General features: G+C 55.2%; 36 protein-coding genes and 3 pseudogenes. 26 read left to right on the top strand and 13 right to left on the bottom strand.

Going from position 1 to position 54,935, the window contains the following annotated elements:
* The first annotated feature begins 57 nt into the window (after positions 1–57).
* The gene (locus tag ACOTW6_RS20685) at positions 58–3,012 is read left to right on the top strand and encodes an ATP-binding protein (RefSeq protein WP_421766292.1); all 2,955 of its coding nucleotides are present in this window, start codon (positions 58–60) and stop codon (positions 3,010–3,012) included.
* Positions 3,005–4,894 (top strand): response regulator receiver domain, encoded by a 1,890-nt coding sequence (locus ACOTW6_RS20680; RefSeq protein ID WP_213789188.1) that lies wholly within the window; start codon positions 3,005–3,007, stop codon positions 4,892–4,894. Before ACOTW6_RS20685 ends, ACOTW6_RS20680 begins: the two co-directional genes overlap by 8 nt.
* Before the next feature lie 80 nt (positions 4,895–4,974).
* On the opposite strand, the gene ACOTW6_RS20675 is transcribed toward ACOTW6_RS20680, so the two are convergent.
* Positions 4,975–5,685, bottom strand: coding sequence for a hypothetical protein (locus ACOTW6_RS20675; RefSeq protein ID WP_317457823.1), 711 nt, complete (start codon positions 5,683–5,685; stop codon positions 4,975–4,977).
* A gap of 126 nt (positions 5,686–5,811) precedes the next feature.
* On the opposite strand from ACOTW6_RS20675, the gene ACOTW6_RS20670 reads away from it, so the two are divergent.
* Together ACOTW6_RS20670 and ACOTW6_RS20665 are read left to right on the top strand one after the other, a co-directional pair.
* Complete coding sequence (locus ACOTW6_RS20670) at positions 5,812–6,024, top strand: helix-turn-helix transcriptional regulator (protein ID WP_155167151.1); 213 nt, start codon at positions 5,812–5,814, stop codon at positions 6,022–6,024.
* A 147-nt stretch (positions 6,025–6,171) separates the two neighbouring features.
* Positions 6,172–7,701 (top strand): YfjI family protein, encoded by a 1,530-nt coding sequence (locus ACOTW6_RS20665; protein ID WP_213789190.1) that lies wholly within the window; start codon positions 6,172–6,174, stop codon positions 7,699–7,701.
* A gap of 352 nt (positions 7,702–8,053) precedes the next feature.
* Here ACOTW6_RS20665 and ACOTW6_RS20660 read toward each other — a convergent pair whose 3' ends face one another.
* Positions 8,054–8,677 (bottom strand): inovirus Gp2 family protein, encoded by a 624-nt coding sequence (locus ACOTW6_RS20660; RefSeq protein ID WP_213789191.1) that lies wholly within the window; start codon positions 8,675–8,677, stop codon positions 8,054–8,056.
* A 600-nt stretch (positions 8,678–9,277) separates the two neighbouring features.
* Between ACOTW6_RS20660 and ACOTW6_RS20655 the strand changes: the two genes are divergently transcribed.
* The 11 genes and pseudogenes from ACOTW6_RS20655 to ACOTW6_RS20605 all read left to right on the top strand — a co-directional run bounded on the left by ACOTW6_RS20655 (position 9,278) and on the right by ACOTW6_RS20605 (position 20,303).
* On the top strand, positions 9,278–9,691 hold the full coding sequence (locus tag ACOTW6_RS20655) for a hypothetical protein (RefSeq protein WP_213789192.1): 414 nt from the start codon (positions 9,278–9,280) through the stop codon (positions 9,689–9,691).
* An 85-nt stretch (positions 9,692–9,776) separates the two neighbouring features.
* Positions 9,777–10,616, top strand: a complete 840-nt coding sequence (locus ACOTW6_RS20650; protein WP_213789193.1) for a hypothetical protein — start codon at positions 9,777–9,779, stop codon at positions 10,614–10,616.
* Between the two features lie 672 nt (positions 10,617–11,288).
* Entirely contained in the window at positions 11,289–12,113 is an 825-nt protein-coding gene (locus ACOTW6_RS20645) for a DUF932 domain-containing protein (protein ID WP_213789194.1), read from the top strand.
* Positions 12,114–12,193: 80 nt separating this feature from the next.
* A pseudogene (locus ACOTW6_RS20640) lies at positions 12,194–12,558 on the top strand (type IV toxin-antitoxin system YeeU family antitoxin).
* 38 nt (positions 12,559–12,596) lie between these two features.
* Positions 12,597–12,926, top strand: coding sequence for a TA system toxin CbtA family protein (locus tag ACOTW6_RS20635; protein WP_108453946.1), 330 nt, complete (start codon positions 12,597–12,599; stop codon positions 12,924–12,926).
* Positions 12,927–13,440: 514 nt separating this feature from the next.
* A pseudogene (rbsK, locus tag ACOTW6_RS20630) lies at positions 13,441–14,679 on the top strand (ribokinase).
* A gap of 121 nt (positions 14,680–14,800) precedes the next feature.
* The gene (locus tag ACOTW6_RS20625) at positions 14,801–15,724 is read left to right on the top strand and encodes an ABC transporter permease (RefSeq protein ID WP_239507220.1); all 924 of its coding nucleotides are present in this window, start codon (positions 14,801–14,803) and stop codon (positions 15,722–15,724) included.
* The gene (locus ACOTW6_RS20620; protein ID WP_017692842.1) at positions 15,724–16,623 is read left to right on the top strand and encodes a carbohydrate ABC transporter permease; all 900 of its coding nucleotides are present in this window, start codon (positions 15,724–15,726) and stop codon (positions 16,621–16,623) included. Before ACOTW6_RS20625 ends, ACOTW6_RS20620 begins: the two co-directional genes overlap by 1 nt.
* A 14-nt stretch (positions 16,624–16,637) precedes the next feature.
* Entirely contained in the window at positions 16,638–18,038 is a 1,401-nt protein-coding gene (locus ACOTW6_RS20615) for an extracellular solute-binding protein (protein ID WP_213789195.1), read from the top strand.
* Positions 18,035–19,246, top strand: a complete 1,212-nt coding sequence (locus tag ACOTW6_RS20610) for an ADP-ribosylglycohydrolase family protein (protein WP_421766291.1) — start codon at positions 18,035–18,037, stop codon at positions 19,244–19,246. The genes ACOTW6_RS20615 and ACOTW6_RS20610 overlap by 4 nt, the downstream gene beginning before the upstream one ends.
* 1 nt (position 19,247) lies before the next feature.
* Complete coding sequence (locus ACOTW6_RS20605) at positions 19,248–20,303, top strand: ABC transporter ATP-binding protein (RefSeq protein ID WP_213789197.1); 1,056 nt, start codon at positions 19,248–19,250, stop codon at positions 20,301–20,303.
* Between the two features lie 72 nt (positions 20,304–20,375).
* Here ACOTW6_RS20605 and ACOTW6_RS20600 read toward each other — a convergent pair whose 3' ends face one another.
* From ACOTW6_RS20600 to ACOTW6_RS20580, 5 genes are all read right to left on the bottom strand, one after another.
* Entirely contained in the window at positions 20,376–21,683 is a 1,308-nt protein-coding gene (locus ACOTW6_RS20600; RefSeq protein ID WP_213789198.1) for an amidase, read from the bottom strand.
* Positions 21,684–21,736: 53 nt separating this feature from the next.
* Positions 21,737–23,032: a histidinol dehydrogenase gene (gene hisD, locus ACOTW6_RS20595; RefSeq protein ID WP_213789199.1), complete on the bottom strand. Its 1,296-nt coding sequence runs from the start codon at positions 23,030–23,032 to the stop codon at positions 21,737–21,739.
* Positions 23,033–24,175, bottom strand: coding sequence for an ester cyclase (locus ACOTW6_RS20590; protein ID WP_213789200.1), 1,143 nt, complete (start codon positions 24,173–24,175; stop codon positions 23,033–23,035).
* A gap of 105 nt (positions 24,176–24,280) precedes the next feature.
* Positions 24,281–25,252: a nuclear transport factor 2 family protein gene (locus ACOTW6_RS20585; RefSeq protein ID WP_121478671.1), complete on the bottom strand. Its 972-nt coding sequence runs from the start codon at positions 25,250–25,252 to the stop codon at positions 24,281–24,283.
* Positions 25,249–26,319 (bottom strand): LacI family DNA-binding transcriptional regulator, encoded by a 1,071-nt coding sequence (locus tag ACOTW6_RS20580; RefSeq protein WP_003862277.1) that lies wholly within the window; start codon positions 26,317–26,319, stop codon positions 25,249–25,251. Before ACOTW6_RS20580 ends, ACOTW6_RS20585 begins: the two co-directional genes overlap by 4 nt.
* Positions 26,320–26,627: 308 nt before the next feature.
* On the opposite strand from ACOTW6_RS20580, the gene ACOTW6_RS20575 reads away from it, so the two are divergent.
* The 10 genes from ACOTW6_RS20575 to ACOTW6_RS20530 all read left to right on the top strand — a co-directional run bounded on the left by ACOTW6_RS20575 (position 26,628) and on the right by ACOTW6_RS20530 (position 48,700).
* Positions 26,628–27,866 carry an MFS transporter gene (locus ACOTW6_RS20575; RefSeq protein ID WP_213789201.1) on the top strand — a complete coding sequence of 413 codons (1,239 nt, stop codon included), beginning with the start codon at positions 26,628–26,630 and terminating at the stop codon, positions 27,864–27,866.
* A gap of 75 nt (positions 27,867–27,941) precedes the next feature.
* The gene (gene hisD / locus ACOTW6_RS20570) at positions 27,942–29,264 is read left to right on the top strand and encodes a histidinol dehydrogenase (protein WP_121478669.1); all 1,323 of its coding nucleotides are present in this window, start codon (positions 27,942–27,944) and stop codon (positions 29,262–29,264) included.
* Between the two features lie 3 nt (positions 29,265–29,267).
* Positions 29,268–30,032 (top strand): SDR family NAD(P)-dependent oxidoreductase, encoded by a 765-nt coding sequence (locus ACOTW6_RS20565; protein ID WP_121478668.1) that lies wholly within the window; start codon positions 29,268–29,270, stop codon positions 30,030–30,032.
* 8 nt (positions 30,033–30,040) lie between these two features.
* Entirely contained in the window at positions 30,041–30,784 is a 744-nt protein-coding gene (locus tag ACOTW6_RS20560; protein ID WP_213789202.1) for an alpha/beta fold hydrolase, read from the top strand.
* Complete coding sequence (locus ACOTW6_RS20555) at positions 30,766–31,557, top strand: HpcH/HpaI aldolase family protein (RefSeq protein ID WP_213789203.1); 792 nt, start codon at positions 30,766–30,768, stop codon at positions 31,555–31,557. Before ACOTW6_RS20560 ends, ACOTW6_RS20555 begins: the two co-directional genes overlap by 19 nt.
* Before the next feature lie 11 nt (positions 31,558–31,568).
* On the top strand, positions 31,569–32,744 hold the full coding sequence (locus tag ACOTW6_RS20550) for a cupin (RefSeq protein WP_121478665.1): 1,176 nt from the start codon (positions 31,569–31,571) through the stop codon (positions 32,742–32,744).
* An 865-nt stretch (positions 32,745–33,609) separates the two neighbouring features.
* Positions 33,610–43,845: a BapA/Bap/LapF family large adhesin gene (locus tag ACOTW6_RS20545; protein WP_213789204.1), complete on the top strand. Its 10,236-nt coding sequence runs from the start codon at positions 33,610–33,612 to the stop codon at positions 43,843–43,845.
* 82 nt (positions 43,846–43,927) lie between these two features.
* On the top strand, positions 43,928–45,331 hold the full coding sequence (locus ACOTW6_RS20540; RefSeq protein WP_023295304.1) for a TolC family outer membrane protein: 1,404 nt from the start codon (positions 43,928–43,930) through the stop codon (positions 45,329–45,331).
* A complete protein-coding gene (locus ACOTW6_RS20535) occupies positions 45,328–47,520 on the top strand; it encodes a type I secretion system permease/ATPase (RefSeq protein ID WP_213789205.1) in 2,193 nt (730 codons plus the stop codon). The genes ACOTW6_RS20540 and ACOTW6_RS20535 overlap by 4 nt, the downstream gene beginning before the upstream one ends.
* Positions 47,501–48,700, top strand: a complete 1,200-nt coding sequence (locus tag ACOTW6_RS20530) for an HlyD family efflux transporter periplasmic adaptor subunit (protein ID WP_317457829.1) — start codon at positions 47,501–47,503, stop codon at positions 48,698–48,700. Before ACOTW6_RS20535 ends, ACOTW6_RS20530 begins: the two co-directional genes overlap by 20 nt.
* A gap of 66 nt (positions 48,701–48,766) precedes the next feature.
* On the opposite strand, the gene ACOTW6_RS20525 is transcribed toward ACOTW6_RS20530, so the two are convergent.
* Positions 48,767–49,948 carry a PLP-dependent aminotransferase family protein gene (locus ACOTW6_RS20525; protein WP_017382758.1) on the bottom strand — a complete coding sequence of 394 codons (1,182 nt, stop codon included), beginning with the start codon at positions 49,946–49,948 and terminating at the stop codon, positions 48,767–48,769.
* Between the two features lie 20 nt (positions 49,949–49,968).
* Positions 49,969–50,856: a LysR substrate-binding domain-containing protein gene (locus ACOTW6_RS20520; protein WP_213789206.1), complete on the bottom strand. Its 888-nt coding sequence runs from the start codon at positions 50,854–50,856 to the stop codon at positions 49,969–49,971.
* Positions 50,857–50,953: 97 nt separating this feature from the next.
* Here ACOTW6_RS20520 and ACOTW6_RS20515 point away from each other — a divergent pair, with 97 nt between their 5' ends.
* Positions 50,954–51,556, top strand: a complete 603-nt coding sequence (locus tag ACOTW6_RS20515) for a short chain dehydrogenase (protein ID WP_213789207.1) — start codon at positions 50,954–50,956, stop codon at positions 51,554–51,556.
* Between the two features lie 38 nt (positions 51,557–51,594).
* Here the strand turns inward: ACOTW6_RS20515 and ACOTW6_RS20510 are convergent, their stop codons facing one another.
* The 4 genes and pseudogenes from ACOTW6_RS20510 to ACOTW6_RS20495 form a co-directional block, all read right to left on the bottom strand.
* Positions 51,595–52,593, bottom strand: a complete 999-nt coding sequence (locus ACOTW6_RS20510; protein WP_213789208.1) for a transketolase family protein — start codon at positions 52,591–52,593, stop codon at positions 51,595–51,597.
* Positions 52,593–53,438 carry a transketolase gene (locus ACOTW6_RS20505; RefSeq protein WP_062933565.1) on the bottom strand — a complete coding sequence of 282 codons (846 nt, stop codon included), beginning with the start codon at positions 53,436–53,438 and terminating at the stop codon, positions 52,593–52,595. Before ACOTW6_RS20505 ends, ACOTW6_RS20510 begins: the two co-directional genes overlap by 1 nt.
* Positions 53,439–53,450: 12 nt before the next feature.
* A complete protein-coding gene (locus tag ACOTW6_RS20500) occupies positions 53,451–54,200 on the bottom strand; it encodes an SDR family NAD(P)-dependent oxidoreductase (RefSeq protein ID WP_062933564.1) in 750 nt (249 codons plus the stop codon).
* 35 nt (positions 54,201–54,235) lie between these two features.
* Positions 54,236–54,832 (bottom strand): annotated as a pseudogene (locus ACOTW6_RS20495) (MFS transporter); the annotation flags it as partial.
* Positions 54,833–54,935: the final 103 nt, after the last annotated feature.

The raw sequence follows: 54,935 nt of genomic DNA, 5'->3' as shown, positions 1-54,935 counted from the left end.
ACTGATGATCTGTTCGTCGGAAAAACGCTTCTTCATGGGGATGTCCTCATGTGGCTTATGAAGACATTACTAACATCGGGGTGTACTAATCAACGGGGAGCAGGTCATGCCGACTGTCCTACCGCTATTTCTGAACTCTGGAAAAATGCTTATGATGCTTATGCACGAAACGTAAGCCTTCATCTTTTTGATGAACAAGAGCCTGTTGCGGCCGTATTCGATGATGGCCATGGAATGAACTTTGAGGAGTTTGTAAACCGTTGGCTTGTCGTTGGTACCACATCTAAGTATGAGAACAATACGAAGGATGATGAAGATCGTGACGGTTTGCCAAAGCGAACTCGCCAAGGCCAGAAAGGCATCGGGCGTCTGTCATCAGCAAACCTAGGTCCGTTACTTCTCATTGTAACTAAAAGAAAAAATGCTGATTTCGTTGCGGCTCTAATTGACTGGCGAATTTTTGAAAACCCTTACTTGGTACTTTCGGATATAGAGGTGCCAGTCACCGAATTTAAAAATAAAGATCAGTTATTTGTAATCCTTCCGCAATTGTTCAATCGTCTATTGGATAACATCCAAGGTGACAAAGAAGATACTCCCCGTTCTCAAAGACTTAAGCTTGCATGGGAGACTTACGACCGCGTGGTTCAGGAAAATAGTCCCTCCTCACCTAAACCATCAGCGGTTATAGCCAGCACTATAGTCAATGCCCGCTTCGAAGAGCATCATCTGACTCCATGGTCTGTCTGGGAAGGCAGCTCTTCCCATGGTTCAGCGTTGATTGTATCTGATATTAATTATGATCTTCGAGCTCAATTACCTTCAGTTGAACCAGATGGAAATGTTAATAAAATTCGAGAAGCCCTCGTTTCAACTCTCTCTGCGTTCACGGATCCATACGTTGATAATGACGCCATTGAATATAATGCTTTCGCACCTGAATTTTCCTATGAAGTCAGGTTATGGTCAGGTGCTGTCTCTAAACTGATTGTAGAAGACGAGCGTAGATCAATTAATCGTGATGTTCTGGAAGAAGCGGAACACTTGCTTTCAGGAAATATTGATGCTGAAGGCATTTTCAAAGGGCAAATTAAGGCATTTGGTCAATGGCTTTTTCAGGGTTCTGACTACATCATTTATCCCCCAAAAGATTTTAAACTACCATCTGGACCCACCACGCTAGTCGGTCCATTCAGCTTGACTGTTGCGACCTACGAAAGGACTCAGCGAAACACTACATTATCCGAAACTGATTGGGCCAGATTCGAAAAACTAGCTGATGAACACGGTGGTTTTTTACTATTCCGTAATGGTCTCAGGGTCCTCCCGTATGGGCGAACTGATAATGATTTCTTTGAAATTGAAACCCGCCGTAGTATCTCTGCAGGGCGTGAATTCTGGAATGCTCGTAGGATGTTTGGCCGTGTCGCTATATCTCGCGAACAAAATCCTAACCTGAAAGATAAAGCAGGTAGAGAAGGATTTATTGATAACCGAAGCGCAAAAGCGCTGCGTGCATTGGTCATTCATATTCTGAGAACAGCCGCCTACCAGTATTTTGGTCAGGCATCGGAATTACGAAGTCAGGTATTGCCGGATGTACAAGCAAAATATGACAAGGAAAAAGCAGATAAAGAACGACAAGCATTATCCGCAAAAAATACGAGCCGCTTCCGTTCTAACCTCCGGAAGAATTTGCCCTTGTTAAATGAGATATATGCCGAAACGGAAAATATCCTCTCTGAAACACAAATTGAAAATGAACAAGATCTTCTTAATGCTCAGTCATTAATCAATCGGCTCACTGAAAACATGGCCGATTTGCGCCTATCTGGAGCGCCAGCCAAACTTGGTGCTATTGAAGATGACTATCGCGCATATAGAGGCATGTATGTTGAGATAATTGAAAAAATCAAGGGCTTAGAAGAGAAACGAGCAAGCGCAATTGAGCTTATCAAACCAGCTAAGCCCGAAGAAATAGCGCAAAAGCAACTAAACAGCCACGCAAGTCGCCTTCAGGCACGACTTAGAGCTTGGCGTAAAGCCATTGAAACGATCCAGAATACAGAAAGCGAACGTGTTGCGTCTCTGTTTGATGAACGAAATAAAGCATTTCATCAGGATGCCATGCCCTTTGTTGAGAATGTCCGACTTGGCCGTTGTGGTCTAGACTATGCGCTAGCCGAAATGAAAGCAATTTATCAAAGGCTTGATAATGAGAATGAAGATACCTTTCAGTCATACCTTTATGCTCTAGAAATCATGAGCGAAAATATTAATATTGAACTTATCGCGCGACAAGGCACCGCTGAAAATGTGACGTTACGAGAGGATCTAAACAGGCTCAACCAAGTGGCTCAACTTGGCATCACAGTAGAAATTCTGGGGCATGAACTAGCAAGTAATGAGCGGATGATTTACGAAGGCATTCGTCAGATCCAGCAAGCCGGACAAATAGCGGGAACAGAACTCATTGTCGAAGGGTTTGAAGCTTTGAGCCAGCAACTTGAATTCCTTTCTCCGTTAAAAATATCAGGTACTAAGGCTAGACGGTTGATAACAGGTAGGGAGATTGAAGATTATCTGAATAAATTTTTTGGTGCAGTAATACGCAATAGAAAGATCTCTATCCATGCTTCAGAAGAATTTCGACGGTTTGCTCTTTATGAACAACCCTCCCGTATATATCCGGTTTTCGTAAATTTAGTAAATAATAGCGTTTACTGGATGGTTAATTCCCACACGGATGAACCTGAGGTTTTCATGTCGGTGGAGGAAGAGAGAATCATTGTATCTGACAATGGACCAGGCATAAATCCCGTTGACCAAGAACATCTTTTTAAGATGTTCTTTACCCGAAAATCGAGCGGTGGCAGAGGTATTGGACTTTACCTATGTCGCACAAATTTACAGGCTGGCGGGCATTCAATAGAGTATACCACGGAGCGTAAGTTCAGACGTCTCATCGGTGCTAATTTCATCATTGATTTCAAGGGGGCCACTTTTGACTAAAGCAACAACATTTAATGATCTGGTCAATGAGGCTTTTATTCTACCGCTTCGATCTGTTTTGATTGTTGATGACCAGTACCCTACGTGGGAAGAGATTTTCTCTGAAAAAGTCCAAGGCGCATCTAGCGACGGCTCAGAGACAGATGTAGTGACGAAGAAAAACTGGCGTTCCTCCGCAACTGCACAGGAAGTCACGCGCCTCATCAGACAATTTCGAGAACATAAGCCTGGACTAATCATTGATATTCATGATGGTGTGTCAACTAATCATGTGGAAGAAGAAACCAGAAACGAGTCCCCTGAAGAACTTGCCGATCACCTTCATCAATCAGATTTACTCATTCTTGATTATAACCTTGAAGGTCCGGAGGCCGGAACAGGCGGAGATACTGCCAGAAAAATCCTTGCATCTGTTTTAAATAATCAACATTTTAACCTTGTTGTCGTGCACACAAGTGAAGATCTTGATAATGTTATTCATGAATGTTTGCGATCCCTATTGACAACTTGCACATCTCAGCACTGTGAGGAGATAAAGAAACAAATTGATCTTCTAGATAATGAAATTATGGTTCAAGAAGATCGTGGGCTATTTGATCGCAGCGTCATACTTGAAAAGCTGGATATGGCAACTTATATAGCAGCCAGGCATCCTGCTAAAGAGTTGCGAAAAGTACTTGGCGAATTTATGTCCGGTAAAGGTGCCTTTATGCAACTAAATGAATGGGCGAATGAACTGCGATTACAACCAGCACAACGAAAAATATTCTTTTACTGGGCTGTTGAGCAATTTGAAAAAAAATACATCAACGATTTCAGTTCCCATCCTCCACCATTACTTGACTGGAATATTACAGATACCTGCAAATGGTTGCGAACGTCACGAGGTTTTGTGTGCTTTGTGAATAAAGGTGCTGAAAACTTAATGGATGAGTTGGAAGCTGCATTACTGGACTGGAGGCCCACCCCATCCCGGCTTCTTTCTGCAAAATTCCGTAATGAAATAAGCCGTTTCGGCGCAGAAGTCGAAGAAACGTCTCTCAAGCAAAAGCATGCCTATGCAAAATTCTACGAAACGATCCGTAATCCGGGAAGTAATGAACTTCCCGCAGAACATATAGAACTTCTGCGCACATACCGTTTAAAAAATCATGTTGCACGTCAGTCGGAAATGCTCTCCTTCTTAGTAGAAGATACAGTGGCTGATTTCGGCAGAAAAATTTATCAGGCAGATGTAGCTAGCGGATCCACTTTTCATGAACATTACAGAGTTGACCTCAGCAAAGAAGCTGATAAAAAACAGGCAATAAGTGAATATAATCGCTACGTCTGCTGCCTTCCTTCTAGAATCAGTGAAGATGGTAAAAGTGCGCCGGAGCAGTTAGATAGTGGACACATCTTCAAATTAGGTGATACTTGGTGGGTCTGTGCTACTCCTGCATGTGATTTACAACCTGGCCAAAGTATTATAGCCTTCAATAAAGGTGATGATGCTAGTTTGCGACCATTTACCGCTATCAGACTTCACCCTTCCAGCCCAGATAACCTGACCCAAAATCATATTAACAGCGGTTCTTATTGTTACGTCGAATATGGCGAAAATATAATAGGCTTGGGGATACGTTCACCAAAAGATGATGTCAGCAGCCCAGCCATCCAAAAAGTTGATTGGCGTGCATTTGTTGCAGAACAAGGCGGAATGATTGAAAACAGGACATTATCACTCCTTGAAATACAATTAGAGTTTAAAGACAACACTATTAAAAGCGTTCCCCAAAAGGCAGAAGTAGTAGCGAAACTCCGATATGAATATGCTTTGAATTATATCCAGAGAGTAGGCGCGAGTGTTAGCAGAATTGGACTTGGATATGTTGCGCTATAATTACTAACTATTTACCTTAGACCTAACCTGACAGTTACAGTTTGTTAACACATGTAACTGTCAGGCTTGTAAAAAAATAATCAAGACACGTCTAACCGCCTTGCCAGGACTTCAGAAAATGCATATTTCAAATAGCCATCTTTCTTGATCCATTCTTTTATTGTTCGTTCCAAATTACTAGGATTCAAATTGCAAGACTTATCCTTACTTTCATTATCAAGAAACTGCTCTAACTCTCGTTGAATACCTGAAATTGCTTTCGTTGTTGAGCTCCATTTATTCAAAGGCATTTTTGAATGTAAAAGTCGGATTATTTCAACTTTAATAGGAACGTATTTTTCATTGATACTCTCCTTGGCGTTATCAAGACGATCCTTTTCTTTTTTTCCTTTAAGTTCTGCCCACTCCTTATGTTCTCGACTCCCATGCCATTTTCCATAAAAATACATGGCATCTTGAATATACTTACATCCATCGTTTATACGCTCTCTGGCTGACACGAGAAGGGCCAGATGGTAATAACATAACGATATATATAGATACTTATCAAACCTTCCCTGCAAAACTGCATCAACCCAAACAGATGCAGCCTCACTTTTCAACAACTGTGTACTTTCAGCCAGAAAATATTCAAGCCCATCATATTCCTTTTCTCTCTCTTCACAAAACCTTTGAACATCCTCTTGATATTTGTTAGTCGATATTTCCCCTTCTTGTTTTAATTCATCAAGCTTGAGTTCATAAGAGTCTTTCAACTCGTTAAAAAGGGCACTAACATCATTTCCTTTCAAAATCCCCTCCAGAATGTCAATACGTGAGCTAATGTTCTTTTATACTTGACCTCACGTCTCCCAAACAATTTTTTCTACCATTAGTCTCTGTCCTGTTCAAACCAACCCAAACAGAGGCAAAGCAAAATGACCATATCAACAGTGAAAGTACTACGTTTACCTGACGTTGTCAGCAAACTGGGTATCGCCAGATCGACCATCTACGACTGGCTGAATGACAAATCGCCACGTCATGATCCAGCATTCCCCAAACCCTATCCTCTCGGTAAACAGTCCGTTGGCTGGCTCGAATCCGAATTAGACGATTGGGTATTGCAGCGCAAACAGCCATTGCTCTGATCTCCTCTCTCCTCTACAGGCGACTGTCGAAAGAGCATTCTGAAACACCACATTAAAAAACATTCACCGCATGCCCTTACCCGGCAGGGTAAGCCGCATCGGTGATGTCATCCCTACGTTATTTGGATTGAAAAAAAGGAAATTGAAATGTCATATTTACCCCCTGCACTTCCAATGGTTAATTCTGCCAGTCCCTTCCCCGTTGATGCATTGCCATTGATAATGCAAAACACCATCAACTACCTTCAGGATGGTGGAAAAGTACCGACTGTACTGGCCGTGAACGCTGTTTTAGCGGCAGTATCATTGGCCTGCCATTCGCATATCAATGTACTCAATCCTTACACGGACATAGAGGAGCATTGTTCACTCAACATCCTGACGCTCGCTGATTCAGGGACGGGCAAATCGTCCGTCAGCAAACAGGTAATGAAGCCCTTTGATGCTTTCAGGGCTGAGTTGGCCGAATCACATCGGGTTAACCAGGCTGTCTGGCGCGAAGATTATGTCGTATGGAAAACCAGTTTAAAGGCGCTGGAAAGTAAGCTGCGCGATGCAGTTAAAAAAGACCAGTGTACAGACGAGGTCCAGGCAGCCCTGAAATCTCACGCATCGGTTGAACCCGTCAGACCAGTGCTACCCACGCTGGTCTACACTGACACCTCGCTTGCCGCGCTCATCGCTGGCCTGAATGAGTATCCGTGCGCAGGTCTGATTTCTGATGAAGCCAGCAACTTCTTTGACGTACGTCTTAAAGATAATCTGGCGTTCTTCAATAAAGCCTGGGATGGCGATATGTATGAGCATAATCGTCATCAGCGTGCCACCCAGAGCTTTAAACCGACGCTGACGGTGTCCTTAATGTTACAGCCTTCGCTTTTTTTCGATTACATGAAAAAGGATGGTGATAAAGCATTAGAGAGCGGTTTTTTATCCCGCTTCCTCTTTTCAAATATCACCCCGAACACCATGCTGAGTTCCTGTGTGATGAGCCACCATTATCGTCAGGATACCGCATACCGTGATGAAAATGCTTTAACCTGCTTTCACGACCTGATTGGAAAATTACTCGGGCAGCAGCTAAAACAAATTAATTCTGGTGAAGGTAAGAAAAAGGTTCTCAAGCTTTCACCTGAAGCAGAAGTCCACTGGGAGACGATGCGTGAGAACTGGCTGAGATACACACTCCCGGGTAGTGCCTGGTCATATATCAAACCCATGGTACTGAAAGCCAGTACGAATGTGTTGCGTATCGCTGCGCTGCTGAATTACTTAACCAACCAGGAGGATGATATTATTACTACTGATGTTATTTCGCGGGCATCAGCAATAGTGAACTGGTATCTCAACCATACTGCAGCCTGGTTTTATCAATTCACGGATGAGTATAAATTCCAGCAGGACGTGCAAATACTAACCCAGTGGATCCATCATAAATTCAGGTCCACTAACGGCTTTCCGTTCAAAAAGAACGATGTCATTAAATATGGTCCGAACAAATTTCGCCGCAGCGAAAAACTGGAACCGTTGCTGAACGCCATCATGACTACAGGTATTTTCGCATACATGGTTAAATCACCTGAAAACCCGGCGGTTTATATTACTTGGCGAATGAACAATGGTCACTACAGGCCATTTGATGATAAACAGCCGCCTTCGCCTCAGAACCCTGCTTAGCCAGAATAGCTACCTCATAACTGAGCACTATTTTGGATAACACAACAATACACAGGCTCGTGGTCCGGAGGAGATCGCGAGCCTTATCCATCTGAAAAATACACAGTGATACATTGCTTCTCTGCTACAACCGCTACTGTAGCGAACTGTAGCGGCATTCTGGAAAGCACCCGCAAATGAAACATGCTCTTTTGCTCACAAATCGTTCAACCCTGAACAGACGGATTCACTTCACTACACTCTGGCGATGTAGCACTACAGCTCAGAAATGTTGGCTCGTGTTATCGCCTGTGCCGCTACAACGCTGCTACAATCGTTTCTGATTGTGGTTTTGATTGGGCCTCTCAATAATTCAGGACTGGCTGCAACCAAAATTCCGCTGTCCATCAGAATTATCTTTGCTAAATCGCTTAGCAAGATATGACAGTCTTCTCATAATAGTATCGTAATGCCAGGCGAAATGTTCCCCCTTGGTATTCAAATTAAAATCACCTTCAAGGACAAACTCTATCAGGGGATAATATTTCTTTTGATAATCCTGCTGAACGTGAAGGTTCAATGTTCTGAGCCATGCTTCCATAATCATCAATCCCAGACAGTGAACGTAATGTCCCTGCACCGGATAATAGGTACCAGCACTACACCAGGCATCGTTATTTAGCATCAATGCCACATGATAATGTTTCTTCCCTTTTTCTTCACCGAACTCCCTTGCCCATACATAGCGAAGGTTGCAGGGATGTACCCGCTTTCCCTGTTTTTCCTTTCTCTTCTGCGTGAATTTAATCTGTGATTTTAAGGATTCAATAAAGCGTATTATGACTGTATGGTCTGCCTTATAGCTTTCGTAATTGGCATCAGGAAACCTAAGAATAATATTCAGGATAAACGTCCTTGGGTATTCACGCAATGAACTTTGCAGCGTTTCATGAATACGATTAATGTAATGCTGATTATAACCCATATCGTTGCTCATACTTCAGTCCTGGTGTTATTCATCTCAATACAATTTGCATAGAGAGTTAATTAATACATTTAAATTTATATTCTGAACAATAGTCAATGCTATTGCTATAACAGTATTAACCCATCTTTATTATTTTAATACCAATCAGACATGCAATATTAACCGATAAACATTTTTGCTATAGAAGAAAGAAACATTAACTTCAGACAATTAACTTACATAATATAGTCAATAATCACTCTGAAGTTAGATATCCGAGAGAAGATAAAAGTTCTCATTATTACGGATGTTTTATTCCACATTTAGTTAAATTTATATTGCAGATATTTTCATACCTATATCACTTAAGCGAATGGGAAAAGACTCAGATTCCCTTTCTATGGCTTATTGATCTGTCATGCCGATCGATGCTGACACAATGATAGCCAGCAACTATCAATTTATGATTAATCGATCGTTTTTACAATAGATAATAACGATCAATTTATGATAACCGATCTGTATTAACGATTATCCCAACAGACCACGAATGCATACGATCAGGCTGCTTCCTGCATGCCGGGAAGTGGCTTTTCACCATATAAATCACACAGTAAAGGAAAGATTTAATTGAACATTCGCACAATTCTTTTTCTCTGCTCATCGCTGACAGCGACTGCTGCACAGGCCGTTACTCCCGAACAACAGTGGGGTGACTGGTATGGCTACATCAATGCCATGGAGTTTGAAATTAGCACCGACAATGCCACCGGAGAGCGCCTGACGCTGACCTGCTCAGACAAGCATATGACCTTCTCTTACAGCGTTCCAGCAAAGGACTATCGGGTCTCAGCCACCGGTATAAGCATTAACGCAACCTCATACGTTCCAGACGAAACGGCCTTTATTGCGCTCAAAAATTCCGATGGTCAGGAGCCGATAGAGATCACGATGAAAGATAAGCCTCTTCCGGGAACCTTTAAAACCACGGGGCTGCGCGAAGCATTGACTGACCTGAGCTGGCAGGACTGTATCAGCCATTAAGGCTCATGAGAGGCCCTGTTCATAAAGATTCACTAGGTTATCGATAATTGCGACAACCTCACTACAGACGATTCAGGATGTAAAAATGAAGGCACTAATTTCACGACTTACCGTCATTTCAGCTCTGCTATTTCCCGCTTTGAGCTCTGCTGTTGTTATCCCCGGAAATATACACCCCGGACGTTACACGTTCTTTCTGACAGAGAAAGGAGGCGAGATGCTGCGCGATATGAACGATGCTGCAGTGAGCGTCAAGCTCAACAATAAAGCAGGCTTCACTGTTGAGGCGCAAAGAATGGCCGCTGCCGCGAATATTTCGCCTTTGCTCTATGCAGCATCACCACTTGAAGGGAACTTTATCCGCTACGACAGTAAACCCGTTAAGACCCTGACCTGCCTTATCACTACCCGTAACATGCCGGGTACTAATAAAAATTATTCATGGGAGGAAACCTACTGCCTGGATGAAACCGGTGCAGCTTACATTGGCACCCAGGGCTGGCCGTCACGCGCAATATTCGACAAAAGCTGTGAGGTGGGCACATCTGTCTGCCCGGTCTATCTGAGCCTGAAAAATGATCCACCCACTCTGCGCAACGACTCCGCACAGTATGTGCCATACAACGGCGCTCACCGTTCTGAAACGGTGCCCAATAAAACTCAGAATAATGTACCCGCTGACGAAATTGTCGCTGAACAGGATGGATATGCGGTTCACTTTTCCCGAAGCAACAACTGTTCTGACAGCAGACTCACCGTTAAAAATATCAGCACAGGGAAAACTGCTGCGATCAGAGGTGTCAACGGGTGCACATTTAATCCGAAAAAGAACGCTGTGGTTATCTATCCGGTTAATGAATACGTGAGCGTTTACAGCGGTACCACCAATACCTCAGAAGAAATAGCGACTGCCGATCTCCCTTAATCACTCACCTGACCCGGTATAGAATTCTTCTATACCGGTCATTATGGAATTCCCATGAAAGCTAATCACCTTCAAGATAATAAAATTCCCCTGACCACATCACCCGGTCTTACCTGGCCTGTAGTCTTCTGCGTCGGCGGAATAACACTTCTGCGAAGCAAGTCTGTCGTGTGTCAGACGATAGGGGCCAGCCTGACCACACTGTGCCTGGTAACGCTGATAAAAAACTCGCCACTCTGGTCTGAGGGGTTCGCTACAGGGCAAAGCCAAATGTGCACCTGAGACGGGACCAGAAGACACTCCTCCCCTGATAAAAAACCCTGGCAAAACATACCAACAATTAGTCAGGCGTATTGTTATCCATGATCTGTCGTTGCTGGCAGAGGCAAGGCTCAGGGATGACGCATTTGCTTTTTCTGTGTGCAGTAAAGCATACCGGCATTTTCCCTCATTCATCCGACGAAGGTTTCCCCAGGAACAGTACCTCCGTTTTTTGAGGCAGAATCTGCCTATTATCCTTGTACCTTTACGTCAAATCTGGGATTACACGTCCCCCACTTTACTCCCGTCTCAAGACAATGAGACATAGCCACCTGCTTCACCCTAGACATTTTATCTTTCGACCACGCCACTCTCCGGAGTGGCTTTTTCTGTCTATTTAAGGAACCAGTTATGACCCGTTTAGCCAGCCGCTTTGGCCGTATAAACCAGATACGCCGTGACCGACCTCTGACCCACGAAGAGCTGATGAGTCATATCCCCAGCGTGTTCGGGAGTGACAAGCATGAATCTCGTTCAGACCGTTACACCTACATCCCAACCATCACCATCCTCGAAAGCCTGCAGCGTGAAGGCTTTGAGCCGTTCTTTGCCTGCCAGACAAAGGTTCGGGACCAGAGCAAGCGGGAGCACACCAAACACATGCTTCGCCTGCGTCGTGCCGGGCAACTGACCGGGCAACAGGTACCGGAAATCATTCTGCTTAACAGCCATGACGGCTCATCAAGCTACCAGATGCTGCCAGGGCTGTTTCGAGGCGTCTGTACCAACGGCCTGGTCTGCGGTCAGTCATTCGGCGAAGTGCGGGTACCGCATAAAGGCAATGTCGTCGAGAAGGTAATTGAGGGGGCTTACGAAGTACTCGGCGTGTTTGACCGTGTGGATGAGAAACGCGATGCAATGCAGTCGCTGGCGCTGCCAGCCCCGGCCCGTCACGCGCTGGCAAATGCCGCATTGAGGTATCGCTTCGGTGAGGATCACCAGCCGGTCACGGTATCGCAGTTGCTGACTCCGCGCCGTAGAGAGGACTACAACGATGACCTTTGGACCGTCTATCAGCGCGTGCAGGAGAACCTGTTGAAAGGAGGTCTGTCAGGGCGAACCGCTCAGGGGAAAAGCAGCCGCACCCGTGCTGTCACCGGCATTGACGGCGATGTGAAGCTCAATCGCGCCCTGTGGGTTATGGCAGAAAACATGCTCGAATTTTTCGGGCGTTAAACAACCGTTCCCGCATGGTCCCTATGTCATTCTTCGTAGTGTCACTCTCAATTAATCCTTCCTTTTGAGCAGGAAAAATAATGAACAATCACTCAGAATCCGGTACCAAGCCGGAGAATCCCGCCATCCAGCAGTGGGGACTGAAGCGCGATATAACACCTTGTTTTGGCGCACGTCTGGTTCAGGAGGGCAACCGTCTGCACTATCTGGCTGACCGAGCAGGATTTAGCGGGCCGTTCACCGACGATGTTGCAATGCGCCTTGACCAGGCATTTCCGCTCATGATGAAAAACTTGAACTGATGGTGACCAGTGGAGAGCTTAACCCTCGCCACCAGCACTGCGTTACGCTATACCACAACGGCCTCGCCTGCGAAGCCGACACACTCGGCTCCTGTGGCTATGTCTACATTGCTATCTATCCTAAGCAGACTGAGCCGCAGTAACCCCCTGCTTATTCCCTTAACATCACAGAGTAAACATCATGCAAACCATATCATCACACCCGACACGGGCGACTCAGCCCTGTCTGTCACCTGTTGAAAACTGGCAGCGGCTGCTAACTCATCTGTTGTTGCAGCACTATGGCCTGACTCTGAATAACACACCATTCAGCAATGACTCCACCATCCAGGAACATATTGATGCTGGAATATCGCTCAGTGATGCAGTGAACTTTCTGGTAGAAAAATACGGGCTTGTCCGTATCGATCGGAAAGGATTTTCGTGGCAAGAACAAACCCCGTATATTTCCGTAGTGGATATTCTGCGAGCAAGGCGATCTACCGGCTTGCTAAAAGCTAACGTGAAATAAACGGTTAAATACAGAGCAGACTAAAGGAAAGCAAAATGCTAATCTCACAGACGAAGAGACTCCTGCTGTAACCTCCCCTGCCTGCAAAATACCTGACATTTTCTTTTAGGACCAACAATGGGACCAAATTGAAAATTGAATTGAAGGTTAAAACTTATCAAACAACAAGTTACACAACCAATTCAGACTCCGCCAGCCCAAAATTCTCCATCGGTGATTACCAGAGTCATCCGATGAAGTCCTGAAAGCCCGCACGGCGCAAGCCCTGCGGGCTTTTTTGTGTCTGTCGTTGTCCGAGAAAGATCTAACGTTGCGTAATGGCCCCTGCCATCGTTGAAATCCCCGTACTGCAAATCAAAGCCCAAACACCCTTCCCACAATCAACATAACCAATTGATATTAAATAGTTATCACCTCATATATTTCCGTTTCCTTTTGTTTTGTCGAACGATCTGTGAACAACACCAAAACATTAACAACAAGGAAACAATAATATAACTACAGAGGTGACCTTATGCTCAATAAAGAACGGCATTATGCAATTTTGACCTGGCTTAACAGGTACGAACGGGCGACGGTGAATCAGCTTGCGAAAGTATTTAACGTCACCAGGGAAACGATTCGCAGCGACCTGAACTTATTAGCGCAGGAAGGCGGCATTGAGCGATGCCACGGTGGGGCAATTATCAAACGCCGTATTTTTCATACCCAATAAGTCAATAATTTAGATAGCAATATCATTCATTTTTTTGACTCCGCGCAGTCAAGAAAAACGATTAAATCCCGACATAAAGGGCGAAAGATGAAAGGTAAAGTCTGTATTCTGGGTTCATTCAACGTTGATATTATTGCTAATCTCGATCGTTTCCCGCAAAGCGGGGAATCTATTTTTTCCGAAAATACGATTATTGGCCCCGGCGGCAAAGGCGCCAATCAGGCGCTGGCCGTAAGCAAATGCAATGTTAAAACCCATTTTGTCGGTAAGGTGGGTAACGATCAGTTTAGTCAGATGGCCTTTGAACATCTTTCATCTTCTGCTATCGACAGCTTCACGCTTTATCAGGATAAAGATCAGAAAACCGGCACCGCGCTTATTTATGTTTGTCAAAGCGATGGTGAAAATATGATTGCCATCAGCCCTGGAGCCAATCGGTCCATTACTGCCGATGAAGTTGAAGCGATTACCCCTGAAGTGAAAAACGCAGATATATTTTTAACCCAGCTGGAAAATAATCTACCCGCTACCTTTCGGGCAATAGAAATTGCCCGCCGTAACGGGATCAAGGTGGTTTTGAACCCGGCCCCCTGGTCATCTGATGTGGTTAGCTGCCTGAAGAACGTGGACTTTCTGACCCCAAACGAGACTGAGGCCTCATTGCTGTCCGGCATTCATATCGTGGACCTTGCCAGCGCGAAGGAAGCCGCCAGAGCCATTAAAGCGAAAGGGGTAGGCCACGTCATCATTACCATGGGAGCGAAAGGCGCGCTTATTTATGACGGTGAGCAATTCATTCATATCCCGGCGCTGAAAGCCGTATGTGTGGATACCACCGGTGCTGGCGATGCCTTCAACGGCGCATTCGCCGCCGCGATGGCGAAAGGGGAATCTATTATTCAGGCAGCAAAATTTGCCTGTGCTTTCGCCTCTTTGGCCGTCGAAAAAGAAGGCGCATCAAATATGCCCGAATATAAAGATGTCCTGACCCGCCTCGCGCAATATAACGATAAAAACATTCTCACCGAGAAAATTTAACGCACGCATATTTCTGCAAACACAGATTATATTCACGACAACCATTTCAGTAATGGGAGTATGTCCGATGAAAGCCCTGACAGAATCTAAACCCGGCGGCGCGATACCGCAGGTAAATAATATGCCTCATCAGCAAACACTATCCCGCATGGCACGTTGCCGCCAGACGTTACGCCGGTGGTGGCCGTTTTACGTAATGGCCCTGCCTGGGGTTATCTATTTTTTTATCTGGCACTATTTACCCATTTGGGAAACCAAAATTGCGTTTGAGCAGTACCGTATTATCCCGCCGAATATCTGGGTCGGAATGGAGTATTTTGCCACGCTGATGTCATCCCCTGTTTTCTGGCAAGTGATACAGAACACCGTGATTATCGGCGCAATGAAGCTGATTTTTATTTTTCCGGTTCCCATTATCGTGGCGCTCTTGCTCAATGAAGTGCGCTCGTCCGGTTACCGTAAATTTGTCCAGTCGGTGATTTATCTGCCGCACTATCTTTCCTGGGTGGTAATCGCCAGCATCGCGATTGCCACGCTCTCGCCGGTTGATGGCGCAGTTAACGACATCATTAAATCGATGGGCTATGACCCGATCCCCTTTATGACCGACAGCGGCTCTATCCGCTGGGTACTGGTGTTCACTGAAATGTGGCGCAGCGCGGGCTGGGATTCATTACTTTACATCGCGGCGATCCTCGCCATCGATCCACAGTTGTATGAAGCGGCGGAAATGGATGGAGCCGGGCGCTGGCGCAAAATCTGGCACATCACCCTGCCCGCTATCACCCCGACCATCGCCACGCTGTTTATCATCAACGTCGGTCTTTTCCTGAGCCAGGGCTTTGATCAGGTCTTCAACATGACCAACGACGTGGTGAACGGTCAGATAGACATCATCGACACCTACGTCTACCGCATGGGCCTGCGCACCGGGGAGTTCTCGCTGGCGACCGCAGCAGGGTTATTCAAAGGCGTGATCGGCATGATCCTTATCGTGCTGGCACATAACGTTTCAAAACGCCTGACGGGTAAAGGAGTCTGGTAATGCGCATCTCATCACGAAGCACCCCTTTTGAGCGCATCGAATACGTGCTCATTCTCTCGGTACTGATGCTGCTGGTTGTCGTGACGCTACAACCGATCCTCAACCTGGTGGCGATATCTTTCTCCAGCCCGGCAAACGTGCCTGGCATGAGCGGCCTGGAGATTATTCCGCAGGGCTTTTCGCTGGACGTCTGGAAGCTGCTGCTGACCAACGAAGCCGTGCTGCGCGGCTTTGGCAATGCGATGCTGATTACCGTGGTGGGCACCATCATCAACGTGGTTTTCACCGTGCTGCTGGCCTGGGCGCTGGCGCAAAAACGCCTGCCGGGACGCCGCTGGCTGTTTATGTTTGTCCTGTTCACCATCGTCTTTGAGCCGGGCATCATCCCCGATTTTCTGGTGATGAAAAAGCTGGGGCTGCTGAACAGCTACTGGTCCGTCATCCTGTATCGCGCCGTCTTCGCCTGGTACCTGATTATTCTGGTTCGCCTGTTCGAAGAGATCCCGGAGGAGCTGCTGGAAGCCGCCGAACTCGATGGCGCGAACCCGTTCCAGACGCTGTGGTACGTCATTATGCCGGTCGCCAAATCGTCCATTGCCATGATCACGTTATTTTACATGGTGCTGCACTGGAACGAGTTTTTCCGCGCCATGGTGTACCTCAACGACCCGGACAAATGGCCGTTGCAGGTGGTGCTGCGCCAGTTTGTCGTCGAGGGCGATAAGCTGGCGATGGTAGGCGTCGAAAGCATGTCGAACTACACCGATGCCAGCCAGATCAGCATCAAGGCGCTAAAAGCCGGGATGATCACCTTAACCATCGCCCCGCTGATTGCCATCTACCCGATTATTTTGCGCTTCTTCACCAAAGGGACCATGTCCGGCGCGGTGAAGGGTTAACAGGAGCGATGACGATGAAATTATTCACAGCAATCGCCTGCGGCCTGCTGTTATGCCAGGCCGCCTGGGCCGAGCCGGTCACTATCCGGATTGTGGAAAAAGATCTGCTGACCACCAACCGCGAAGATGTCGCGCATATTCAGCGAATCGAGCAGGCGCTGGCACGCCAGGGACACGATATCCACATTGAAATCGTCAACCTGTCGTCTTCCGGCTACTCCGACGTGCTGAACGTGATGCTGCTCTCCGGCACCATCCCTGACCTGATCTACTTCAACGGCAGCGACCAGAAGATGTTCGAACAGGGCATTCTTGAAGACTGGCGTCCGTGGATTGCGCAAACCCGCTATCTGAAAGAGGCGCTGTGGCCGCACAACCGGCTTCGCCTGCAAAACCATCCGACCCTGCTGTATGTCTTTCCGCTGCGCGCGCGCCAGCCGGTGATCCGTGAGGACTGGTTACAGAAGAGCGGGTTCAGCGCATCGCCCAAAACACTGGCGGAGTACGTCACGCTGTTCAATGCGATCCACGCCGGTGACTACAACGGCGACGGTAAGACGGACAGCTGGGGGATCACCTCCGAGAAAGACCTGCGCGATCTCGACGGTTTTATGAACCCGGCGTTTGGTATTCACGCCACCTGGCTCAAGGACGAGCAGGGCAAGCTGATCAACGCCCAGATAAGCCCGCAGGAGCGGAGCAAGCTGGAGTTCTACCATTCGCTGTATCAGAAAGGACTGCTCTCCTCCCAGTACATCACCACCAACTGGGAGCTAAAAGAGGATGAGTTTTATACCGGCAAGGTTGGCGTGGTATCCGTCTCATCGCCGGGCAACGTCGGCGTGTATCAGGAAAAAATGCGTCAGATCCATCCTGACGCCACCCTCACCCTGCTCGACCCACCCGAAGGCCCGGCAGGTAAAGGGCTGGCGGCGACAGATGTTTCCATGGAAACGCGCGGCTTTGCCATGTCCTCGCTCTCGAAACATAAAAAGGAAGTGATGATCCTGCTCGATTTTCTGGCAAGCCCGGAAGGGCAAATGATGGAGCAGATGGGCTTCGAGAACACGCACTACGTTCGTAAGGGCAACACCATAAACGTGACGCCAAAAATTAATGCCTGGTATCCGCGGTTTATCCAGGCCGCCAACTGGAAGCCGCCGGTGGAGTGGCGGACGCCCGCGATGCTGCGCTATATCGACAATTCACAACGTTATTTTACGGCGGATAACGCCTTTATCTTCCCGGCGTCGTTTGCCGCCGCCATCGACTCAACCAGCAGTATTTACAACCAGTGGGCGTACCAGTTTGTCTCTGGCAAAGCGTCATTTGACAAGTGGGATCAGTATGTCAGCGCCTGGAAAGCCGCAGGTGGAAACGCCATGACCGAATATGCAGAGGAAAAATTAAAATGACCGTTACGCAAACCGCTGATTTATCGTTCAATTCCCGCATTCTGGGCATGCTGTATGGCGTGGCGTTCGGCGATGCCTTAGGCGGACCGGTTGAGAAACTCTCCGCCCGGCAAATCTCGGAGAAATATGGCCGCGTCACCTCCATCCACCAGCGCTGGCACCGGATGGACGAGCCGTCCGCACGGCGCAACAACCGCGTACGCGGCAACGGCATCATCACCGACGATACGCTGATGACGCTCTGCCTGATGGAGGTTTACAGCGAGCTGGGCCGTCACGTTGATGCGTGGGATATGGGGGAGTCTTTTGTACGGAAGATTGCCTGGGAACCGCGCTGGGTGCCGGAACTGGATCGGGAAGCGCTGGTTATTGAGCGCCTGTTTTATCCGGAAAAATGGATCTTCCATCGTCTGCAACTGGCCGCCTGCGATCCGCGTCAGGGCGGCGTGGGCAATATGGTGAACTGCGGCGCAGCCATGTATGCCGCCCCCATCGGAGCCATCAATGCCTGCAACCCTGAGGCAGCTTACCAGGAAGCCATTAATTTCACCCAGGGGCATCAGCAGAGCTATGGTCTGGAGGCTGCGGGCGTCTTCGCCGCCTGCGTTGCGGCGGCATTTATACCTGGCATCACCGTTGAGGCTATCACCAACATCGCGTTGAAACTGGCTAAAGACGGCACCCGTCAGGCTATCGCGGCAACGCTTGACGTCGCGCGTCGCTACCGTGGAACCGCATGGGATTATCAACAGGTCGTTGACGCCCTGCACGATGCGCTTTTGCCCTTCTCGCCGATGGGAGATGACCTGATGCACGGCCCGGAAAAAGCGGGCGTCCCGACCATGGCCTACCAGCCCTCGCGCCTGATGTCGATTGAGGAACTGCCGATGGCGCTGGCCTTCTGCCTGCTGCGCGAAGGCGAGTTTCGCGGTGCGGTGGAAGACGCCATCAATTCAGGCCGTGATACCGACTCTATCGGGGTGATGAGCGGCGCGATTTTAGGCGCGCTGCACGGGGAAGCCATTGTCGAACCTGAGGTGCTGGCGGGTATTGATAGCGCCAACCGCCTGGATCTGCGCTCGGCCGCGCGGCGCTTCAGCGAATCAGCACAAAGCATTATCCAGCAGGATCTCGCTGCGGCGGCGCTTTACCGCCAGCACGTCATGCCATTATTGCAGCCAGGCCACTCCGCCGGGCGAGGAGAGTAACATGAGCCAAATCGTTTTAAATAATCTCGGCAAATCCTACGGCAACGTCAGCATCATTAAAGGGATCTCGCTGAGCATTCACGAAGGCGAATTTATTGTGCTGGTCGGCCCGTCCGGGTGTGGGAAATCCACTCTGCTGCGCATGATTGCGGGTCTGGAAGATATCACGTCCGGTGAACTGCTGATGCACGGCGAGGTGGTCAACACCCTGCCCGCCAAAAAACGCGATATCGCCATGGTGTTCCAGAGCTATGCGCTCTACCCGCACATGAAGGTGCGGGACAACATGAGTTTTGCCCTGAAGCTTGCCAGCGTCTCAAAAGCGGAACGGATGGCGCGCGTGGAAGAGGCGGCGGAAATCCTCGGCCTGACGCATCTGCTCGATCGCCTCCCGCGGGATCTCTCCGGCGGCCAGCGTCAGCGCGTGGCGATGGGGCGCGCGCTGGTGCGTGACCCAAAGGCCTTTTTGTTTGATGAACCGCTCTCCAACCTGGACGCCAAACTGCGCCATAAAATGCGCGGCGAAATTCGTAAGATCCACCAGCGGATGGGTCGCACCACCATCTACGTGACGCACGATCAGACGGAAGCGATGACCATGGCGGACAGGATTGTGGTGTTGAATGCCGGACATATTGAGCAGGTCGGCATCCCGGAAGAGCTGTACCGTAACCCGGATAACCTGTTTGTCGCGGGCTTTATCGGCACGCCGGAAATTAACACCCTTAAAGGCGTGATCCAGCACGGCGAGATTGTACTCAACAACGGCTACCGCTTCCCCTGCCCCCTCCGCTCACATATTGAAGGGATGGAGATCATCTGCGCCACCCGACCGCACTATATCCGGCTCGGCGAGTCAGGGATGCCAGCGGAAATCGTGCTGATAGAGATGACCGGGGAAGGACAGGAGATCCGGGTGCGTATCAACGATCAGGAGCTGATCGTGGTGTCCCATGAAAAGCTGGATATCAACGTGGGTCAGAAGGTCTTCCTCACCGTAGACGCGGAAAAAATGTTCTTGTTTGATGCCCAGACCGGCAAGCGTTTGCGGTCATAACATGCTGGCTCAATCCCTCCTGTGAACGCATTAAAGCCCGCATGGTGCAAGCCCTGCGGGTCTTTTATATCTTCATTTACTGTGCAATGCCCCCTCACACGCCAGCGCCAGCGTCATCAGCATCGTCTCATCCTCCTGCACCGATAACATCTCCATCCCCACCGGCAGCCCGATACGGCTTACGCCACAGGGCAACGTAATGGCAGGCAGGCCGCTGATGGCGGCCAGTTCCGGCGCGCAGCCTGGCGGCATCTTCGCCATACTTTCTGGTAATCGTTGTACGGTGGGATACACAAATCCGTCGATGCGCTGCGCCTCCGCCACCTGGCAAAGGTTCTGCCGCAACAGGCGCTGAAAGCGACGCCCCGCCAGCCAGAGCGGGGTTTTCAGCGTGTTACTCGCCAGCATCTGACGTAGAAACGGCGCAAACTCTGGCAGGAAAGCGCCGGAGTCCATAATGCTTGTCAGTCCGGAGGGAGCGCCTGGCTGTTTGCTAAGCCAGTCGTCAATCGCCACGCGAAATTCATACAGACTGAGGCAGGTGGCCTGCCTCACCTCTTCAAGGAAGGGGAGTGAAACCTCTACCAGCGTCGCTCCGGCACGGCGCAACGTGTGCAGCGCCGACTGCCAGACCTCCAGCTGTACCTCATCCTCTCCCTGTAACGCGGTCACCACGCCAAAGCGAACGCCTTTCAGTGAACGTACAGGAAGCGCAACCGGCGGCAGGCCATGGATCACCGCATGCAGCAAGGCGGCATCTTCAACGCTATGTACCATTGGCCCAACGGTATCTTTGCTGGGCGAGAGCGGCGCCACGCCGTCCAGCTGTGAACGGCGAAAGGCAGGCCGTAGCCCCACCAGCCCGGTATAGCTACAGGGAATGCGGATAGAGCCGCCGGTATCGGTACCCAATGCGCCATCCGCCATTCCAGCCGCCACCGCCGCGGCGCATCCTCCGCTGGAGCCTCCGGCGGTGAGTGTCGGGCAAAGTGGATTCGCCACATCGCCCCCCAGCGAGCTTCGCGAGCGCACATCGAACGCGAACTCGGACATATTGGCCCTGGCGAGAATAATCGCCCCCGCTCTGCGCAATCGCTGCACGACCCGTGCATCCGCTGTCGCGTTAAGTGAGGCCAGCGCACGGCAGCCAAGGGTGATCGGCATCGGCGCGCAGGCAATATTATCTTTGACGATCAGCGGCACACCGTGCAGGGGGCCGATCGGCTCTCCACGCCGTCGCTGCTGCTGATGCTGTTCCGCCTGAGACATGGCGTCAGGGTTAACCCCGAGGATCGCGTTGAGCGCCCGGTGCTGCTGTATGACGTCGAGACGGCGGGCAATTTCCTCCGGACAGTCGTCTGGCGGTATCAGGCGCTTCATAGTCTCAGGCTCCCCGTGCTGAAAACCGGGCAGAAGGCTGCCCGGGATACGTTTTAGTCCCGCATGCCGGTAGTAATGGCATCAATGTCCTGCGGACGCAGACGAATTTCCGCCGCCCGTCGGTGCCCCTGCATCCCCTCGGTACGGCTCTGGCGGATCGCCGGTTCTGCGATTGCCGGGATACCCTGCTCGTCAATCCACTGATGGGTACAGATTTTGACGTATGCCCCTACCCACAGACCGCCGGTATAGCGTGCCGCCGCCATCGTCGGTAACGTATGGTTGGTGCCGCAGCATTTATCGGAGAACACCACGCTGGCGTTCTGACCAATAAACAGCGAGCCATAGTTGCGGATCTTCGCTGCCGTCGCGTGCGGATCGCGGGTATGCACCTGCAAATGCTCCGTCGCCATATGGTCAGCAAACGCAATCAGCTGCGCTTCATCTTCGCAGAGCACAATCTCACCCTGCCGACGCCACGCCTCGCCCGCCGTGGCGGCCGTTGGCAGGCTGGTAAGCTGACGCTCAACCTCCGCCAGGGTACGCTCAGCGATATCCCGGCTGGTTGTCGCCAGCCCGACGCGGGTATGAATATCGTGCTCTGCCTGCGCCAGCATATCGGCGGCCAGAATGCGCGGGTCGGCGCTGTCGTCGGCGATAGTGAAAATCTCGCTCGGCCCGGCGAGGGCATCAATGCCGACTCGACCAAACACCTGGCGTTTCGCTTCGTTAACGAAGGCGTTGCCTGGCCCAACGATTTTGTCCACCGACGGAATGCTCTCCGTTCCCCAGGCCATAGCCGCAATGGCCTGCGCGCCGCCAACTTTGAAAATGCGGTGCGCGCCCGCCAGATGGCAAACTGCAATCATCGCCGGATGGGCGCCCGGGGGCAGACAGGCGATAATCTGTTCACACCCCGCCACCGTCGCAGGAACAATCGACATTACGGGAGCGGAGAGAATCGGATACCGCCCGCCCGGCACGTAGCAGCCCACCGTCTGCACCGGGATGATCCGGTGACCGAGATGCACGCCAGGCAGCGTCTCTACCTCCAGCGGCTGCATGGTCGCCAGCTGCGCCTGCGCAAAACGACGCACCTGATTAATGGCAAACTCACTGTCGCGGCGCGTCTGGGCATCCATCCCCTCCAGTGCTTCGGCGATCTCCTGCTCGCTCACCTCAAACTGCGCGGGCACGACCTTATCAAACTGCTGCGAAAAGGCTCTTAGCGCCGTATCGCCTTCGGTTTTCACGCACTCAATAATGGCGCTGACCTTCTCCGTCAGGGAACGATCGGCCTGCGCATCCTGCCCCTGCGGGCGCTTAATCCAGCTCACCTGATTTAACATTTACGCGTCCTCCATCTGGCCGAGTTTGATCTGCGCCAGCAGCGCCAGATGGTCATAAACGACCCATTCATCAACAATTTTTCCGTTGACGATGTGGTAGTGCGACATACCCATCACAAACAGTCGTTCTCCGGTCGGCTTGCCCAGTTCGCCGTAACCCAGGTGATGCCCTTCGATAATCCAGCGAACGGCCACTTTGACGCCGCCTTCATCGCACGGATTGGAACAAATATGCTGCGGCAGCCACGCGCCGTCAGGGATCATCCCCACCAGCGCCAGCGTTTGATGGGTTACCGCCGCGGTGCCGTACAGCTCTTTCATCAGCGGACCGTGCCACTGTACGTTAGGCGCATACACTTCTTTGATCTTGCCAAACATCCGGCGGTTGTAGATCTCATGCAGCCAGCGCAGGCACTGCTCCTCCGTATCGGTGTGCGCAATGGAAACATCGCACTCCATCTCCGGCGGATATTGCCCCAGCATGCGGCCGTTTTCGCCGATGTCCATCACGCGGAAGCCTTTATCGAACTGCTCCTTTGCCATATTAAATGCGATTTGATCGGTGTTCAGACCAAGCTGTTTCATCAGCGACATGTTGTCGCTGACCACCCATTCCCGATAAATTTTATTCTCGTGGATCATGCAATCCGCCACGGTACGGGTAACGAAGGTGCGGTTGGTCGGCTTACCTAAATGGCTGTGCTGTGTATGCCGCCCGCTTCCCGTCACCAGGTGGGAGGTATAAAAACCGTCAACATCATTTCCGTTCCAGATAACCTGGGTTGCCATTCCGCGCCTTTCCGGGAAGGCAATTAAGCGTTGCAGCGTATCCTGCACCACCTGTTCACGGTTATAGAGTGTCCCCAGCGCGTTATACAGCACGCAGTTATGGGTATAGTGAGAATAAATTAAGCCGACATCGCGCTCGTCCCATATTTTATGGGTGCAGCGAACAATATAATCGACAATATCGGTATAGCAGTCATCAAAGCCGCGTAATGATTGCACGCGCGGTCTTTTTTCCGGTACCAGATCGACAAAATCACGACGCTCCACCTGTAATACAGGTTCCTCTTTCAGCGATTTCACGATGCTTTTTTCGGGTACGGCTGGTGCTTTATTTGTTGCTTCGGTGGAAGACATATAAACTCCTGCTCTGTTTTCAGACAATAAGAACCCGCACCCGTAAGTGAGGGTGAATTAAACACGGTTATTTTTTGCAGCCGGAATAAGGGGGCTGCCGCCCCATTAATTAAATATTTGCGACCAAATCGCTAATTCATCGATCCCCAGATATTCACGGAAAATTAAACCATCTCGTAATTCAAGCTGGCTGATACCGGTAATTGATATGGGTTTACGGGTAGGCGCACCAAATTTGCCGTAACCGTCGTGCCAGGTTAACAACGACCAGCGCAATGAAAGTCGAATCGGCTCATTAGGATCTTTACGCACAATCAGGTGATGAAGCTGCGTTTCGCTGTCGACAAATGAAGCGCGATAACCGGAAAGCTGTGCGCCAATTTCCTGTTCGCCGGTGCAGAGGCAGTGCCCCGGCGCGTACAGCGTCGCCGCCGGGTGATAGAGACCGGGCACCACGCCGCTGTTACCGCCCGCCCACATCGTTAAGTAGCGCTCAACGACCCCGGCAAGCGCCCCTTCCACGTCGTCGCCCTCAGGCCCACCCGCCCAGCGGGCGTCCAGCGTCTCAGCAGACACAGATTCCAGCCCAAGCTGCTGGCGCATGGTCGCCAGGTTAAAAGCAAAGTCGCGGACATCCAGCCCCAGTTGCGCCACAATCGCGGCACGATCCTGAAGCAGCCACTCCTGGCGTACGGCACCATCAACACAGATGCGATCGGCCCAGGTGCGGACCCAGACATTTTTCCCGGTCGGCGGGCCAAAAAATCCCTCCCCTTGGTGCTGAATGCGGGCTACGGTACGCTGCGCCGCATAGTACTCGTCCCCCGGGTTCTGGCTGCACAGAATATCCTCCGTCAGCACCGCTCGCTGCGGGAAGCTGTGCATCGCCTCAAGCGTCAGGCGCATAAACTGGGAAAGCTCATGCAGCTGTTTTTCGGGGGTAGTGAAAACCACCGGCGTGGCGTAAAAATCCGCCAGCTGGCCGATATCTTTCTGCTCCCACACCACATGCGTCAGCGTCAAAATGAACTGCTGGATAGAGTCGAATTGAGGGCTGAAGCCCCGCAATCTGGTCATGTGCGCTCCTTAGACTGGAATAGCGTTAAACCATTGGTTTCGATAACGCCGCTGCGTGGGCGACGCGCCGAGTGGCGTATCACCAGCGTACCGGGCACCGTAATCTGTTCAGGCTCTATGGTTCCGCTGTCAATTTGCTTCATTAACAGTTCCACCGTGGCATCCACCATCGCGCCGACCGGCTGCGACGCCGAGGTCAACGCATAAGAGGGCCAGCCGGAAGGGCCGATGTCGTCATAGCCGACAACGGAGACCTCCTCCGGAATGCGCAGACCAAACTCATAGCGCGCCACATCCATTACCGTGACGGCCATATGATCGTTGGCGACAAAGACCGCATCCGGCGCTGGCGACGTCGAAAACAGGGTATAGGCTGCCCGGGTGGTTTGCTGAGCGTCGTAATTCCCGTGCACCACCCGGACATCGGTGATGCCATGTTCTTCCAGCGTGGAAATGAACCCGCGCTGGCGGGCGATATTGACCGGGGAATCGGCCACGCCGCCCACGTAGGCAAAACGCTTGTGCTCCCCCGCCAGCAGAAACTCGGCAATCTGCCGCGCGGCCGCTTCGTTATTACTGTTGACGCTGGAGGCCATGCCACTCTCTTCGCTGCGGTTAAACAGCACTACCGGGATCCCGGCGGCAAGGCACTCCTCGGACAACTCCAGAGACAGCGTCACCGAGGCCAGCACAATGCCATCCACCCGGTACTGCATAATCTGGTCAAAAATACGGTCTACGTTACCTTCCCGGTCGCCAACGAACAGCAGCAGGTGATAGTTCAGCGTATCCAGCTTTTGCGCCAGCGCCTCCAGCACCTGCGAGTAAAAGGGGTTATCAAAGTAAGAAATGACGACACCGATAATGCGCGAACGAGCCGTGTTGAGCGAACGGGCGATCGCATTCGGGCGATAGCCCAGCTCGCGCGCTGCCTTCAGCACTTTTTCACGCGTTGCCGGTGAAATGCTGGCCCCCGGCGTGAATGTTCGCGACACCGCAGATTGCGATACCCCCGCCAGCTGAGCGACCTGTTGGGATGTGACTGCTGCAAAAGTCTTACGTTTCATTACCCCTGATTCCTTATCAACGTCCTGCCCATTTGCGCGTGCTTCAAACGCCTCAGCAAGTGGGTGTTTTTTATACTTACACCACCTTTGCATGCGTATGCAACACAAAAAATTAAAATTCTCACAACAAGATCGAGATCACTTTACAAACATGAAACCTTTTCGTAACTTCAAATCTTGAATACGTATGCAAAGAGTTTTCATACCGTCAATGGTACCGGAGAGAACAGGAGTCGCCCAAAGGATTGAACCGGTAAACGTCGTCCCTGACTGGTTATAACCCATTAATTCTTAAGAGGTTCAAAACCATGTTTCAAGCACTGTTACGCCGTCGGGAAGCCCGGCTCTTTTTCATCATCAGCACCCTGTTCTTTATCTGCATTCATAGCATTGATGCATTCCTGGCCCCCATGATGATCAACCAGGGCATTGAGCCACAGATCATGGGCATCATCATGGGCGCGTCCGGGCTGGCAACCCTTCTGATACGCTTTCCGTTAGGCATTATTTCCGACGTGGTTAAAAGCCGCAGGATCTTCATCCAGATTGGCCTGCTGCTGCCAATTATCGCCTGGCCGATTGCCTGGCTTGAACCCAACGCCATTACGCTGTATCTGGCGAAAGCGGCAGACGGCGTCACGGCGGCGACCTGGGTGCTGTACAACATCCTGTTCATGCGTTACTTCGGTCGCAACGAAGCGCCTGCCGCCGTCGCGCTGCTGGCGCTGGCAGGGCCCATCGGCGTGTTTCTCGGTAACTGTATTGGCGCGGTGCTGATTCACTATTTCGCCAATAACATCGCCTTTTTTGTCTCCTGCATCTCCGCCCTGGTGGCGTTGATCCTGACGACCCGCATTCAGGACGTGCACGACCCGGTTCAGGCCCCCACGCTTAAAGCCTGCATTACCGGCGCGCGCCAGCAGCTGGCCGACCGTTCCGTCTGGCTGATTGGCATCCTGGCGACCGTCGTCATTCTGGTGCCCTTCGCCACCCGCGACACGCTGACGCCGGTCTATGCCGAACAGCTTGGCGCCCGGGCGGGGATCCTCGCGCTGCTGGGTAACATTCACCTTCTTTTTTACGGGCTGGCCATCGCCCTGTGCAGCTCGGTGTTTTATCAGCGCCTTGGGCTGGTAAAAACCGCCGTGCTCGGCATCGTTTTACAGGTGATCTCCACCTTTGGCATTCCCTTTACCAGCAATATGTATGTTATTTACCTGTGGCAGGCGCTGGCGGGGTTCTCGTTCGGCATGGCCTTTGCCGCATTCATGTCGCTCAGCGTAGTGAATACCTCGTCTGATGAACAATCCACGCGAATGGGACTATTCCAGACCATTTATTCCTGCGGCATGTTTGTCGGGCCGGTAATGATGGGCGTAATGATGCAACATATTAACCTGTCGTCCGGTTATATATTGATTGCCGCCCTTTCCGTTGTGGCCGCTATTGCCACGCCGCTGTCCGCTCGATGGGTATATGCCCGTAAAACGCAAACCTCAGCCCAATTATTAAAAAACGGTGCGTACGCTGCCGCGCCGGATCAATAACCCTTTCTGAAGTAAACACCCTTTCCCGGCTCGCCGGGAGGACAACTGACATCTGAAAAAGGTAAGGAGAAGCGAGTGTCCTGGAAATTAAAAACCGGTAAATCTACCGAAGAGCGCCAGCAAGCCAACCAGCAAATAAGAGAAACGGTTGAACAAATACTTGCGGATATTGAAAAACGCGGGAATAAAGCCATTCGCGAATTATCCATTAAATTCGATCGTTATGACCGTCAGGATTATCGTCTGACGTCCGCGGAGATTGACCACTGCATAAAACAGTTAAGCCGCCAGGATATTCAGGATATTGAATTCGCCCAACAGCAGGTGGCGAATTTTGCCCGCGCGCAGAAAGAATGTCTGCGGGACCTGGAAATTGAAACGCGTCCCGGGGTGATCCTCGGGCATAAAAATATTCCGATTAACGCCGTAGGATGTTACGTGCCTGGCGGAAAATATCCCCTGCTCGCCTCTGCGCACATGTCGATCATCACCGCCAGCGTGGCGGGGTGTTCAAGAATCATCAGCTGTGCCCCGCCGTTTAACGGTCAGCCCGCCCCGGCGATTGTCGCGGCGCAAAAAATGGCTGGCGCAACGGAAATCTATGCCCTTGGCGGCATTCAGGCGATAGGCGCCATGGCGCTGGGCACGGACTCGCTGGCACCGGTCGACATGCTGGTCGGGCCCGGTAACGCCTTCGTCGCGGAGGCCAAACGCCAGCTCTTCGGCCGGGTAGGTATCGACCTGTTTGCCGGTCCGACGGAAACGCTGGTGATTGCCGATGACACTGTTGACGCGGAAATGTGCGCCACGGATCTGCTGGGCCAGGCCGAACACGGCGTCACCACCCCTGCCATCCTGCTGACGAACTCGCTTCAGCTTGCCAAAGAGACGCTCAGCGAAGTGGAACGGCTGCTGGAAAAGCTCCCTACCGCCGACATTGCCCGCCAGTCGTGGCAGGACTACGGGGAAATCATCGTCTGCGACAGCTACGATGAGATGCTGCTGGAGGCAGATCGTATCGCTTCCGAACATGTTCAGGTGATGACCGACCGGGACGACTGGTTCCTGGCTAACCTGACCAATTACGGCGCGCTGTTCCTTGGACCACGTACTAACGTGGCCTACGGCGATAAGGTGATCGGCACCAACCACACCCTGCCCACGCAGAAAGCCGCACGTTATACCGGCGGCCTGTGGGTGGGCAAGTTCATGAAAACCTGCACCTTCCAGAAAGTCCTCAGCGACGAAGCCACCGCCGAAATCGGCAGCTATTGTTCCCGTCTGTCCCTGCTGGAAGGGTTCGCCGGACATGCCGAGCAGGCCAATATTCGCGTGCGCCGTTATGGCCAGACGGAAGTTCCCTACGCCACACCGGCCCCGGTCAGGGAAAAGGTGTAAGCCATGACGCTTTTGCAAACGCCCTCTTTCACCCTGCACGGCAAACGCGCGCTGGTGACCGGCGGGTCAAGAGGGATTGGCTTCGCCGCCGCCGTCGCCCTCGCACAGGCGGGAGCAGAGGTATGGATCGCCGCCCGGGGCCGCGAGGCGCTGGCGCATGCCACAGGTCTGGCAGCGGAACACAGTCTCGCATTTCATCCGCTGGAACTGGATGTTACCGACGCTCAGGAGGTGGAGCGTGTGCTGGCGACGTTGCCCACGCCCGACATTCTGGTGAACAGTGCCGGGCTGGCCCGCCACCAGCCGTTCCTTGAGGTGAACGAGGAAAATTTCGATGCGGTGATGGCGCTTAACCTGCGCGCCACCTTTTTTATCAGCCAGCGCGTGGCGCGCAGAATGCGGGCGGGCGGTAAGGGGGGATCGATTATTCACATCTCATCGCAAATGGGACACGTTGGCGGCCCCGAGCGTAGCGTGTACTGCGCCTCCAAATTCGCGCTAGAAGGGTTGACCCGAACGATGGCGCTGGAGCTGGGCGATGCGGGGATCCGCGTCAATACGCTATGCCCGACCTTCATTGAAACAGACCTGACGCGTTCGTCGCTTGCCGATCCGGCGTTCCGCCACTACGTGCTGGACAACATCAAACTGCGCCGCCTGGGCAGGCAGGAGGACATAATGGGGCCGGTGGTGTTCCTCGCCTCGGATGCCGCCGGGCTGATCACCGGCAGTGCCCTGATGGTTGACGGCGGCTGGACGGCTACGTGAGGGATGCAATGGAATATCCGCTTCTGGACAATACCGATCTGCCGCTGGTGCTGCTTGGCGGCACGCTGTGTAACGCCCGGCTCTGGCAGCCCGTCATTGAACGGCTGAACGTCTCAGCGGTGCTGTGCATCACGCTGACGGGCGCAGAGTCCGCGCCGCAGGCGTCACGGCGGTTATTAAAGGTTCTGCCGTCGCGCTTTCTGCTGGCGGGCTTTTCGCTCGGCGCGATTGTCGCGCTGCAAATGGCCGCCGACGCGCCAGAAAGAGTGAACGGGCTGACGCTGATTTCCGTTAATCCGTTGCCCGTTGTGCCAGACACCCTCGCTTCACGCCGGGAAGCGGTACACACCGCACAGGCGCGGGGCCTGGCCGACTGGCTGGTCTCCTCGCTGTGGCAGAGCTATGTCGCCCCGTCACGTCTGTCCGATCGGATCCTGCAAGAGACTATTTGCCGAATGGCGCAAGAGTGCGGCATTGAGACCTTTGCGGAGCAAACGGAAATGGCCATTCACCGGCAGGACAACCGGACTGCGTTTAACGTCCTCTCCTGCCCCACATTACTTCTAAACGGCGCGCAGGACGTTATCTGCACGCCCCATCATCATCAGCTACTGGCAGCAGGCAACGCGAACGTGACCAGGCATACGGTGGAGGCTGGCGGGCATTTTATTCCGCTGGAAACCCCGGATGAGATCGCGCCGCTGCTGCGTCAGTGGATAACGGAGTGCATACAGTGCGCAAAAACAGTTTAAAGACCGCATTTCTGGAAAATACCCCGATCGTTAACGGCTGGCTGGCGATCCCGTCCGGGTATAGCGCGGAAATTATGGGCCATCAGGGTTACGACGCCGTCACCGTCGATTTGCAGCACGGCATGATTGATTTTGCCAGCGCGTTGTCGATGCTACAGGCGCTATCGGCCACGCCTGCCGTGCCGCTGGTGCGGGTGGCTGATAACGATCCGGCGCAAATCATGCGCGTATTAGACGCCGGCGCGTACGGCGTAATCTGTCCGATGATCTCCAGCGCGGAACAGGCTCGCCGTTTTGTCGCGGCCTGTCGCTATCCACCGCTGGGGGTTCGCTCCTTTGGTCCGGCCAGAGGTCTACTCTATGGCGGCAGTGATTATCCGCAGCACGCCAACGACGAGATCCTGACGCTGGCGATGATCGAAACCCGCGAAGGGCTGGCGGATCTTGACGCCATCCTTGATACCGAAGGGCTGGACGGTGTGTTTATTGGCCCCAACGATCTCTCGCTGACGCTGATCGGCAGCGCCAGCGCCGAATCCCAACATCCCGAAATGCTTGCTGCTATTGAGCGGGTGATTCACTGCTGCCGCCAGCAGCAGAAGATTGCCGGTATTTTCTGCACTTCCGGCGCGGCCGCCGCAGCGCGTATTGCGCAGGGTTTCCAGTTTGTTACCCCTGCAAACGACGTTATGCAGCTGGGTCGCGCCTCACGTGAAGCCATTGCTCTCGCCCGCGGCAACGCCATCCCTACCACCGGTGCATCCGGTTATTAAAAGGAGAAATGATGAAAACTATCCATCTTACCCAGAGCCAGGCACGAACACGGTTAATCGCCCCCGACGATATGGTTTCCTGCAATCTTGCTTTTATTGATTGCAAGCTGCCCGGTTCGCATCTCAAACAAAACTATTCCTTCATCGGCCCGGGTGTAACCCAGTCCAGCGAGCAGATTGTTAATATCCCCGAGCCGCACGGCTTTAACATTGGCGCGGCGGCTATGCCGAAAGGGGTGACCAATAACCTGCATCTGCATTTCACCGCAGAAGTGTTCCTGATCCATGAAGGGACGTGGCGTTTTCGCTGGGGCGCCAACGGCGAGCATGAAGCTGAATTTAGCGCACCCACTATCCTCTCAATACCGACCTGGATCTTCCGCGGTTTCACCAACGTCAGTAAAGAAGATACCTGCGGCATGGTGTTTACGGTGCTCGGCGGGGACAACACGGGCGGCATCATCTGGCACCCGTCAGTGCTGGCGGCCGCCAGCGAGTACGGTATGTATCTCAGCAAGGAGAATATGCTGATTGCGCAGGAGGCAGGTGAGCCAACGCCCGATCCCGCCACGCTGCTGACGCCGCTGTCAGAGCAATATATTGCCGGTCTGCGTGACTACAGCGTTGAGGAGATGCGCCAGCGTGCGGTAACCGGTGATGATCGCCGCTGGTCAGCACAGGGACTGCTGGATTCGGTGCTGCCGGGACACGGCGGCGAAATTGCGCCGGTTATCGGTTTCGGCATTTCCCAGGATCGGGATTCCGCTCCCGCTATCCTGAGCCCGCACGGTTTTTCCGTCGAATGGCTGCGCCTTGCTGACGACCACATTGTCGGTCGCCATCTCTGCCCCGATATTCAAGTGATCATGGTCTTTAAAGGCCAGCTGGAGGTAACCTGGAACGAGGTGGGTAAGGAAGTCAGCATTATCGCCCCGGAACGTTCGGTGATCTCCATTCCGGCAAACAGCTGGCGCCGCTACCGCGCGGTTGATGGCAATGTGGAGTTTATTCTGACGACCCGGGGCGATCAGCGTAAGCGCCTCTACTGGGACGAGGCGATTCTGCACGAGGCGAGAGAACACAATCGCTGCCTCGATCCTGATGGCTACGTGGCGGATGCCGACATCCTGCCAGCCACGGCCCGTCGGGCCGGAGAAAAAGTAGAAAAAGTGCCAGCAGCTAACTGATTTTTACGGCAAAGTGGCGCAAAATAGGGGGGCAGGGATCGCCTGCACCATCATCATTAATGATGCGCGTAAAACGGATTGCATGATAAACATGGATGGAAAATCAAATGTACAGACCCATAGTCGTTATCCTCTTTATTCTTCTGACGCTCGCCGCACTGATTGAAATAGGGATTATCTCTTTCGGCTAAACCTCCCCCCTCAGAAAGGCCATTTTTTCGGCCTTTTTATTTATTAAATATGTGAAGTCGGCAGTTTATTTTTATGCGTAGCAGAATATAAACCCAACCTGAAAATATATTTTATTTATGCGATCCCTTGAAATATATCATACAGCAGATAATTTACCCTAACTTAAATCGCAATTAAGCAGCCATTAACACTCGCTTAAACTATTATTAAAACCTATGTTTTCAGTATTATTTCCCTCTCACTCCTGCCGCTACCTAAGCCGCATCGCCTGTACGTCAGCGCTACTGCGGCGCGGCCCGCATAGCCAACAAAATATATTCACGCTATCAATTAATTTTCTCTGCAATCACAGTGCAGGGTTTACAGACACTTAATTTGCACATTCAGTTATTTATAGCTATATCATTTTTACAGCAAAATAAATTAATACCTGCATAAATAATAAGGTTTAAAAAACACGAAAATATAAATAAATAACAGTTTCTCATGTAAATAATTAGCTTCGCCCTGATGTTGCCACGTTGATTGCTGGCGGGTCTCGGTCGCTCTAAAGAAAGCAACGGTAAATACTGTTTTATTCACAGTATCTTCGCCGGGAGCGCCCTCATCCCTTCAGAAAATATGGCCACGTCTGACACGCCGTAAACAATAACTCTGCTGGAGTAATAACTGTATGAGCCAAATATCTGTTATATCTAAATTAACTGGCGTGGAAACGACCACGGAAGGGACACAGATAACACTCGATCACTCCTCAATCGTTAAACTTAACGTGGATCGCGCCGACATCTCAGGTTACTCCCGCAGCGGAAACGATCTGGTGATTACCCTCCACTCGGGCGAAGTGATTACCCTTAAGAATTTCTACGTCACCGACGCGCAGGGCGTGAGCCAGCTGGTGCTTGAGGAGAGTGACGGTGCGCTGTGGTGGATTGAAGATCCAACCGGTGCCGCCACCTATGAATCCATCGCCTCCACGGACGCCCTACTGGCGGCGTCAGGGAGTGATACCGGCGGCGCCGCAGCGTGGCCCTGGGTGCTGGGTGGCCTGGCCGTCGCAGGTGGGATTGCCATTGCGGCGGGAACCGGCGGTGGAGGCGGCGGAGATGACGATAACAACAGCCCGAGCCCCGGCAATCCGGGAAATCCTTCCGAGCCAGATACCACGCCTCCGGATGCCCCCACCAATCTACAGGTCTCCCCTGACGGCAAAACCGTCACCGGTACCGCTGAGCCAGGCAGCACGATTACCCTGAAAGATGCCGATGGCAACACCATCGGAACGGGCAAAGCGGGCAGCGACGGGAAATTTACGATTGATCTCGGTACGCCACTCACCAACGGGGAACAGATCACCGCCACCGCCACCGATCCGTCCGACAATACCAGCCTGGGCGGCCAGGTCACGGCACCGGATCTCACCGCGCCGGATGCCCCGGCCAATCTGGAGGTCTCTCCTGACGGCAAAACCGTCACCGGTACCGCTGAGCCGGGCAGCACCGTTACCCTGAAAGATGCCGATGGCAATACCATCGGAACGGGCAAAGCGGGCAACGACGGGAAATTTACGATTGATCTCGGTACGCCGCTTACCAACGGTGAACAGATCACCGCGACCGCCACCGATCCGTCCGGCAATACCAGCCCGGGTGGTCAGGTCACGGCACCGGATATCACCCCGCCTGCCGCACCGGGCAACCTGGTGGTGGCGGAAGACGGGGCCAGCGTCAGCGGAACCGCCGAGCCAAACAGCACGATTATCATTAAAGCGCCGGACGGTACGATCATCGGCCAGGCCACCGCCGGTCCGGACGGCACCTTTACCATCCCGATTTCGCCAGCCCAGACCAACGGCGAAGCCCTTGAGGTGACGGCCACCGACGGCAGCGGCAACACCAGCCCGTCTGGCTTTGCCGACGCGCCAGACAGCACGCCGCCGCTGGCGCCGGAAAACGTGGTGATCTCTGCCGACGGCACCACCGTAACCGGTACAGCCGAGCCGGGCAGCACCGTCACCATCCGTGAAAATGGCGTGAAGGTCGGGGAAGCGGTCGCCAACGATCAGGGGAATTTCAGCGTTGATCTGATCCCGCCGAAAGCCAACGGCGAAGCCCTGACCGCCGATGCCACCGATACCGCCGGAAACACCGGTCCGACCGCGCCGTTTGACGCGCCGGACATCACCGCGGCACAAATCCCGGTCATCACGGGCGTGGTGGATGATGCCCCCGGCGTCACTGGTCCTGTCAGCCAGAACGGTCTCACCAACGACAGCACGCCAACCATCAACGGAACGGGCGAGCCTGGCACCACCATCACCCTCTACAGCGGTACTACCGAAATTGGCACAGCAGTCGTGTCGGCGAACGGTCAGTGGTCCATCACGCTGGAAACCGCGCTACCGGACGGTGGGCACGTACTGACGGCGACAGCGGTTGACGCCAACAATAACCTCAGCGGGACATCGAACACCTGGAGCATCACGGTGGATACCGCCGCCCCGGGCGCGCCAGCCATTACGCAGGTCATTGATGACGTACCGGGTCGCACGGGTGCGCTCGACACCAATGAAACCACCAACGACACGCTCCCGACGCTGAACGGTACCGGCGAGCCGGGCTCCACCGTGACGATCCGCCTGGACGGACAGGATATTGGTACTGCCGTTGTTAACAGCGGTGGCGCATGGACCTTCACGCCCACCACCCCATTAGTGAACGGGCAGCATACCTTCACCGTCGTCGCGAGCGATGCGGCCGGTAACGCCAGCGCACCATCAGCCGGCTTTACCCTTACCGTCGATACCACCCCGCCACCGGCAGCCACCATTGACACCGTCTCCGATAACGTGGGGCCGGTGCAGCTTCCGCTTAACAGCGGGGACACCACCGACGACACGCTGCCGCAGTTGCAGGGAACCGCACCGGCAGGCACCACCATCACGATCTATGACGGGACCACCCTGCTCGGTACGGCGGTGCTCGACGGCAGCGGCGGCTGGAGCTTTACGCCAACCACGCCGCTGACGGACGGCCCGCACTCGCTGACGGTCCACGCAACGGATGAGGCGGGTAACACCACCATTTCGCCGCCGTTTGAACTGGCGATCGACACGACCGCGCCTGCAACGCCGGATATTCCTGAGATCACCGTCAACCCGGACGGCGGCACGCCGGGGACGGCCCTGAATCCTGGGGAGACCACCCGGGATACCACGCCAACCCTGAGCGGCTCGGGCACGCCGGGCGATACCGTCAACATTTACGATGGCGCCACCAAAATTGGTGAGGCCGAGATCGATGGCGACGGTAACTGGAGCTGGACACCCACCACTCCGCTGCCTGACGGCACTTACGATCTCTCCCTGACGGTCACTAACCAGGACAGCGCCGGGAACGAAAGCGCGCCGTCCACGCCGGTGACCATTACCATTGATACCGACGCGCCTGACCAGCCGGGAACCCCAACGGTGACAGACAGCGTAAGCCAGATCACCGGCCCCGTGCTGGATGGCGAATCCACCAACGATCCGCGTCCGGTCCTGAGCGGCACCGGTACCCCGAATGACGTTATCACCATCTATGACCAGGTGGGTACAGGCGAGCCGCAGGCCGTGGGCAGCGTTACGGTGGACGGTAACGGTAACTGGAGCTGGCGTCCTGAGAGCAACATTGGCGAAGGGACGCACGAATACACGGCGACCGCCACCGATGAAGCCGGGAATGAATCTGTGCCATCAGCCGGTATCACGATAACGGTCGATACCCTCGCCCCGGATACTCCGGTTATCAGTGCCATTGGTGGCGCGCAGAACGGCGGGTCCACTAACGACACCACACCGACCCTGAGCGGAACCGGCACCACCGGCGAGACGGTGATCATCTACAACAACGGCGTGGAAGTGACGCGCGTTGAAGTCATCAATGGCGGATGGTCCTATACCCTGCCGACGCAGACCGACGGCCCGCTGAATATCACCGTCGCCGCGGTGGACGATGCCGGTAACGTTAGCCCGGTAAGCCCGGTCTTTACGGTGGAGGTTGATACCCAGGCGCCAACCGTGCCGCAAATTGACGCCGTCTCTGACAGCCAGCTGACCAACAGCGTGCTTTACACCCGCGACGGTACGCCAACCCTCACCGGGATCGGTGAGCCGGGTTCAAGCGTCACCGTCTCCGTTGATGGTGTCGCCTCGCCGGTGGTCGTGGAGGTTCAGCCGAACGGGACATGGTCCTGGACCGCCGATCCTGCGCTGACCGAGGGGCCGCATACCTTCACAGTGGCCGCGAGTGACGCGGCGGGGAATACCTCCGCCAGCTCCGGCGATCTCAGCGTGACGGTGGATACCCTGCCGCCTGCAACGCCAACTAATATCGCCATCGCCAACGAGGGCACCCCGCTGACCGGGACGGCGGATGACGGAACCACCGTCACGGTTCGTGACGCCAACGGCAATGTCATCGGGACCGGGGTCGCGACGGGAGGCAACTTCTCCATTGCCCTCTCCCCGGCCCAGCTCGATGCCACTACGCTGACGCTCACCGCCACGGACCCCGCAGGCAATCTCAGCCCGTCAACCACCTTTGACGTGCCGGACTCTCCGCTCGAGCTGCCTGCGGTGCCGGTGATTACGGCGATCAACGATGACGTCGATCCCGTCATTGGTGATGTGAAAGATAAAACCACTAATGACATCACGCCTACCCTTACCGGCACCGCCGATCCGGGCAGCGTGATCGCCATTTATCAGGATGGATCGCTGGTTCCGCTGACCAACGTTGTTGCAGATACCAACGGCAACTGGAGCTACACGCCGCTCCTGCCGCTGACGGAAGGGCCACACACCTTTGCCGTGACCGCCACGAATACCACCACCGGCGCGACCAGCGGGCAGTCGCCTGTCGCGACCGTCACCGTCGACCTTACCGCCCCGACAGCGCCAGCCATCGGTGCGGTGACCGATGACGTAGGTCCGGTCACCGGCCCAATCGCCGACGGGCAGAGCACCAACGACAACCGTCCTACCCTGACCGGGACAGGCACGGCCGGGGACACTATTACCGTGTACGATGACGGCGACCCGCTGGGCACCGTTGTTGTCGGTCCGACCGGCACCTGGAGCTACACGCCGCCTGCGCTGGACGACGGCAGCCACACCCTGACCGTGACCGCCACCGACCCGGCGGGCAATGAGAGCACCCCGTCGGCCGGGATCACCATTGTGGTCGACACCGTCTCCACCACGCCGGTGATTACCAGCGTGACGGATAACGCAGGCAATGCGGCAACGCCTGTCCCAAGCGGCGATCCAACCAACGACACTACGCCAACCCTGACCGGTACCGCCGAGCCGAACAGCGTCGTCGCCATTTTTGATGGCGCCACGCAGATTGGTACGGTGGCGGCAGACGGTACCGGCGCCTGGACATTTACCCCTGAAACCGCCCTCGGGGAAGGAACGCATGACTTTACCGTCAGAGCGACGGATCCGCAGGGCAACGTCAGCCAGCCGTCCGGCGTCTGGAGCATCAATATCGATCTGACGGCGCCACAGGTGCCGACGATCGATACGGTCAGCGACAACGCCCCGGGTGGCGTAACCGGCCCGCTTACCGCCGGGCAGGTCACCAATGACACCACGCCAACCCTGAGCGGCACCGGCCAGGCGGGCACCACCATTCACGTTCTGAATAACGGCGTGGAGATTGGTACCACTACAGTCGACGGCAACGGTAACTGGTCCTTTACGCCGGATCCGGTTCTGACAGACGGGACGTATAACCTGCGCGTCAACGCCAGCGATGATGTCGGAAACGTCTCCGCCAACTCGCCAGTGTTCGCCTTTACGGTGGATACCACTGGCCCTGCGGCCCCGGTGGTCACCACGGTGATAGACGATGTCAGCCCGGGAACGGGAATCATCGCCAGCAACGGTTCCACCAACGACACCCGTCCAACCTTCAACGGTACGGGGGAAGTGGGCGCAACGGTGCACGTTATTGTCGATGATGTGGAAATCGGCACGGCGGTCGTCAACGCCCAGGGTAACTGGACCTTCACGCCGACCACCGCGCTCGGTGAAGGGCCGCATACCATTACCTTCAACGCCACCGATGCCGCAGGCAATACCGGGGTCACCTCGCCACCGTTCAACCTGACGGTGGATACGTCGGTGCCCGACGCACCGGTCTTTACCCCTGCCACCGACAATGCCGGTCCTGTGCTGGGCCCGGTCGCCTCGGGACAAAGCACAGACGACACCACGCCAACGCTGAACGGCACCGCGGCAGACAACGCGACCATCACCATCTATGAGAATGGTCAGCAGGTTGGCACCGCCGTGGCGGATGCCAACGGCGTATGGAGCTTCACCACCGGCACGCTGGCAAACGGCAGCCACACCTGGACCGCCACGGCAACCGATGCCGCGGGCAACGTCAGCCCTGCCTCACCAGGCTTTACGCTGGTTGTGGATACGACTGCGCCTGCCGCGCCGGTTATCACCCAGGCGATTGACGATGTTGGCACCATCACCGGGGCGATTGGTTCCGGCCAGACCACGAACGATCCTCTCCCGCGTCTGGTGGGGACCAGCGAACCGCTGGCCACCGTGAATATCTACGAGGGCACGACGCTGGTGGGCACCGGTACTGCCGATGCTAACGGCAACTGGACCGTGGATATCACCGTGCCGCTGGGCACCGGGTCACACACCTTTACCGCAGAAGCAACGGATCAGGCGGGGAACACCGGCGCGCCGTCCGCCGACTTCAGCCTGACCATTGACACCACGCCGCCAGCGCTACCGGTGCTGACCAGCATCACCGACGACGTCGGTAACGCTGCGATGCCTGTCGCCAACGGCGGGTTAACCAACGATGCCCGACCAACGCTCACCGGTACGGCAGAAGCTGGCGCGACGGTAACCATCTATGACAATGGGGTACAGATTGGCACTGCGGTCGCCACCGGCGGCGCGTGGAGCTTTACACCGTCCACCCCGCTGGCTGACGGGCCGCATAATCTGACCTTCTCCGCCACCGACGCCGTGGGCAACGCCAGCGCGCAGACCGGGGGTTACACCATCAATGTGGATGCCACCGCCCCTGTCGCACCGGCAATCACCTCGATTGTGGATGATGTGGGAACCGTCACCGGCCCTGTCACCGGCACCAACCCAACCAACGACACCCGTCCGACCTTAAACGGTACGGCGGAAGCCAATGCCACCGTACGTATTTACGACGGCACGACGCTGGTGGGAACCGTCACTGCCGATGCCAACGGCAACTGGACGCTGCCGCAAACCAGCACCACGCTGACCGAAGGCGCGCATAACTTCACCGCCACCGCCACCGATGCCGCGGGCAATACCAGCGCGCCATCGCCGATTATCACGATCAACGTGGACCTGACGCCGCCGCCAGCCCCAACCGGGCTGGCGGTGATCACCAACGGGACGCAGGTTACCGGTACGGCGGAAGCGGGAAGTACCGTCACCATTACCAGCAGCACCGGAACCGTGCTTGGCACCGCCGTCGCGGACGGCAGCGGAAACTTCAGCGCCACCCTCACCCCTCCACAGACCGGCGGGGAGTCACTGATTGTCTTTGCTACCGATAAGGCCGGTAACGCGGGTATCACCACCTCCGTGATTGCCCCGATCACCACGATCCCGAACGCGCCGGTTATCGCTAACATCGACGATAACGTCGGCACGGTGACGGGCAACCTGACCAACGGGAAAACCACCGATGACACCACGCCAACCCTGAGCGGCACGGCGCAGCCAAACGCGACTATCACCCTCTATAACAACGGGGTGCTGATGGGCACGGTCACCGCGAACGCCAGCGGCAACTGGAGCTTCACCACCCCGGTGCTGAGCGAAGGGCCGCATGCCTTCACCGCCACGGCGAGCAACGGCTCGGGCACCAGCCCGATTTCCACCTCGACTACCGTCATTGTCGATCTCACTGCGCCAACGGCCCCGACCGGGACCTTCAACGCAGACGGCAGCGTACTGACTGGTAGCGCCGAAGCGGGCAGTACCGTCACCATCCGTCTGGCGGACAACTCAACGGTCACCGCCACGGCAGACAGCAACGGCTCCTGGAGCTACACCTTCCTCAATAAACAGACGGAAGGCCAGACGCTGCAAATCACCGCCACCGATGCGGCAGGCAACGTCTCGCTGCCCGGCTCAGCCCTTGCGCCGGTGGTGCCGCTCTCAGCCAGCACCAACGTTGAAGAGCTGGCGCTGACGACCACCGCAACGGTGACCAACTCGCAGTACAGCGACTATGGTTTCCTGCTGGTGGGCGCCGTAGGTAACGTGCTGACGCTGCTCGGCAACGACACCGCGCAGGTAGGTTTCACCGTCGGCAGCGGCGGCAGTGCGGATATTGCCGTGAACGCCAACGCCACGGGTGCCGTACTCTCCCTGCTCAATACCCTTGAGCTGGTGGTACAGCGCTTTGACGCCGCCAACAACACCTGGACCACCGTGGTCGACACCGGACAGCCGCAGTTCGCTGACCTGCTGACCCTCGGCGCGACGGGGGTGTCGCTGAACCTGACCGGCCTGGCGGATGGTCAGTATCGCGTCCTGAGCTACAACACTAACCTGCTGGCAACCGGCTCTTACACCAGCCTCGATGTGGCGGTGAAAGAGACCAGCGCAGGCACCGTGTCCGGCGAGACCAGCGTTGTCGGGAACGTCATCACCGACGTGGACCCAACCGCAGGCAGCGACAACGCCCCGGCGGGCACCACCGTCACCGCGGTCACCAACGCCCAGGGCACCACCACCAGCGTCACGGCCGACGGCACGGTGATTCAGGGGCAGTACGGCACGCTGACCATCAACCTGGACGGCAGCTATACCTATAACCTGACCAACACCAGCGCCGCCGTCATTGGGCGCACGGAGAACTTTACCTACACCATCACCCACAACGGCACCAGCGCCTCGGCAAATCTGGTACTGTCGCTGGGCGAAGGCACCAGCAGCAGCGGTATCGTGGCCGTGGACGATACCGCCTCGCTGACCTTCGATACCACCGTGGAGGCGATCAACAACGGCACCTCGTCGCAGGGCGGCTTTACCCTGGTGGGGATCAACCTTGGCAATACGCTGGGGCTGAACCTGCTGGACGATCTGGCCAACCCGATCATCTATAACGTGGAAGAAGGCACCACCCGCACCATGACCGTTCAGGCGTCCGTGGGCGGCGTGGCGCTGGCCTCGGTGTTCGACCTCTACATCTATAAGTTCAACAATGCCACGCAGACCTTCGAGCAGATGCGCGTTGAACCCGGCTGGCTGCGCGCGCCGCTGCTGGGCGGCACCTCCTCGCAGCTGACGCTGAATCTGCCCGCCGGTGAGTACCTGTTCCTGCTCAATACGGCGGCGGGGATCACCGCGCTGACGGCCTACACGCTGAACGTCTTGCAGGATCATGTCTACAGCGTGGCAAGCGTGAGCGAGAGCACCACCGGGGATGTGCTGGCGGATGATATTGCGCCAGCGGGTACCGTAGTCTCCGACGTTAACGGCGTGGCGGTGAACAGCAGCGGCCTGACGGAGATCACCGGCGAGTACGGTACGCTGCGGATCAACGCGGCCGGGGAGTACACCTACACCCTGGACAGCGGGGTCGGCGCGGACCATATCAGCACGCCGGATACCTTCGTCTACACCATCACCGCGCCTGACGGCTCGAAAGACACGGCATCGCTGAACATCACCCCAACCGCGCGCCCAATGGATGCGGTAAACGATGTCAGCACCGCGATGGACGTCACGTCGGTGCACCATACGTCAACCTATACGGATACCTCCGTCGGCACCGCCAGCTGGACTACCGCCCTGTTGGGATCAACGCAGGGCAGCGGAAGCGGAACCTTCGTGGTGGATGCAAACACCGCGCTGCATAACGCCTCGCTGCACTTTAACGTGGCCTCGCTGCTGTCGCTGGGCGGGCTGACGGTGAACTGGTCAATCACTGACGGGACGAATGTGATTCGCAGCGGCTCCTTCAGCGGAGGCTCACTGCTGGGCGGCAGCATCGACGTTCCGCTGACCGGGCTGGATCTCAACGCCGGGACCTATACGCTGAACTTTACCGGCAGCGTACCGGGGCTGAGCGTGGGGAACATCACCATTACCCCAAGCGTAAACGGCACGACCTACTCCCTGTCGCAATTCGACGCGACGGGCACCCACACCGTTGACGGCAATATCTTCGACGGCACCGGCTCCGCAGGCGCAATGGACCAGCTGCACTCGGTTGATACCCGCGTGAGCATCACCGGCTTCGACGGCGTGACCACCACGCTCGATCCGTACACCGGCAGCACGATGTCCAACATCACGGGTCACTACGGGACGCTGGCGATTGCCGCTGACGGCAGTTACACCTATACCCTCAACCCGGGGATCTCGCTCTCTACCATTACCAGCAAGGAGGTCTTTAACTACACCCTGACCGATGCCAACGGTGTGAAAGATACCGCGTCGCTGACCATTGACATGGCGCCGAAATTTGTCAGTTCGGAGCATAACGATGTGATTAGCGGCACGGCCTACGGCGACACGCTGATTTATCAGGTGTTGAACAATACGGCGGGTAACGCCACCGCAGGTAACAGCACGGGCGACCACTGGACGAACTTCTCCCTCACACAGGGAGACAAGATCGACATTGGCGATCTGCTGGTGGGGTGGAACGGTAGCGCGTCGACGCTGGGGAACTATGTCTCTGTTTCACAAAGCGGTAACAATACTGTGATCTCCATCGACCGTGACGGCACGGGAGCCGCCTACACTAAATCTACGCTCGTTACGCTGGACAATGTTCAGACCACCTACGACGAGCTTGTAAACCAGCAACACATCATTACCTGATAGCACCTGCAAGAAATGACCCGGGCGCGCACAGCGCCCGGGCATAAACAATAAAGCAGTACTTTTTTATTAGGGACAAGACATGGGAAAGAAGATGCCTTACTGGTGGCTCTCGTGCTGCCTGATATCTGTGCCCGCTATCGCGGCAAACCCTGCGGCGATGATTAATACCGGACAATTAAGCGAAACGCAGGAACTCCCCTCTTTAAATGGCCGCGTGGCGCCCGTAGCCAGCAAAGCCGCCCCCGGCACGCTACAGCTGAATGAAGCGGTTAACCGCGCCGTGACCTGGCATCCGGCCATCAGTGAAGCCGTCGGCAAACTCTATCAGCAGAGCGAAAATGTGGACGTCGCCAAATCAAAATATTATCCGCAAATTAACGCTGGCATGGATAACGGCTATAGCCACGACGGCGACGATAATGGCTTTACCCCCTCGCTGGTGCTTTCTCTTTCGCAAATGCTGTACGACTTCGGCAAAGTCGCAAGCCAGGTGCGCGCCGAAAACGCGGGCGTCGCCCAGCAGCAGGCCAACGTGCTGGTGAGCATCGACACCATCGCCCACGATACCGCCATCGCCATGGTGCAGGTGCAGACCTGGCAGCAGATGGTCGAGACCGCCAAAGAACAGCTGGATGCCCTGTCCTCCATCGGCACCCTGACGAAACAACGTAATGATGAAGGCGCAACGTCACTCTCTGACGTGGTGCAGACCGACGCCCGCATCGAAGGGGCGCGTGCGCAGCTGATGCAGTATCAGGCCAGCCTCGACAGCTCGCGCGCCACGCTGATGAGCCTGCTGGGCTGGGACAGCCTGAACGCGGTCAGCAATGACTTTCCGCAGAGTCTGGCCCGCAGCTGCGACATCGCCGAGCCGGACGATCGTCTGGTGCCCTCGGTATTAGCGGCCTGGGCGCAGGCCAACGTCGCGCAGGCTAATCTCGACTATGCCAACGCGCAGATGACCCCTACCGTTTCGCTGGAGCCGGAAGTTCGTCACTACCTGAACGACCGCTACGCCGGCAACGAAACGCGGGACCGCACCCAGTACTCCGCGTGGGTAAAAGTGCAAATGCCGCTCTATCAGGGCGGCGGCCTCACCGCACGGCGTAACGCCGCCGGACACGCGGTAGAATCCGCCCAGTCCACCATTCAGCGCACCCGTCTTGAGGTGCGGCAAAAGCTGCTTGAGGCGCGCAGCCAGGTAATGAGCCTGATGAGCACGCTTCAGATCCAGGGCCGTCAGGAAGCGCTCAGCGCCCGCACCCGCGAGCTGTATCAGCAGCAGTATCTCGATCTCGGTTCCCGCCCGCTGCTCGACGTGCTCAACGCCGAGCAGGAGGTGTATCAGGCGCGCTTTACCCAACAGCAAACCGCCGGACAGCTACATCAGCTTCAGTTGAACTGTCTGTACAACACCGGGCGCCTGCGTCACGCGTTCGATCTTGAAAACCGCACCATCCAGACCGTGGAGATCCAGCCATGAAGCAACGCGATATTCCGCAGGGTGAAAATATGACGGATGAGGCGCTGGAGCAGTGGGCGCAGGCGTTTGGCTATGTGGCGACGCGCTATCGCGTTGCCTGCTCGCCAGGCTCGCTGATCGCCGGCGCGCCGTGGCTGAAAGGCAAACCGATGGTGCCCGCGCTGACGCAGCTCGCCCGTGAAGCCGGGCTGACATTCCAGCTGCTGACGGCCGATCAGCACGCCATCAACAGCTGGCGTCTGCCGGTGGTGGTGGAGCTGAACGACGGTAAAATCGGCGTGATCGACAATTTCGACGGCGAGGATACGCTTGAAGTCAGCTTTTTCGACGACAGCACGCACACCAACCGCCTGTCGATGAGCGCGATGCTGCCTGCCATCCGCCACGTCATCGCCCTGCGTCCGCTGGCGGCGCTGAAGGACAGCCGCGTGGATGCCTATATCTCAAAATACCGCCCGGACTGGCTCTACCGGCTGGTGATGCGCGACCTTCGCCCTTACAGCTGGGTGATGCTGGCGGCACTGTTCATTAACGTGCTCTCCCTCTCGGGCATCGTCTTTTCCATGCAGGTATATGACCGGGTGATCCCCGCCCAGTCCTATCCGACGCTCTATGTGCTGACCATCGGGGTGCTGATCGCCACGCTGTTTGGTTTTGTGCTGCGCGTGGCGCGCGGACACATTATGGATCTGCTGGGTAAACGCTCGGATCTGCGCGTCTCGGATCGGGTGTTCGGCCACGCGCTGCGGCTGCGCCACAGCGCCATTCCGCGATCCACCGGCAGCTTTATCTCCCAGCTGCGCGAGCTGGAGCAGATCCGCGAGATGGTCACCTCCTCCACCATCTCCACCATCGTCGATCTGCCGTTTTTTATCCTGTTTGTGATTGTGCTGGCGATCATCGCCCCGCAGCTGGCGTGGATCGCCCCGGTGGCGGCGGTGATCATGGTCCTGCCTGGCCTGCTGCTGCAAAAGAAGCTGGCGGAGCTGGCGAAGCAGTCGGCGCATGAATCGACCCTGCGCAACGCGGTGCTGGTGGAGAGCGTGCAGGGGCTGGAGGACATCAAGCTGATGCAGGCGGAGAACCGCTTTTTGCAGCAGTGGAACAGCTATATCCAGATCACCGCCGAATCCGGCCTGCGCACCCGCGAGCTGACGCAGAACCTGATCAGCTGGGGGATGACCATTCAGAGCCTGGTGTATGCCGGGGTGATCGTGGTGGGCGCACCGATGGTGATTGACGGCACCTTAACCACCGGTTCGGTGGTGGCCGCCTCAATGCTCGCCTCACGGATGATCGCCCCGATGGCGACGCTGTGCGGCGTGCTGGCCCGCTGGCAGCAGGTGAAGGCGGCCAAAGAGGGGCTGGACAGCATTATGCAGTTGCCGACCGAGAATCAGCGCGAAGAGACGCCGATCCGTCAGGACGTGCTGCGCGGACATTACCTGTTCGAGCAGGCGCAGTTCCGCTATCACCCGGAAGATCCGCGCATGGCGCTGCGCATTAACCGACTGGAGATCAAAGCGGGCGAGAAAGTGGCGATCCTCGGGCGCAACGGCGCGGGCAAATCAACCCTGTTGCAGGCGATGGCGGGCGGGATGGATCTGGCGGGCGGTGAACTGCGGCTCGACAACCTCAGCCTGCCGCATCTGGACGTGGCTGACGTGCGGCGAAACGTCGGCTTTATGACCCAGAACGCCCGGCTGTTTTACGGCACCCTGCGCGAGAACATCACGCTCGGCATGCCGCGCGCCACCGATAAAGAGATCTTCGAGGTGCTGGAGATGTGCGGCGCGGCCAGCTTTGTGCAGAAGCTGCCGAAGGGGCTGGATTACCCGATTATGGAGAACGGCGTCGGGCTGTCCGGCGGACAGCGGCAGTCCATTCTGCTGGCGCGGATGCTGCTGCGCGATCCGAATATCGTGCTGATGGATGAACCGACCGCTTCCCTTGATGAGCATACCGAGCGGGAATTTATTCAACGTCTCGGCGCGTGGCTTGGCAACCGCACGCTGATTGTCGCGACCCACCGCGTGCCGGTGCTGGAGCTGGTGGAACGCGTGGTGGTACTCAAAGATGGCATGCTGGTGATGGACGCGCCAAAAGCCCAGGCGCTGAACAACAGCCGAATGCAGCAACAGCAGCAGGCAAACGGACGGGAGTGGAAAAATGAAAATCAGTCAGCGTGACGTTGCCGCAGTAGAAGATCTGGATAACGCGCTCGACTCCGAAAGCGGTTATACCGGTGCCCGGCGCATTGTTTTCTTCTCCCTGCTGATGTTTGTGGTGCTCGGCGTCTGGGCGTGGTTCGGGGTGCTGGACGAAGTCTCAACCGGCACCGGGAAAGTGATCCCCAGCTCACGCGAGCAGGTATTGCAGTCGCTGGATGGGGGCATCCTTACCGAGCTGAACGTGCACGAAGGGGATCAGGTGCAGGCCGGGCAGGTGCTGGCGCGACTGGATCCTACCCGCTCGGAATCCAACGTCGGCGAAAGCGCGGCGCGTTACCGAGCATCGCTGGCCTCCAGCGCGCGTCTGTATGCCGAGGTGAACGATCTGCCGCTTAAATTCCCGCCGTCCCTGGCGAAATGGACCGACCTGACCGCCGCTGAAACGCGGCTCTATAACTCACGCCGCGCCCAGCTGGAGGATACCCAGCGGGAGTTGCGCGCCGCGTTAGATCTCGCGAACAAAGAGCTGGCGATCACCCAGCGGCTGGTGAAAACCGGGGCCGCCAGCCACGTGGAAGTGCTGCGCCTGCAACGGCAGAAAAGCGACCTGGAGCTGAAGCTCACCGACGTGCGTTCCCAGTATTACGTGCAGGCCCGTGAAGCGCTGTCGAAGGCCAACGCCGAGGTGGATATGGTGTCAGCGATCCTGAAAGGCCGCGAGGATTCCGTTACCCGTCTGACGGTGAAGTCTCCGGTGCGCGGGATCGTGAAAAACATCAAAGTGACGACGATTGGCGGTGTGATCCCGCCCAACGGTGAGCTGATGGAAATTGTGCCGGTGGACGATCACCTGCTGATTGAAACCCGCCTCTCGCCGCGGGATATCGCCTTTATCCACCCTAATCAGAAGGCGCTGGTGAAAATCACCGCCTACGATTACGCGATTTACGGTGGGCTGCACGGGGTGGTGGAGACCATTTCGCCGGACACCATTCAGGACGAAGCGAAGCCGGAGGTGTTCTATTACCGGGTGTTTATCCGTACCAGCCAGGATTATCTGGTGAATAAGGCGGGCAGGCACTTCTCGATCGTGCCGGGGATGATAGCGACGGTGGATATTAAGACCGGGGAGAAAACGGTGCTGGATTATATGATCAAGCCGTTTAACCGGGCGAAGGAGGCGCTGAGGGAGCGGTAGTCAAACGCCGGGTGGCGGCTGCGCCTTACCCGGCCTACTTCTGAGAGCTGACGCTGCTGTATCAGGTTACAGCGATATCTTCAAACGTCGAACCGCTTCTTTAAGCTGCTCATCCGTTGGGGTAACGAAAGACATGCGCAGCGTGGTATGGTCCGGCTCGTTGCAGTAGAAGAACTCACCCGGCACAAACACGACGCCGTTGCTCAATGTTTTTTCCAGCCATTTCGTCGTATTGATGCCGTTGTTCATTTTCGCCCACAGGAACATGCCGCCCTTTGGCTTGTGGAACGACATCACATCGCCCAGCTCCGCTTCCAGTTCCGTTGCAAAGGTCTGGTATTTCTGGCGATAGGCTTCGCGGATCATTTTAATCTGATTCGCCAGACGACCGGTTTTCAGATACTCGTACGTCATCAGCTGCGACAACGTGCTGGTGTGCAGATCGGTGGTTTGCTTGAGGTTCACCACCGCGCGCTTCAGCCACTCCGGCACCAGCACCCAGCCCACGCGGGTGCCCGGCGCGAGGATTTTAGAGAAGGTGGAGGTGTACACCACGTTATCCTCATTGCCGATATCTTTGGCATGGGCAATCAGCGGGCGGAACGCTTCATCGGTGTAGTTAATTTCGCTGTACGGGTCGTCTTCGATAATCACGAAGTCATAGCGCTTCGATAATTCCACCAGCTGTTTACGACGCGCTTCGGAGAGCGTCACGCCGCCCGGGTTACCAAAGGTTGGCACGATATAAACCGCTTTGATGGTTTTGGTGGCTACCAGCGCTTCAAGTTCATCCACTTTCATGCCGTCGCCGTCGGTGCCGACGGATTCAAAATTCGCCTGCGCCAGACCAAAGACCTGCAACGCGGCGAGGTAGGTAGGCCGCTCCACGACGACCGTATCGCCCGGGTTAATTAACGCCCGCGCCAGCACGTCAAGCGACTGTTGCGAGCCGGAAGTAATGACCACGTCATCGGCTTTACAGGCGATGCCGCGACCTTCACAAATGCGTTGGATCTCTTCGCGCAGCCCCGGGACGCCTTCCGTCAGGCCGTACTGGAACGCTTCGCCAAAATGCTGAGACAGCACGGCATCAGCGGCGATTTTTAAACCTTCATGATCGAACAGGTCCGGATTTGGAATACCGCCACCCAGCGAAATCACGCCTGCCATTTTGCTATGTTTTAATAATTCACGGATGGCAGAGGATTGCAGGCCCTGCGCGCTGCTGGCGAGTTTGTTTGCAGACATTCTTTACTTACCTTCTTTTTTTATATTGTGCCCAATCTTAGCAGAATATGGGCAATAAATTCCGTTAGCTTAGGCAGCGGCCGCAAATCCTGACGCCAGAGTAAATGCACCGGCCTCGGCGCGGGCGTAAACGCTTCCAGAACCCGAACCAGCCTGCCGTTCGCCAGCTCTTCCGCCACCAGCACTTCCGGTTGCAGCAGGAGTCCTGCCCCGGCTCGCGCCGCCATGCGTAAGCCGTAGCCGTCATTGCATCGTAAGACGGCATCACGCTTCCAGCGCACTTCGCCTTCCACTCCCGGCAGCCGCCACTCGTTACGCGCCGTCCATACCGTGTGCGACAGGCACAGGTGATCCACCAGATCGGCTGGCGTCTGCGGCGTACCGTGACGCGCCAGATAATCCGGCGCGGCGCAGATCACCATGTTGTAGGGACACAGGTATTTCGCCACCAGATCCTCATTACGGATCTCACCGATACGAATGGCCAGATCGACCCCTTCCTCTACCAGATCCACCATTCGGTTGGTGAGATCCAGTTCGATGCGCACTTCCGGGTAACGCTGCAAAAACGTGGCCGTCAGAGGCGCGATAACGCAGCCGCCAAACGAGGTAGGCGCCGTCACGCGCAGGGTGCCGGCGGGCGTGGCTCGCAGGCGCTCAACCGCGTTTTCAGCAATCGAGACCTGCTCCAGCACGCGCCTGGCCTCTTCGAAATAAACCCGTCCGACATCCGTCAGGCTCTGGCGACGGGTGTTGCGCTCCAGCAGCCGCGTACCGAGCTGCGATTCCAGCTGTGCAATATACTTCCCGACCATCACCGCAGACATCTCCAGCCGCGCCGCCGCGCCGGTAAAGCTGCCGCTTTCCACCACCGCGATGAACGTCTCCATCCCGCGAAGCTTATCCATATTCCGAACCTCTGGTTAGTAATCTTCTAACGTCAGCCCAGTTTATCTGAATTTTTATTTATTAAAGAATGAAGGCTCACAACATAAGGAGTCTGCTATGAAAATCGTCATTATTGGTGCCAGCGGTACGGTCGGTCGTGCTGTGACAGAAGAGCTAAGCCGTCGTCACGAGGTGATCCGCGTAGGTCGCACGCAGGGCGATCATCAGGTGGATATCACCTCGCAGGCGAGCGTGCAGGCGCTGTTCGAAAAGATCGGTCCGGTGGATGCGATTGTCTCCGCCAGCGGAGGGTTGCACTTCGGCCCGCTCGCAACCATGACCGACGGCGAGTTCAACCAGGGTTTGCAGGATAAGCTGCTGGGGCAGGTTCGTCTGGCGCTGACCGGCCAGCACTACCTGAACGAAGGTGGCTCGATTACGCTGATAAGCGGGATTGTGGCGCACGAGCCGATTGCCCAGGGCGTGAATGCCACCACGGTTAACGCCGCGCTGGAAGGGTTTGTGCGCGCCGCAGCCTGTGAACTGCCGCGCGGTATTCGCATTAATCTGATCAGCCCGACGGTGCTGACGGAATCCGTCGACGCCTACGATGGTTTCTTCCCCGGCTTTGAAAGCGTCCCCGCCGCGACCGTTGCGCAGGCCTACCGCCGCAGCGTGGAAGGGGTGCAGAGCGGGCGGGTGTATAAGGTGGGTTACTGAAGCAGGAAAGGGGCGAGTGAATACTCGCCCCGCAGGGTTCAGAGCCTGCGCCGGATTTTCTCCACCATGGCGGTGGTCGAAATCCCGTAGCGGTCGTGCAGGGTGGGCAGCGCGCCTGCGTCAAGGAATGCGTCCGGCAGTGCGACAGTATCGAAATCCACGTTCACGCGGTTGCGCATTAACAGCGACGCGACGGCTTCGCATAGCCCACCGACGCTGCTGTGGTTTTCCGCCACAATCACCAGCCGTCCCGGCTTTGCGGCCTGCGCCAGGATCGTCTCTTCGTCCAGCGGCTTAATGGTGGGCGAGTGCAGCACCGCCACGCTGACGTTATCTTTACGCAGCTGTTTCGCCGCCTCCAGCGCACGCATGGTCATCAAACCTGAAGCAATGATCAGGACGTCGCTCCCCTCTTCCAGCAGCGCGGCTTTGCCAATCTTAAACTGGTAGTTGTACTGGTCCAGCACCACCGGCACCTTGCCGCGCAGCAGTCGCATATACACCGGGCCATCGTGCGCTGCCATCGCCGGCACCGCCTGTTCGGTGTCGATTGCGTCACAGGGATCGATAATCGTCATGCCCGGAATACCGCGCATAATCGCAATATCTTCCGTCGCCTGGTGGCTCGGCCCGTAACCGGTGGTTAGCCCCGGCAGCGCCGCGCAGATCTTCACGTTCAAGTGCTCTTCAGCAATCACCTGATGGATAAAATCGTAGGCGCGGCGGGTGGCGAAGACGGCATAGGTGGTGGCGAAAGGAATAAAACCCTCTTTCGCCATGCCGCCCGCGGCCCCCATTAACAACTGCTCGGCCATGCCCATCTGAAAGAAGCGTTCCGGGTAGGCCTGAGCGAAAATATGCAGATCGGTGTACTTCGACAGATCCGCAGTCATGCCTACGACCTCCGGTCGCTGTTCCGCCAGCTTCACCAGCGCGTGGCCGAACGGTGCGGCTCGCGTCTCCTGGCCCTCTTCCGCGATAGAGGCAATCATCGCCGACGTGGTTAAACGCGGTTTTTTCTCCGTGGTCTGGCTCATTACAGCACTCCTTCAGGTTTGTTGGCATCCAGTACGGCGAGTGCCTTTTGCCACTCGTCAGCATCCACGCGAATAAAATGGTTCTTGTCACGCTGCTCAAGGAAAGGCACTCCCTTGCCCATCAGCGTGTCGCACAAAATGACGCGCGGCTGGTTTTCCGGATAGCGTTTGGCGTTATCAAACGCCGCCACCAGCGCAGGAACGTCATTGCCGTTTACGCGCTGCACGTACCAGCCGAAGGAGGTCCACTTATCCTCCAGCGGTTCAAAGCCGAGGATCGCGTGCGAGTTGCCGTCCGCCTGCTGGCGGTTAATGTCCACCAGCACGATCAGGTTCGACAGGCCATGGTGTGCCGCCGACATCGCCGCTTCCCAGGTTGACCCTTCATCAAGCTCGCCGTCCGACATGGAGTTGACGACCCACGCCGTGCTCTGCTTGTGCTTCAGCCCCAGCGCCATGCCAACGCCAATGCTTAAGCCCTGCCCCAGCGAACCGCCGGAGATCTCCATGCCTGGCGTGTAGGTTGCCATGCCGGACATCGGCAGGCGGCTGTCGTCCGCGCCGTAGGTCTCCAGCTCCTCTTCAGATATGACCCCTGCTTCAATCAGGGCGGCATAACAGGCGATGGCGTAATGGCCGTGGGAGAGCAGAAAACGGTCACGCCCTTCCCACTCCGGCTCGCCCGGCTTAAGGCTCATCCCGTGGGTAAACGCGGTGGCCAGCACATCGGCATAGCCCAGCGCCTGCCCGATGTAGCCCTGCCCCTGAACTTCGCCCATTCGTAACGCATAACGGCGAATGCGCCAGGCCGCCGCGGCCACCTGTTGAACTGTGGTATCCGTCATCTTCGAGTCTCCTTAATGGATCAGCATCCCGCCGTTCACGTCGAGCGTGATACCGGTGGAGTAAGACGAAAGGTCGCTGCCGAGGAACAGTGCGGCGCGGGCAATATCCTGCGCATCGCCGAGGCGGTTAAGCGGAATGCCCGCCAGGATGGCGGTTTTCATCTCATCACTCAGCTTGCCTGCGGTGATGTCCGTCTGAATAAGACCCGGCGTGATGCAGTTAACGCGCACGTTATCCGGCCCCAGCTCGCGGGCCATCGCTTTCGCCAGGCCCAGCACACCCGCTTTCGCGGCACTGTAGTGTGGCCCGCCAAAAATACCGCCACCGCGCTGGGCTGATACCGATGAAATACAGACGATGCTGCCCGACTTCTGCGCGCGCATGGTGGGGATCACCGCCTGAGACATCAGCAGCGTGCCGCGCAGGCTGACGTCCAGCACCGCATCGTAATTTTCACGTTTGATATCCATCAGCTTGATAGGCTGTGTAATACCAGCGTTATTCACCAGAATATCGATGCGCCCGTATTTCCCCAGCACCTGCTCAATGGCGGCATTAACCTGTAATTCATTGCTGACGTTCGCCGCAAGGCCCAGATGTTCATCGCCCAGACTCGCCGCCGCTGCCCGGCTTGCTTCGACATCTAAATCGATAATCACCACTTTCGCGCCCTGTTCGGCATATAATTTCGCCGTGGCGAAACCCAAACCGCGTACGGAGGCCGCGCCGGTAATGACGGCGACTTTATCTTTCAATAGCATATATTTACTCCATTCTTACAAGAGGGATTTTTTTATTATTTCGGTTCTTCCAGCAGCATAATCATAATTAAGCCAATGGCTGCACAAATACCGAAATAAATAAACACAGAATTAAAACTGCCTGTTTTATCCAGCAGATAACCTGCCAGCATCGGGGAAACAAATCCGCCGAGATTACCGCCGCTATTGATAATGGAGGCAGCTATCGGATAGGTTTTACTGTCCGCGACGGCCATACCGTAAGCCGTAAAAGCAGGCCAGCCGATATTCAGACAGAGGCCAACAAAGAACAGCCCCACGCAAACCGCCACGGTGCTTTGCGGAATATTCAGCATAATGACCATCATCAAAACGGTGCTGACCGCGGTAAACATCATGGTCGGTTTGCGCCGACGGCCGAGTAGTTTGTCGGAAACGTAGCCGCCGAAAATTGCACCGATAAATCCGCCGATGCACGGCATACTGGCGACCAGCCCCATACTCATAAACGAAAAGCCTTTTTCCTTCACCAGATAGAGTGGGATCCACGTCAGCAGGCCGTACAGCACGCTGACCATCATGAAATAGGCCAGGCAGTCACCGAGTATATTTTTCGAGGTAAACAAGCCTTTCACCGTGCTCACCGGCGCTAAGGAAGGTGCGAACAAGTCCCTGATATGAGATCATGTTTGTCATCTGTAGCCATGGAACAGGGTTCATCATGAGTCATCAACTTACCTTCGCCGACAGTGAATT

The organism is Enterobacter cloacae complex sp. IR5403 (assembly GCF_049238705.1).
GTDB classification, from domain to species: Bacteria; Pseudomonadota; Gammaproteobacteria; order Enterobacterales; family Enterobacteriaceae; genus Enterobacter; species Enterobacter hormaechei_C.
Note: the sequence above shows the minus strand (reverse complement) of the source record. Positions and strands in the feature narration are given on the sequence as shown.

Coding starts and splice junctions, on each gene's coding strand:
- ACOTW6_RS20685 (WP_421766292.1), top strand. CDS start 58: ATGAAGACATTACTAACATCGGGGTGTACTAATCAACGGGGAGCAGGT.
- ACOTW6_RS20670 (WP_155167151.1), top strand. CDS start 5,812: ATGACCATATCAACAGTGAAAGTACTACGTTTACCTGACGTTGTCAGC.
- ACOTW6_RS20665 (WP_213789190.1), top strand. CDS start 6,172: ATGTCATATTTACCCCCTGCACTTCCAATGGTTAATTCTGCCAGTCCC.
- ACOTW6_RS20660 (WP_213789191.1), bottom strand. CDS start 8,677: ATGAGCAACGATATGGGTTATAATCAGCATTACATTAATCGTATTCAT.
- ACOTW6_RS20650 (WP_213789193.1), top strand. CDS start 9,777: ATGAAGGCACTAATTTCACGACTTACCGTCATTTCAGCTCTGCTATTT.
- ACOTW6_RS20645 (WP_213789194.1), top strand. CDS start 11,289: ATGACCCGTTTAGCCAGCCGCTTTGGCCGTATAAACCAGATACGCCGT.
- ACOTW6_RS20635 (WP_108453946.1), top strand. CDS start 12,597: ATGCAAACCATATCATCACACCCGACACGGGCGACTCAGCCCTGTCTG.
- ACOTW6_RS20625 (WP_239507220.1), top strand. CDS start 14,801: ATGCCTCATCAGCAAACACTATCCCGCATGGCACGTTGCCGCCAGACG.
- ACOTW6_RS20620 (WP_017692842.1), top strand. CDS start 15,724: ATGCGCATCTCATCACGAAGCACCCCTTTTGAGCGCATCGAATACGTG.
- ACOTW6_RS20615 (WP_213789195.1), top strand. CDS start 16,638: ATGAAATTATTCACAGCAATCGCCTGCGGCCTGCTGTTATGCCAGGCC.
- ACOTW6_RS20610 (WP_421766291.1), top strand. CDS start 18,035: ATGACCGTTACGCAAACCGCTGATTTATCGTTCAATTCCCGCATTCTG.
- ACOTW6_RS20605 (WP_213789197.1), top strand. CDS start 19,248: ATGAGCCAAATCGTTTTAAATAATCTCGGCAAATCCTACGGCAACGTC.
- ACOTW6_RS20600 (WP_213789198.1), bottom strand. CDS start 21,683: ATGAAGCGCCTGATACCGCCAGACGACTGTCCGGAGGAAATTGCCCGC.
- hisD (WP_213789199.1), bottom strand. CDS start 23,032: ATGTTAAATCAGGTGAGCTGGATTAAGCGCCCGCAGGGGCAGGATGCG.
- ACOTW6_RS20590 (WP_213789200.1), bottom strand. CDS start 24,175: ATGTCTTCCACCGAAGCAACAAATAAAGCACCAGCCGTACCCGAAAAA.
- ACOTW6_RS20585 (WP_121478671.1), bottom strand. CDS start 25,252: ATGACCAGATTGCGGGGCTTCAGCCCTCAATTCGACTCTATCCAGCAG.
- ACOTW6_RS20580 (WP_003862277.1), bottom strand. CDS start 26,319: ATGAAACGTAAGACTTTTGCAGCAGTCACATCCCAACAGGTCGCTCAG.
- ACOTW6_RS20575 (WP_213789201.1), top strand. CDS start 26,628: ATGTTTCAAGCACTGTTACGCCGTCGGGAAGCCCGGCTCTTTTTCATC.
- ACOTW6_RS20565 (WP_121478668.1), top strand. CDS start 29,268: ATGACGCTTTTGCAAACGCCCTCTTTCACCCTGCACGGCAAACGCGCG.
- ACOTW6_RS20560 (WP_213789202.1), top strand. CDS start 30,041: ATGGAATATCCGCTTCTGGACAATACCGATCTGCCGCTGGTGCTGCTT.
- ACOTW6_RS20550 (WP_121478665.1), top strand. CDS start 31,569: ATGAAAACTATCCATCTTACCCAGAGCCAGGCACGAACACGGTTAATC.
- ACOTW6_RS20545 (WP_213789204.1), top strand. CDS start 33,610: ATGAGCCAAATATCTGTTATATCTAAATTAACTGGCGTGGAAACGACC.
- ACOTW6_RS20540 (WP_023295304.1), top strand. CDS start 43,928: ATGGGAAAGAAGATGCCTTACTGGTGGCTCTCGTGCTGCCTGATATCT.
- ACOTW6_RS20535 (WP_213789205.1), top strand. CDS start 45,328: ATGAAGCAACGCGATATTCCGCAGGGTGAAAATATGACGGATGAGGCG.
- ACOTW6_RS20530 (WP_317457829.1), top strand. CDS start 47,501: ATGAAAATCAGTCAGCGTGACGTTGCCGCAGTAGAAGATCTGGATAAC.
- ACOTW6_RS20525 (WP_017382758.1), bottom strand. CDS start 49,948: ATGTCTGCAAACAAACTCGCCAGCAGCGCGCAGGGCCTGCAATCCTCT.
- ACOTW6_RS20520 (WP_213789206.1), bottom strand. CDS start 50,856: ATGGATAAGCTTCGCGGGATGGAGACGTTCATCGCGGTGGTGGAAAGC.
- ACOTW6_RS20515 (WP_213789207.1), top strand. CDS start 50,954: ATGAAAATCGTCATTATTGGTGCCAGCGGTACGGTCGGTCGTGCTGTG.
- ACOTW6_RS20510 (WP_213789208.1), bottom strand. CDS start 52,593: ATGAGCCAGACCACGGAGAAAAAACCGCGTTTAACCACGTCGGCGATG.
- ACOTW6_RS20505 (WP_062933565.1), bottom strand. CDS start 53,438: ATGACGGATACCACAGTTCAACAGGTGGCCGCGGCGGCCTGGCGCATT.
- ACOTW6_RS20500 (WP_062933564.1), bottom strand. CDS start 54,200: ATGCTATTGAAAGATAAAGTCGCCGTCATTACCGGCGCGGCCTCCGTA.